Source organism: Clostridium sp. BSD9I1 (assembly GCF_900185645.1).
Taxonomy (GTDB): domain Bacteria; phylum Bacillota; class Clostridia; order Clostridiales; family Clostridiaceae; genus Clostridium_AK.
On sequence record NZ_FYAM01000006.1, the window covers coordinates 173,015 to 230,685 of the forward strand.

Annotated in this window: 42 protein-coding genes, 1 riboswitch and 1 other annotated feature (2 of these 44 running past the window's edge); of the genes, 33 read left to right on the forward strand and 9 right to left on the reverse strand. The window is 31.6% G+C overall.

Annotation, left to right across the window (positions count from 1 at the left end; translation table 11 throughout):
* The 7 genes from purF to BSD9I1_RS03770 form a co-directional block, all read left to right on the forward strand.
* Window positions 1-1,255, forward strand: the 3' portion of a protein-coding gene (gene purF, locus BSD9I1_RS03740; RefSeq protein WP_035310006.1) for an amidophosphoribosyltransferase. It extends 152 nt beyond the left edge of the window; only the last 1,255 of its 1,407 coding nucleotides appear in the window; its start codon lies beyond the left edge, outside the window; the stop codon is at window positions 1,253-1,255.
* 20 nt (window positions 1,256-1,275) lie between these two features.
* Window positions 1,276-2,274: a phosphoribosylformylglycinamidine cyclo-ligase gene (gene purM, locus BSD9I1_RS03745; RefSeq protein ID WP_186429192.1), complete on the forward strand. Its 999-nt coding sequence runs from the start codon at window positions 1,276-1,278 to the stop codon at window positions 2,272-2,274.
* Window positions 2,262-2,870, forward strand: coding sequence for a phosphoribosylglycinamide formyltransferase (gene purN, locus BSD9I1_RS03750; protein ID WP_186429193.1), 609 nt, complete (start codon window positions 2,262-2,264; stop codon window positions 2,868-2,870). The genes purM and purN overlap by 13 nt, the downstream gene beginning before the upstream one ends.
* Window positions 2,871-2,890: 20 nt before the next feature.
* Window positions 2,891-4,393 carry a bifunctional phosphoribosylaminoimidazolecarboxamide formyltransferase/IMP cyclohydrolase gene (purH, locus tag BSD9I1_RS03755; RefSeq protein ID WP_186429194.1) on the forward strand — a complete coding sequence of 501 codons (1,503 nt, stop codon included), beginning with the start codon at window positions 2,891-2,893 and terminating at the stop codon, window positions 4,391-4,393.
* A gap of 23 nt (window positions 4,394-4,416) precedes the next feature.
* Window positions 4,417-5,664: a phosphoribosylamine--glycine ligase gene (gene purD, locus BSD9I1_RS03760; RefSeq protein WP_186429195.1), complete on the forward strand. Its 1,248-nt coding sequence runs from the start codon at window positions 4,417-4,419 to the stop codon at window positions 5,662-5,664.
* A 166-nt stretch (window positions 5,665-5,830) separates the two neighbouring features.
* On the forward strand, window positions 5,831-6,352 hold the full coding sequence (locus tag BSD9I1_RS03765) for a hypothetical protein (protein ID WP_186429196.1): 522 nt from the start codon (window positions 5,831-5,833) through the stop codon (window positions 6,350-6,352).
* A gap of 521 nt (window positions 6,353-6,873) precedes the next feature.
* Window positions 6,874-9,483, forward strand: coding sequence for a cation-translocating P-type ATPase (locus BSD9I1_RS03770; protein ID WP_186429197.1), 2,610 nt, complete (start codon window positions 6,874-6,876; stop codon window positions 9,481-9,483).
* 141 nt (window positions 9,484-9,624) lie between these two features.
* On the opposite strand, the gene BSD9I1_RS03775 is transcribed toward BSD9I1_RS03770, so the two are convergent.
* Complete coding sequence (locus BSD9I1_RS03775; RefSeq protein WP_186429198.1) at window positions 9,625-10,443, reverse strand: EFR1 family ferrodoxin; 819 nt, start codon at window positions 10,441-10,443, stop codon at window positions 9,625-9,627.
* Between the two features lie 202 nt (window positions 10,444-10,645).
* Between BSD9I1_RS03775 and BSD9I1_RS03780 the strand changes: the two genes are divergently transcribed.
* From BSD9I1_RS03780 to mnmA, 10 genes are all read left to right on the forward strand, one after another.
* A complete protein-coding gene (locus tag BSD9I1_RS03780; RefSeq protein WP_186429199.1) occupies window positions 10,646-11,950 on the forward strand; it encodes a cell wall-binding repeat-containing protein in 1,305 nt (434 codons plus the stop codon).
* Window positions 11,951-12,298: 348 nt separating this feature from the next.
* The gene (locus BSD9I1_RS03785; RefSeq protein WP_186429200.1) at window positions 12,299-13,603 is read left to right on the forward strand and encodes a DUF5667 domain-containing protein; all 1,305 of its coding nucleotides are present in this window, start codon (window positions 12,299-12,301) and stop codon (window positions 13,601-13,603) included.
* Between the two features lie 138 nt (window positions 13,604-13,741).
* Window positions 13,742-14,872 carry an NAD(P)/FAD-dependent oxidoreductase gene (locus BSD9I1_RS03790; protein ID WP_186429201.1) on the forward strand — a complete coding sequence of 377 codons (1,131 nt, stop codon included), beginning with the start codon at window positions 13,742-13,744 and terminating at the stop codon, window positions 14,870-14,872.
* A 139-nt stretch (window positions 14,873-15,011) separates the two neighbouring features.
* Window positions 15,012-15,155 carry a hypothetical protein gene (locus BSD9I1_RS03795; protein ID WP_186429202.1) on the forward strand — a complete coding sequence of 48 codons (144 nt, stop codon included), beginning with the start codon at window positions 15,012-15,014 and terminating at the stop codon, window positions 15,153-15,155.
* A 213-nt stretch (window positions 15,156-15,368) separates the two neighbouring features.
* Complete coding sequence (locus BSD9I1_RS03800; protein WP_186429203.1) at window positions 15,369-16,271, forward strand: D-alanine--D-alanine ligase; 903 nt, start codon at window positions 15,369-15,371, stop codon at window positions 16,269-16,271.
* Between the two features lie 38 nt (window positions 16,272-16,309).
* Window positions 16,310-17,776 carry a PLP-dependent aminotransferase family protein gene (locus BSD9I1_RS03805; RefSeq protein ID WP_186429204.1) on the forward strand — a complete coding sequence of 489 codons (1,467 nt, stop codon included), beginning with the start codon at window positions 16,310-16,312 and terminating at the stop codon, window positions 17,774-17,776.
* Window positions 17,777-17,826: 50 nt separating this feature from the next.
* Window positions 17,827-18,264 (forward strand): Rrf2 family transcriptional regulator, encoded by a 438-nt coding sequence (locus BSD9I1_RS03810; RefSeq protein ID WP_035309795.1) that lies wholly within the window; start codon window positions 17,827-17,829, stop codon window positions 18,262-18,264.
* Window positions 18,265-18,447: 183 nt separating this feature from the next.
* On the forward strand, window positions 18,448-19,377 hold the full coding sequence (gene cysK, locus BSD9I1_RS03815; RefSeq protein WP_186429205.1) for a cysteine synthase A: 930 nt from the start codon (window positions 18,448-18,450) through the stop codon (window positions 19,375-19,377).
* A 194-nt stretch (window positions 19,378-19,571) separates the two neighbouring features.
* Entirely contained in the window at window positions 19,572-20,714 is a 1,143-nt protein-coding gene (nifS, locus tag BSD9I1_RS03820; RefSeq protein ID WP_186429206.1) for a cysteine desulfurase NifS, read from the forward strand.
* A 76-nt stretch (window positions 20,715-20,790) separates the two neighbouring features.
* Window positions 20,791-21,861, forward strand: a complete 1,071-nt coding sequence (gene mnmA, locus BSD9I1_RS03825; protein WP_186429207.1) for a tRNA 2-thiouridine(34) synthase MnmA — start codon at window positions 20,791-20,793, stop codon at window positions 21,859-21,861.
* A gap of 68 nt (window positions 21,862-21,929) precedes the next feature.
* On the opposite strand, the gene BSD9I1_RS03830 is transcribed toward mnmA, so the two are convergent.
* Window positions 21,930-22,181 (reverse strand): hypothetical protein, encoded by a 252-nt coding sequence (locus BSD9I1_RS03830; RefSeq protein WP_186429208.1) that lies wholly within the window; start codon window positions 22,179-22,181, stop codon window positions 21,930-21,932.
* A gap of 474 nt (window positions 22,182-22,655) precedes the next feature.
* Window positions 22,656-22,893, forward strand: a binding site (T-box leader).
* Window positions 22,894-23,028: 135 nt separating this feature from the next.
* Here BSD9I1_RS03830 and BSD9I1_RS03835 point away from each other — a divergent pair.
* Window positions 23,029-24,204 (forward strand): M20 family metallopeptidase, encoded by a 1,176-nt coding sequence (locus tag BSD9I1_RS03835; protein ID WP_186429209.1) that lies wholly within the window; start codon window positions 23,029-23,031, stop codon window positions 24,202-24,204.
* A gap of 122 nt (window positions 24,205-24,326) precedes the next feature.
* Here BSD9I1_RS03835 and polC read toward each other — a convergent pair whose 3' ends face one another.
* The gene (polC, locus tag BSD9I1_RS03840) at window positions 24,327-28,676 is read right to left on the reverse strand and encodes a DNA polymerase III subunit alpha (protein ID WP_186429210.1); all 4,350 of its coding nucleotides are present in this window, start codon (window positions 28,674-28,676) and stop codon (window positions 24,327-24,329) included.
* 265 nt (window positions 28,677-28,941) lie between these two features.
* Between polC and addA the strand changes: the two genes are divergently transcribed.
* Window positions 28,942-32,712, forward strand: a complete 3,771-nt coding sequence (gene addA, locus BSD9I1_RS03845; RefSeq protein WP_186429211.1) for a helicase-exonuclease AddAB subunit AddA — start codon at window positions 28,942-28,944, stop codon at window positions 32,710-32,712.
* 80 nt (window positions 32,713-32,792) lie between these two features.
* On the forward strand, window positions 32,793-33,740 hold the full coding sequence (locus BSD9I1_RS03850) for an L-lactate dehydrogenase (RefSeq protein ID WP_186429212.1): 948 nt from the start codon (window positions 32,793-32,795) through the stop codon (window positions 33,738-33,740).
* 63 nt (window positions 33,741-33,803) lie between these two features.
* On the opposite strand, the gene BSD9I1_RS03855 is transcribed toward BSD9I1_RS03850, so the two are convergent.
* Window positions 33,804-34,694: a patatin-like phospholipase family protein gene (locus tag BSD9I1_RS03855; RefSeq protein ID WP_186429213.1), complete on the reverse strand. Its 891-nt coding sequence runs from the start codon at window positions 34,692-34,694 to the stop codon at window positions 33,804-33,806.
* 177 nt (window positions 34,695-34,871) lie between these two features.
* Between BSD9I1_RS03855 and pepT the strand changes: the two genes are divergently transcribed.
* From pepT to BSD9I1_RS03875, 4 genes are all read left to right on the forward strand, one after another.
* The gene (pepT, locus tag BSD9I1_RS03860) at window positions 34,872-36,098 is read left to right on the forward strand and encodes a peptidase T (RefSeq protein ID WP_186429214.1); all 1,227 of its coding nucleotides are present in this window, start codon (window positions 34,872-34,874) and stop codon (window positions 36,096-36,098) included.
* Window positions 36,099-36,291: 193 nt separating this feature from the next.
* On the forward strand, window positions 36,292-37,290 hold the full coding sequence (locus BSD9I1_RS03865) for a sensor histidine kinase KdpD (protein WP_186429215.1): 999 nt from the start codon (window positions 36,292-36,294) through the stop codon (window positions 37,288-37,290).
* Between the two features lie 843 nt (window positions 37,291-38,133).
* Window positions 38,134-39,348 carry an exonuclease SbcCD subunit D gene (locus BSD9I1_RS03870; protein ID WP_186429216.1) on the forward strand — a complete coding sequence of 405 codons (1,215 nt, stop codon included), beginning with the start codon at window positions 38,134-38,136 and terminating at the stop codon, window positions 39,346-39,348.
* Entirely contained in the window at window positions 39,338-42,874 is a 3,537-nt protein-coding gene (locus BSD9I1_RS03875) for an AAA family ATPase (protein ID WP_186429217.1), read from the forward strand. Before BSD9I1_RS03870 ends, BSD9I1_RS03875 begins: the two co-directional genes overlap by 11 nt.
* A gap of 154 nt (window positions 42,875-43,028) precedes the next feature.
* Here BSD9I1_RS03875 and BSD9I1_RS03880 read toward each other — a convergent pair whose 3' ends face one another.
* The 3 genes from BSD9I1_RS03880 to BSD9I1_RS03890 are packed head-to-tail and all read right to left on the reverse strand — an operon-like array spanning window position 43,029 to window position 45,187.
* Entirely contained in the window at window positions 43,029-43,829 is an 801-nt protein-coding gene (locus BSD9I1_RS03880; RefSeq protein WP_186429218.1) for a putative ABC transporter permease, read from the reverse strand.
* Window positions 43,830-43,847: 18 nt separating this feature from the next.
* Window positions 43,848-44,918 (reverse strand): sensor histidine kinase KdpD, encoded by a 1,071-nt coding sequence (locus BSD9I1_RS03885; protein WP_186429219.1) that lies wholly within the window; start codon window positions 44,916-44,918, stop codon window positions 43,848-43,850.
* Window positions 44,870-45,187, reverse strand: a complete 318-nt coding sequence (locus tag BSD9I1_RS03890) for a PAS domain S-box protein (protein WP_186429220.1) — start codon at window positions 45,185-45,187, stop codon at window positions 44,870-44,872. Before BSD9I1_RS03890 ends, BSD9I1_RS03885 begins: the two co-directional genes overlap by 49 nt.
* Before the next feature lie 210 nt (window positions 45,188-45,397).
* Here BSD9I1_RS03890 and cobC point away from each other — a divergent pair, with 210 nt between their 5' ends.
* Genes cobC through cobS form a run of 3 tightly spaced genes read left to right on the forward strand, consistent with a single transcriptional unit; the run spans window position 45,398 to window position 47,401 of the window.
* Window positions 45,398-45,991: an alpha-ribazole phosphatase gene (gene cobC, locus BSD9I1_RS03895; protein WP_186429221.1), complete on the forward strand. Its 594-nt coding sequence runs from the start codon at window positions 45,398-45,400 to the stop codon at window positions 45,989-45,991.
* Window positions 45,992-46,010: 19 nt separating this feature from the next.
* A complete protein-coding gene (gene cobU / locus BSD9I1_RS03900; protein WP_186429222.1) occupies window positions 46,011-46,592 on the forward strand; it encodes a bifunctional adenosylcobinamide kinase/adenosylcobinamide-phosphate guanylyltransferase in 582 nt (193 codons plus the stop codon).
* Between the two features lie 50 nt (window positions 46,593-46,642).
* A complete protein-coding gene (gene cobS / locus BSD9I1_RS03905) occupies window positions 46,643-47,401 on the forward strand; it encodes an adenosylcobinamide-GDP ribazoletransferase (protein WP_186429223.1) in 759 nt (252 codons plus the stop codon).
* Window positions 47,402-47,451: 50 nt separating this feature from the next.
* Here cobS and BSD9I1_RS03910 read toward each other — a convergent pair whose 3' ends face one another.
* Together BSD9I1_RS03910 and BSD9I1_RS03915 are read right to left on the reverse strand one after the other, a co-directional pair.
* Entirely contained in the window at window positions 47,452-48,417 is a 966-nt protein-coding gene (locus tag BSD9I1_RS03910; RefSeq protein WP_186429224.1) for a polyprenyl synthetase family protein, read from the reverse strand.
* A 109-nt stretch (window positions 48,418-48,526) separates the two neighbouring features.
* Window positions 48,527-50,392, reverse strand: coding sequence for an FAD-dependent oxidoreductase (locus BSD9I1_RS03915; RefSeq protein ID WP_186429225.1), 1,866 nt, complete (start codon window positions 50,390-50,392; stop codon window positions 48,527-48,529).
* Between the two features lie 333 nt (window positions 50,393-50,725).
* Between BSD9I1_RS03915 and BSD9I1_RS03920 the strand changes: the two genes are divergently transcribed.
* The 6 genes from BSD9I1_RS03920 to BSD9I1_RS03945 form a co-directional block, all read left to right on the forward strand.
* On the forward strand, window positions 50,726-51,601 hold the full coding sequence (locus BSD9I1_RS03920; protein WP_186429226.1) for an FMN-binding protein: 876 nt from the start codon (window positions 50,726-50,728) through the stop codon (window positions 51,599-51,601).
* A gap of 90 nt (window positions 51,602-51,691) precedes the next feature.
* Window positions 51,692-52,735, forward strand: coding sequence for an FAD:protein FMN transferase (locus tag BSD9I1_RS03925; RefSeq protein ID WP_186429227.1), 1,044 nt, complete (start codon window positions 51,692-51,694; stop codon window positions 52,733-52,735).
* A gap of 16 nt (window positions 52,736-52,751) precedes the next feature.
* Entirely contained in the window at window positions 52,752-53,705 is a 954-nt protein-coding gene (gene menA / locus BSD9I1_RS03930) for a 1,4-dihydroxy-2-naphthoate polyprenyltransferase (RefSeq protein WP_186429228.1), read from the forward strand.
* A gap of 50 nt (window positions 53,706-53,755) precedes the next feature.
* Window positions 53,756-53,939: riboswitch (cobalamin riboswitch) on the forward strand.
* Window positions 53,940-54,195: 256 nt separating this feature from the next.
* A complete protein-coding gene (locus tag BSD9I1_RS03935) occupies window positions 54,196-55,668 on the forward strand; it encodes a cobyric acid synthase (protein WP_186429229.1) in 1,473 nt (490 codons plus the stop codon).
* Window positions 55,669-55,678: 10 nt separating this feature from the next.
* Window positions 55,679-56,629: an adenosylcobinamide-phosphate synthase CbiB gene (cbiB, locus tag BSD9I1_RS03940; protein WP_186429230.1), complete on the forward strand. Its 951-nt coding sequence runs from the start codon at window positions 55,679-55,681 to the stop codon at window positions 56,627-56,629.
* Window positions 56,629-57,671 carry the 5' portion of a histidinol-phosphate transaminase gene (locus tag BSD9I1_RS03945; protein ID WP_186429231.1) on the forward strand. The gene runs 67 nt beyond the window's last position, so the window shows 1,043 of its 1,110 coding nt (coding positions 1-1,043); it begins with the start codon at window positions 56,629-56,631; its stop codon lies off the right edge, out of view. Before cbiB ends, BSD9I1_RS03945 begins: the two co-directional genes overlap by 1 nt.

Consider the following 57,671-nt stretch of genomic DNA (forward strand, 5'->3'; position numbering starts at 1 on the left):
TGGAAATCAAATACACTGCTACAAGGACATGGGACTTGTAGCAGATGTATTTAATCAAGAGGATTTAAGAAATATGAAGGGATCTATTGCAATAGGTCATGTTAGATATTCAACTACAGGTTCAAGTAATGTAAATAATGCTCAACCTATAGTAAGTAAATACAAGCTTGGAACAATTGCTATAGCTCATAATGGAAATCTAGTTAATGCTGATGTTATAAGAGAGTTATTGGAAGATGGAGGATGTATATTCCAGACATCTATAGATTCTGAAGTTATTTTAAGTCTTATAGCAAGGGGTGCAAAAAGAGGAATAGAAAGAGCTGTAGTGGATGCAATCCAAGCAGTTAAGGGCTCTTATGCTATAGTTCTTTTAACAGAAGATAAGCTAATTGGTGTAAGAGATCCAGCTGGTATAAGACCTCTTTGTATAGGAAAGATAAATGAAAATTATATACTTTGCTCTGAAAGCTGTGCATTAGATGCAGTTGGAGCAGAATTTGTTAGAGATGTAGCCCCTGGCGAAATAGTTATCATTGATAAAGAAGGTTTAAAATCCATAAGTTTTGGAGAAAGAATAAAGCCAGAAACCTGTGCTTTTGAGTATATATATTTTGCAAGACCTGACAGTGTTATAGATGGAATAAATGTGTATACTTCGAGAATAGAAGCAGGAAAGCAGCTTTTTAAAGAGCATCCTGTGGAAGCAGATATAGTTATAGGAGTTCCTGACTCAGGATTACAAGCTGCTATAGGTTATGCTAAAGCATCAGGAATACCCTATGATACAGGATTTATAAAAAATAAGTATGTAGGAAGAACGTTTATTTCTCCTTCTCAAGAACTTAGAGAAAGAGCTGTTGCTGTAAAGTTAAATCCTTTAAAGGTTAATGTGGCAGGAAAGAGAGTAGTACTTATTGATGACTCTATAGTTAGAGGAACTACTAGCAGAAAACTTGTAGATTCCTTGAAAAAAGCAGGAGCTACAGAGGTTCACTTTATAGCTGCTTCACCTGTAGTAAAGTATCCTTGCTATTTTGGAATAGATACACCTTATAGAAATGGATTGATTGGTGCTTGTAAAGAAATTGATAGCATAAGGGAAGAAATTGGTGCAGATAGCCTAGGATATTTAAGTATAGAAGGACTGCTCAAAGCATTAGGAGGAAAAAATAAGTTCTGTTTAGGATGCTTTAATGGAGTTTATCCAGTTGCAGCTCCAATGGAATCAGCAAAAGATCGTTTGGAAAAATAAATAGTCTTGGAGGATAGTAAATGATAACTTACAAGGATTCAGGAGTAAATATTGAAGAAGGTTACAAGTCAGTAAGTCTTATAAAGGAACATGCTAAAAAAACCTTTATTCCAGGGGTTATAAACAATATAGGAAGCTTTGCAGGAATGTTTGAAATAGGAAGTGGATACAAAAATCCTGTACTTGTTTCAGGAACAGATGGAGTTGGCACAAAGCTTGAGATAGCCTTTAAGACAAAAAAATATGATACTGTAGGTATAGATTGCGTTGCCATGTCTGTTAATGATATTTTATGTCATGGAGCAAAACCACTCTTCTTTTTAGATTACTTAGCTTGTGGAAAGCTTGAAGCAGAAGTTGCTGAGCAGTTTGTTAAAGGTGTTTCAGAGGGATGTATGGAAGCAGGATGTGCATTGATTGGTGGAGAAACAGCAGAAATGCCTGGCTTTTATAGAGATGGAGAATATGACATTGCAGGCTTTGGAGTAGGAATAGTTGATAAAGATAAAATTGTTGATGGAAGCAATATTAAACCAGGAGATGCTCTTATAGGTATAGCATCTTCAGGAATACACAGTAATGGTTATTCTTTAGTTAGGAAACTAATAACAGATTTAAATGTTGACTTTAATGGAAAGAGCATGGGAGAAGTACTTTTAACTCCAACAAAAATATATGTAAAGCCAATTTTAAAACTTTTAGAAAGCTTTGAAATAAAAGGCATGGCTCATATTACTGGAGGAGGATTCTTTGAAAATATTCCTAGAATGTTTAAGGAAAAGTTAACTGCAGTGATTTATAAAGATAGCTTTGAAGTTCCAGATATATTTAAACATTTAATGTCATTAGGCGTTAAAGAAGAGCATATGTTTAACACATTTAATATGGGACTTGGTTTTATTCTTTGTGTTAAGGAAGAAGATAAGGACAATATATTAAAGGCACTAGAAGAACTAGGCGAAAGGGCATATCACATTGGTAATGTGGAGGCTGGAGGTGCAGGAGTTTGCTTAAAATAGCGGTACTAGTATCAGGAAGCGGAAGCAATCTTCAATCCATAATTGATAGCATTGAAGCTGAAGAATTAAAATGTACCATAGAAATGGTTATAAGTGATAAAGAAGGAATTTTTGGAATTGAAAGAGCAAAACAAAAGGGTATACAAACTTATGTATTGGATAAAAAGATATATGGAAAAGAAATTTCAAAGAAGATTCTTAGCTTAACTAAAAATAAAGTAGATTTAATTGTTTTAGCAGGATTTTTATCAATCTTAGATAGTGAATTAATATCTACTTTTAAAAATAAAATTATAAATATTCATCCTTCTCTAATACCATCTTTCTGCGGACCAAGGATGTATGGAATTAAGGTTCATGAGAGAGCAGTGGAATACGGGGTGAAATTTTCAGGATGTACAGTACACTTTGTAGATGAGGGCACAGATACAGGAGCTATAATATATCAAAGTGTAGTGCCTGTTTATTCAGAAGATACTGCAGATACACTTCAAAAAAGAATTTTATTAGAAGAACATAAAGCCCTTCCGGAGGTTATTAAGCTGATAAGTGAAGGAAGAGTTAAGGTGGAAGGCAGGAAGGTAACCATAATTTAAATTTTAGGGGGGCTAGATTTATGTTAAAAAGAGCATTAATAAGCGTTTACGATAAAAGTAATTTATTGCCACTAGCAGAGTTTTTAATAAAAAGAGATGTAGAGATATTATCTACTGGAGGAACCTATAAGTTTTTAAAGGAAAATAGAATAGCTGTTACAGAAGTCTCTGATGTAACAGGTTTTGAAGAAATTCTAGATGGAAGAGTTAAGACTCTTCACCCAATAATACATGGTGGAATACTTGCCATAAGAGATAACAGTGAACATATGGAAACCATAAATAGAAAGGGAATAACTCCTATTGATATGGTAGTAGTTAATCTATATCCCTTCTTTAATAAAGTAGATGAGAATATATCCTTTGATGAAAAGGTTGAATTTATAGATATTGGCGGCCCTACAATGATAAGAGCAGCAGCTAAAAACTTTAAAGATGTTATTGTGCTTACAAATACAACAGATTATCAGGTAGTTATGGATGAACTTCAAGAAAATAATGAAGTAAAATTTGAAACTAGAAAGAAATTAGCTGGAAAAGTATTTAATCTTATGTCAGCTTATGATGCAGCTATTAGTAATTTCTTATTAGAAGAAGAAAAGTATCCAGAATATTTAACTGTTTCTTATAAAAAAGAAATAGATTTAAGATATGGAGAAAACCCTCATCAAAGCGCATCCTATTATACTCAAACTACAGGCAAGGGTGCTATGAAAAATTTTGTGCAGTTAAATGGAAAGGAGCTTTCCTACAATAACCTAAAGGATATGGATGTTGCTTGGAAAGTTGCTTGTGAATTTGATGAAACTGTATGCTGTGCGCTAAAACATAATACTCCATGCGGCGTAGCACTAGGAAACACTGTTAAAGAAGCCTACTTAAAGGCCTATGAATGTGACGATGTGTCCATATTTGGGGGAATAGTTGCCTTCAATAAAAAAGTAGATAAAGAAACTGCAGAGGAGCTTGAAAAGATATTTTTAGAAATAGTTATAGCTCCAGACTTTGATGAAGAAGCTTTAGAGGTTCTTACTAAAAAGAAGAACTTAAGAGTTATAAAGGGAGAAGTTAAACCTGAAAATAAGTTTGAATTTGTATCTGTAGATGGAGGAATACTTGTACAGGAGAGAGACAATGAGCTTATAGAAGATATACAATATGTAACAGAAAGTAAACCAAGTACAGATCAAATGACAGATTTAATCTTTGGAATGAAGGTTTGTAAATATGTAAAATCCAATGCTATTGTAGTAGTTAAAGATGGAATGGCAAAGGGAATTGCTGGAGGTCAAACTAATAGAATATGGGCAGCAGCACAAGCATTAGATAGAGCTTACGATGGAGTAGTAATGGCTTCAGATGCATTCTTCCCATTTGGAGATGTAGTAGAAGAAGCGGCAAAATACAATATAAAAGCAATAATTCAGCCAGGTGGCTCAATAAGAGACAATGAATCTGTGGAAGCGTGTAATAAATATGGAATTTCAATGGTGTTTACAGGAATTAGACACTTTAAACACTAAAAAAGGGTTGGAGGTTAAGTGATATGAAGGTTTTACTAATAGGTTCTGGGGGCAGGGAGCATGCCATAGCTTGGAAGCTTGCTCAAAGCCCTTTGGTACATAAGATATACTGTGCTCCAGGCAATGGAGGAACTGCGTTAGAAAATAAATGTGAAAATATAAATATAACTAAAAATGAAGAACTTTTAAAATTTTCTAAAGAAAATAATGTTAATATTACTATTGTAGGACCAGAAGCACCGCTAGTTGATGGAATAGTAGATATGTTTAAAGAAGCATCACTTAAAATTTTTGGCCCTTCAAAACATGCTGCAGCTCTTGAGGGAAGCAAAGCCTTTGCAAAGAATTTTATGAAAAAATATGAAATCAAAACAGCAGCCTATGAAGTTTTTGAAAATGCTTCTGATTCCATTGAGTACTTAAAAAGTTGTTCCTATCCAATAGTTATAAAAGCAGATGGACTTGCAGCAGGAAAAGGAGTTGCCATTTGCCAAAGCTTTGAAGAAGCAAAGGCGTGTATTGAAAGCTTTATGATCGAAGATGTATTTGACGGAGCAGGAAGCAAAGTTGTTATAGAAGAGTTTTTAGAAGGTGTTGAAGCTTCTATACTTGCAATAACAGATGGAGAAACTATGATTCCGTTTTTATCAGCAAAGGATCATAAGACTATTTATGAAGATAACAAAGGTCCTAATACAGGTGGTATGGGGGTAATCAGTCCTAATCCTTATTGTACAAATGAAGTTTTAGAAAGCTTTATAGAGAATATAATGAATCCAACTTTAAAAGGGTTCTCAGAAGAAAATATGGATTACGTTGGAATTGTATTCTTTGGTATTATGATAACTAAAAAAGGAGTATATCTTTTAGAATACAATGTGAGAATGGGAGATCCAGAAACAGAAGCTGTACTTCCGCTAATGGAAAGTGATTTTATGGAATTGATTATGTGTGCTTTAAATAAAAGCCTTAACAATTATAAAATAACATGGAAAGATAAACATTCTTGCTGTTTAGTTGCAGCTTCAGGAGGATATCCAGCTAAATATGAAACAGGTCTTGAAATAAATGGAGTTAACGATACAGAAGGTAAGGTGTTTATAGCTGGAGCAAAATTTGAAGAAAATGCTCTTTTAACCTCTGGGGGCAGGGTATTATGTGTCACTGCTTTGGGGGATACCTTAGAAGAAGCTAGAAGTAATACCTATAATGAAATTAAAAAGGTTAATTTTGAAGGAATGTATTATAGAAAAGATATAGGAAAAGTTTAGGGTGCCACCCACATGGCAAGTGGCAAGTTTAAATAAATAATATATTTTATAAAACCCAACTAAATAATATCTAGTTGGGTTTTATTTTGCTTATTTTAAAATAAATGGAATTAATATTAAACTTTTTCCATAAATAATCGTAATAATAAACAGGAGGGAGATAGGTATGAAAAAAATAACAGCTATATGTAGTGCATTATTATTAAGCTTATCTATGATAGGATGCACAGCCAAGCAGCAAGTTGGATTGAGTTCAGGCGTATCCAAAGACACATCAGACATATCTCAAAAGACAAAAGAAACTGAAAAAGAAGAAAAAAATACTGTTGACAAGTATACAAAACTAATTGGTTTAACTAGGGATGAAATTCTTAAGAAACTGGGTGAAAATCCAAATCTTGTTGATGAAGGTGGATTAGAATTTCAAAGTGCAGGCATCAGAGTTTGGTTTGGAGAAGATGGAAAAACTGTGAATCAAGTTTTTATGAATAGCAAGGATATTGATTTTAACGGAGCAAGGGTTGGTGAAAATGTAGAGAAGTTTAAAAGTATCTTTGGAAAACCAGTATTAGAGGATAAGGAATCGGCATACATTAACTTTGACTATAAAGGATTAGTTTTACATGTGCCATATGATTCTAAAACACAAAAAGTTATTGCTGTATATTTGGTAAAAGAATGGGAATAATGGTGATACCAATGTAAAAAAGATAAGTTTAAACAGGTAAAAAAGCATATAAGTTCTTATCAAATGAGAATTTAACCATTATTTTGCAGAAGGGACTTTTTCTGAATTAATATATAGATAGTGTACTGTTGACAAGCCTTTATGTGGATGATAATATATTTCTACAAAGCTAATATAATAAAAATTATATTAATAGAGGGAGTAACTGCCTGTAAGTTACAGGTTTCAAAGTCGTCATTTCGGAGAAATCCCGGCTTTGATGGGCATTTAGTTTAGTGAGACTCTATAGCTAGAAATGCTTTAGTTAAAGAGTCTTTTATTTATTTCATCGTTTTGATTTAAAAAGACTCCATAGCTGGAAGTGTTCTGGCTATGGAGTCTTTTTATTTTACTGCGAGAGGAGAGAAAGAAGTTGTGATAATTACATCATAGGAAAATAGTTTTATAAAACTTTAATAATTTAGGAAAGATAATAGTTAATACATAATAATTTAAATTAACTTTACGAAGGAGTGCTATAGATGAGTGAGTTTTATAGAAAATCCTCTCAAGAGGCAATGAAAATACTTGAGGCTAATAATGAAGGATTAAATGATACACATATTACAAGGCAAAGGGAAAAGTATGGTTATAATGAATTGGAGGAAGCAAAAGGTATAAGTGCTATACAAGTTTTCTTCAATCAGTTTAAGGATTTTCTTGTTTTAATACTATTAGGAGCGGCAATAATATCTGCTTTTCTTGGAAAGCTGGAAAGTACCATTGTAATAATGATAGTAGTTATAATTAATGCAATACTTGGTACTGTACAGCATATTAAGGCTGAACAATCACTAAAGAGTCTTAAAGCCCTTTCGTCTCCAACAGCTAAGGTTTTAAGGAATGGACAGAAGACTGAGATTTCTTCTAGAGAACTTGTTGTGGGCGATATCTTTTACTTAGATGCAGGTGATTATGTAAGTGCAGATGGTAGAATACTTGAAACCTATAACCTTCAAGTTAATGAAAGCTCACTGACAGGTGAATCAGAAAGCGTAGTAAAGATAACAGAAGCCATAGATAAAGATAATATAGCTATTGGTGATAGAAAAAATATGGTCTTCTCAGGAGGTTTTGTTACTTATGGTAGAGCAGTTGTTTTAGTAACTAATATTGGTATGAAAACTGAGATAGGTAAGATAGCAAATTTACTTGAAGGTGCAAAAGAAAAGAAAACGCCACTGCAAGAGGGCTTAGATAGTTTTGGAAGAAAGCTTGCAATTGTTATACTTGTAATATCAGCCTTTATATTTGGGTTAGATATATATAGAGGTCGAGAAATTATTGATTCCTTTATGTTTGCGGTATCCCTTGCAGTGGCAGCTATTCCAGAAGCTTTAAGCTCCATAGTAACTATAGTACTTGCACTGGGAACTCAAAAGATAGCAAAAGCTAATGCTATAATAAGGAAACTTCATGCAGTGGAGAGCCTTGGAAGTATTTGTGTTATTTGTTCTGATAAAACAGGAACTTTAACACAAAATAAGATGACAGTACAGAAAGTTTTTGTAGACGATAAAATAGTAGAGTATGATGAGCTTGATTATGATAAGACCCTAGAAAAAAGCTTGGTATTAATGGCTTTACTATGTAATGATGCAGTTACAATTGAGAAAAAGGAAATTGGCGATCCAACAGAAGTGGCACTTGTTAATTTAGGTGACATATATGACTTGGATGAACTAGTTATAAGAAAGGAGTATCCAAGATTAGGTGAAGTGCCTTTTGACTCTGATAGAAAACTTATGAGCACAATTAACACAGTTGGAAATAAAAACCGAATGATAACAAAGGGTGCATTGGATGTACTTTTATCAAGAACTTTAAAAATTGAAACTTCAGAGGGTATAAAGGAATTTACTGAGGAACATAAAAGGCAAATCGAAGAAATAAACAGAGAGTTTTCTATGAATGGTCTTAGAGTTCTTGCGTTTGCATACAAGGATATTGACGAAGTGAAGGAACTTAGTATTGAAGATGAAAATGGATTAACCTTTGTGGGACTTATAGCTATGATGGATCCACCTAGAGTTGAATCAAAGCAAGCAGTAGAAGATTGTATAGATGCAGGAATTAAGCCAGTAATGATAACAGGAGACCATAAGGTAACTGCCTCAGCCATAGCAAAGCAAATAGGAATATTAAAGGATGAATCAGAAGCTTTGGAAGGTTTTGAATTGGAAAACATGACAGATGATGAACTTAAACAAAGGGTTGAAAATATTTCTGTTTATGCAAGAGTATCACCAGAGCATAAAATTAGAATAGTTAGAGCATGGCAGGAAAAAGGAAATGTTGTGGCAATGACTGGTGATGGAGTAAATGACGCACCTGCTTTAAAACAAGCGGATATAGGTATTGCCATGGGTATTACAGGAACAGAAGTTGCTAAAGATGCTGCAGCTATGGTGCTAACAGATGATAATTTCTCTACTATAGTTAAATCAATTTCAAATGGAAGAAGCATATATGCAAACATTAAAAATTCAATAAAGTTTCTTCTTTCAGGAAACACGGCAGGAATACTATCAGTACTTTATGCTTCCATAAGTGCACTGCCAAATCCTTTTGCACCTGTGCATTTACTATTTATCAATTTGGTAACAGACAGTCTTCCAGCAATTGCAATAGGACTTGAACCTCATAATGAAAACATGATGAGAGAAAGGCCAAGGGATATAAATATACCAATACTAAATAAATCCTTTGCTATAGAAGTTATTATTGAAGGTTTTTTAATAGCCCTAGGAACAATGATAGCATTTCACACTGGTTTATCTGCTGGTAATACAGGAACTGCAAGTACCATGGCCTTTGCTACCCTATGTCTATCTAGGCTTTTACATGGGTTTAATTCAAGGTCTAAAGAATCTATATTCAAGATAGGTGTTTTCACTAACAAATTTATATGGATTGCTATTATACTCGGTTACTTAATGTTGATGGCTGTATTAACCTTTGACCCACTCATGGGTATAATGGAGATTACACCATTAACTGGGGAACAGTATGGAATTGTATATGCTTTATCCTTCACGCCACTTGTTTTAGTGCAAATTTATAAACTTCTCTTTGTTAAAAATAATAAATAACTACAATATTGAATTTGTAACGGAATGTTAAATAATATAGTGAGCTGAGAACTTATTCCCAGCTCATTATACTGTTAATATAATGATATTTAAGCTATAGGCTTTATACTATCACTAAATACTTGTTCTAAGTATAATATTTTATAGAAATAAATCTGGCTCTTTTCTAGAAGAAAAGTCAATTTCTAATTCTTCTTTATGTCTTAGATAATCTTTATCATCATAATATTTTGCATTAGTAGGACACTTCTTAATACAAGCACCACATTTAATGCAAATTCCATTTAATTTAGATACATCGTTAGTATCAATAGAACCCATAGGGCATATGCTCGCACAAAGTTTACAATTAATACAATTGCTATTTGTTTTTGGAGTAACCTTCCTAATATCCACAGGTAGGCCTTCTTTATTTTTAGGCATATAATATTTTTTATAGGGCTTATTTCCATTTACATATATAGATTGAAATTTGTCTTCAGTTATCATTTTTGTATATATTTTATCAGCAAAGTCATTTGCTATGGACATATCTTTTTGATCCGGTCTATCCTTAGCAAGGATTTTAGAAAATGAATGCTCTCCTATGAATGCAGCGGCTCCAATAACCTTAAAATCATTCAACTCAAGGATATCTATTAACTCTATCAAAGCATCATCATAATTTCTATTTCCATAAACAACTACAGCAACTGCTAACGCACCATTACCTTTAGCAGAACTTAAATATTTTAGCAATACATTAGGAACTCTTCCAGCATATACTGGAACCCCTACAATCACAACATCATCCTTTGTAAAAGCTACTGATTCTTCTCTAGCTGCTGGTAATGTAAAGTCAACAGTATTTACAGTCAATGTCTTATTAGTATTGTCTAAAAATTTACTTGCAATTCCGCATACTATTTTCTTAGTTGTACCAGTAGCACTAAAATACATTGTATTAACTTTTTTATTCATAATGTACCCCCTTGTAATATCCTCATTAGGTTAATTATAGCATACAAGTTCTGTCTGCATGATAGGTAACATGTTTAAAGGTGGAAACATACAATCATCAAAGATATTCAAACTATTTATATTACCAATTTATTCTGATTGTTAGAGGTATATAAATAAAATACAATAAAATTGCAACAAAATATTAGCAAGGGGGAAAAAAATGAGAAAAAGAATTTTAAGTGCTGCTTTAGCCTTAGCATTATCTTTACCTATAGTGTTAATATCTAAAGTTAATGCTGCAACACTGAGTAAGAGGTTATCAGGTGAAAATAGGTATGAAACAGGATCTAAAATTACAATAGAAGGGTGGACAACATCAGAGTATGCAGTAATAGCTAGTGGGGAAGGTTTTGCGGATGCACTTTGTGCCGCACCTTTAGCTAAAAAATATAATGCACCAATTTTACTTACTGGAAAAAGTACTTTAGATTCAAATGCTAAAAATCAACTGCAAAGACTTAGTGTGAAAAATGTATTTATAATAGGAGGATCTGGTGCTGTATCAGATAATGTAGATTCTGAGATAAAAGACATGGGTATTCAAACTACTAGGATATATGGGAAAGATAGATTTGAAACATCTGTAGAAGTAGCTAAGATGTTAGGAGATATTAAGGAGATATTTATAACCAATGGACTTGGTTTTGCCGATGCTCTATCCATAGCACCAGTAGCAGCGCAGAAGGGTGTCCCAATATTACTTACTAATAAAGCGTATTTACCGCACAAAGTTAAAGAGTTTTTACTTAATGAAAATTATGAAGAAACTCATATAATTGGAGGAAGTGGAACTGTAGATAATAAGGTAGCTTCAGAATTAAAAATGGTTACAAGACTTGGAGGAAATAACAGATATGAAACTAATGCAGCAGTATTGACTCATTTTGCAAGTGATTTTACCTATGATAAGGTTTATGTTGCTTCAGGTCAAAATTATCCAGATGCCTTATCTGGAAGCGTATTAGCATCACTAAGTAAGTCTCCTTTAATTCTAACAGGAAACTCTATTGATGCTTCAGTAATGTCTGCAATAAAATCTAGACATGATAAATACAATAACGTCATAATTCTAGGCGGTACAGGGGTAGTTTCTGAAAGGATAGCAAATGGTGTTGTTAATGGATACCTTACTGTTTCTAATCCGACTGCTGTAAAAAAAGAGTTTGAGAAGATGGGATTTATATTTAGTTCTAATACCACAGCCATGTACAATAAAGATGGTATTTCTATAGGGTTAGTGGATAGAGGAGGGTTTTGGCAGCTTGCTGTAAAGAGTTGGGGAGATAAAGAAGAAAGTTTATTTTTTAGAGCAATGAGTATAGTTTTAGGACGCGATGAAGCATGGAGTAATTTAATATATATTGACTATGCACTAGAAATGCCAAACTCTGTTCATACAAGTCCATTTGTTAAAGCTTTTGTTAGCAATGGTGATACGTTGATTGTATATGTGTATAACCAATAATGATACTTAGCACATTAAAGTTTTCAAGAGAGGCTTATGTAAATTTACTTATGAACTCTAGTGAAGCATAATAAAAGGGGATGCCTCAAAATGCATATTTATGTATTTTAGGGCATCCCCTTCAAATTTAGTATTTTTTAAAAGTCTTAATTTTATTACCTTTTTCCATAGGTTAATTTGCTATATATTTGGTAAAGAAAAAAATATTTTCATCGATTATATAAAATAAGGCAAATTTAATTATAGATATAATAACATTAAAAAAATGCCAATATTTTTAAAGTACCCTCTTAAATAAAAAGGAAAATACGTATAAATGAGTATAATATGGATACGGAGGTATAATTTATGAAAAAACAAATTATTGCAATGACATTGGCGGCGTATTTAACAGGGATATCTGGTACTGTATATGCAAGCGGAGATGGGGTTATGGGTATAAACCAGGTAACAACTGAAACGGCAAGTGAAACTATGAATGAAGGAATAGTTAAAACAACAACAGAAGTAACATCTGAAACGCCTACAACAGCAGAGGGAAATGAAGAGAAAACCCAAGAGGAAGTAAAAGTAGATAAAGAGGAAGTTAAGGAGTCAGCAGGTGTTTTGCCGAATTCACTTTTTTATAGCATTGAACGAGGAATAGAACAACTTCAAATTGCAATTACACAAAGCGAAGAGAAGTTAGCTGAACTTAAGGCGAAATTTGCTGAGGAAAGAGTTGCAGAAGCAGCTATTATGACAAGCGAAGGAGAAGAAGAGCTTGCTAGTAAGGTAACAGATGAATATATTAATATGCTAGCTTCAGCTACAGAACATATAAATAAGGCAATTAAAGCCAAGGATGAAGCGGTGGAAAACCTTGCAGTTCTTAATGAATATTATCAAAAGAGTCAAGAAATATTAAAGACTATGCTTGAAAAGCTTCCTGAGGATACTAGATTAGCTATTGAAAATGAGTTAAATGAACAGGATAAGACACTAACTGCTGTTAATAGTTTCTATGCAGCAAAAAAAGCATTTTTTGCTGCTAAGGAAGAGTTTAAGAAGGCAAAGGCAGAACTTGAAGTTGCAAAGCAGAGCGGTGATGCAGAAGCAATCAAAATGGCTGAAGAAAAGGTAAAGGCAGCAGAAAATTTAAAAGATGAACTTGAAGGATTAAAAGATGCTGCTGAGGCATCGAAGGAAGAAGTAAAAGAGATTGTTAAACAAACTGAAAAGGCAATTAGCTCAGGAATTAAACAAACAGAAAAAGCAAATGAAAAGATTACAAAGGTAGAAGAAAAAGCCCTAGATTCTGAGAAAAGAGTACAGGAGAAAGCAGACAAAGCAGAACAGAAAGCTATAGAAAAAGCTAAAAAGCAAGAAACAAAGGTACAGGTACCAGAGAATAAGACTGAAGAGGAAACTGAAGAAAAAGCTAAGAAGGCAGAAGAAAAACTAAATGAATCACAAAAGAAAGCGGCTGAAAAAGCTAAAGAAGAAGCTAAAAAGGCAGAAGAAAAGCTAAAAGAAGCAGAAGAGAGAGCTAAGGAAGTTGCTAAAAAAGCAGAACAGAAATTAAAAGAATCACAAGAGAAAGAAACTAAAAAAGCAGTAGAAAAAGTAAATGAAACAAAGAATGCTGAAAAAATAAATAATAAGAATAAATAATAAAAATAGGATGCGATTAGGCATCCTATTTTTATTAGAATATATAATATAAGTTTAATAATAAATTGCTATTTTAATTCTAAGCAATGCATAAAAAAATTGTTAAGATATACATTATATCATATAGGAGGTGATTGAATGAAAGTAGCTATTATGGGAGCTGGAATGGCGGGACTTTCCTGTGCTATAACATTAGAGAAGCACGGAATTATGCCAACTATTTTTGAAAAAAGAAGTAAAGTAGGAGACAGATTTGTTAATGCAGAATCAATGTTTAGTATTTTAAATAGACCCATTAAAGATAGTTTATCTTACATATCAGAGAACTATAAGATAAATTTAAAACCTATAGATGAAATTAATAAGATGTCAATACACTCTAAAAATGAGATTGGAAATATTAAAGATAAAATTGGATATACAAATATAAGAGGCAGACATGAAAATTCTTATGAAAATCAATTGGCAAAGCAGGTAAAATGCAATATTAATTTTAACTCAAGCTACGAATATGAAGAACTATGTAAAAATTTCGATTATGTAGTATTAGCTACCGGAGATGGAGAATATGCATCTCACTTAGGCAATTACAGATGTGACCTTACTTGTACTATAAGAGGAGCAACTATTGAAGGAGAATTTATAACAAGTAATCCTCATGTATGGATTAACTACGATATAATACCTAAGGGATATGGATGGATAATACCATACTCTAAAAATGAAGCAAACTTATCTATTGCTTATCCTGATTATCCTGAGAATATAAAATTAAATATAAATGATATGTGGGATAAATTCTACAATTTAGTGAGCAAAAGTTTTGGCCAAAATTTTAAAGTAACTGATAAGTTTGAAATTACAAGATATATGATGGGTATATGCAATAAGCCTAAAATTGATAATACATATTTCGTTGGGAACTGTTTTGGTACCATTTCTCCAGGGCTCGGATTTGGACAATTCCCATCAATTTTAACAGGAGTATATTCAGCATATGATATTTGCAAAATAGGATCTTATCAAGAACTTACTAAACCTTTATTTGAAAACTATAACAACTCCCTTGTATTAAGAAAATTTTTAGAAAACTTAACAAATGATCAAATAGATTTTCATATTAAAAATTTAGATAGAAAAGTTATAAGTAAATTAGTTGATAAATTATGTGAAACTAATAATAGCAGTATTGATTTACTCAAGTTATCGACTCCTGTTATGAAGCTTTGGAATGAATACAAAGAATTTAAAGAACAAAAAATACAATAAGACATTTTCTTAATAACATGTTTTCGCAATATGATATAAAAATAGAAGTTTATTAGTATTTTAGAAATTAAGTAATTTTTATTATAGAATAAATTACTCTTACCCTGGGGAAAATTTTAGTGAAGGGAGAGTGATTTAAATGGGAAAAAGCAAAAATATTAAAGCACAAAATCAGAGTATGATAGATAATAGTAATGACAGCAGAAATGCAAATAATGGATATATGCAAAATGGGAATGCTAGCAAGTATGCTGCACAGCAGGGAACAAGAAACAAGAACTAGATAAAAAAGAGGATGGAACTAAATTGAACCTATTTCAAGGACATTTTAAGTTTCATCCTCTTTCTTATTATCGTAGTACCACTAATAATAAAAAATACCTATTAAGTGGAGCTTTCTATAAAAATTAAATTATATATAATATAAGTAAGGATGTTTAAATATATAGATAATAATTACCAAATGGTGTTATTAATTCTTCGGAGGAGAAAAATTATGCATGTAGGCGTTATAATGGGTGGAGTTTCTGATGAAAGAGAAATATCAATACTCACAGGAAATGAAATAATAGAAAATCTTGATAAAGAAAAGTATGAGGTGCTTCCTGTACCTATAAATACAGAATACGAACTTATAGACAGAGCAAAATCTTTAGAGTTTGCATTTATTGCTCTCCATGGGAAGTTTGGAGAGGATGGTAAAATTCAAGCAATTCTTGAAAGTCTTAAAGTACCATATTCAGGATGTGGAGTTCTAGGAAGTGCATTGTGCATGGATAAAAATATATGTAAAAAAATATTTTTAGGAGAAAATATACCTACACCTAAGTGGATTATGGTAAAACATGAAGATGATATAAATTATGAGAAAGTAGATGAAATGAAATATCCCATAGTGGTTAAACCAAACAGTGGTGGATCAAGTATAGGAATATTTATAGTTAAAAATAAAGAAAACTTAAAGGAAGCTGTAAAAGAAGCTCTAAAGCATGATAGAGAAGTAATGATTGAAGAATATATAAAGGGCGAAGAGATAACTTGTTGTATGCTTGATGGAGAAATCTTACCTATATTATCTATAAAGCCTAAGAGAGATGAGTTTTTCGATTACAAATCGAAATATGAGGACGAGGGTGCAGAAGAAATTGTAGTAAATTTACCTGAGCATATTGATAAGAAAGTTAAAGAAATTTGTAAAAAATGCTGGAAAGGTTTAAACTTAAGAGTATATGCACGTATCGATATAATGATAAAAGGCGAAGAAATATATGTACTTGAGGTAAACACTCTATCCGGTATGACTAAAAATAGCTTATTTCCTAAAAGTGCTAAGGCAGCAGGTATAAGTTTTAAAAGCCTTTTGGATAAAATAATAGAGTTATCAGGAAAACAATTTTAGCAGATTCATATAATTAAGTTGGTATATAAGGAGCTAATATGTTTAGAAATATAAATTTTAATAAAAAAGAGCCTATATATGAACAGCTTTATAATTATATAAAAAATATGTTAGAGGATGGAATGCTTTCATCCTCTAGTAAACTTCCTTCTACAAGAGAAATAAGCGAAAACCTAAATATAAGTAGAAATACAGTGGTAAGAGCATATGAAATTTTAGAGGCTGAAGGATACATATATACTATAAAAGGTAAGGGAAGTTTTGTAAGTGAAATAAAAAACATAAAGACTAAAGATTGGAATGTAAACTGGGAAGAAGCTGTAAATTCTTTTGCTAAAAAGGCAGAGAAGTTAGATATTATGAAAAATGAGGCTATTTTTAAAAAAGGTATGATATCTTTTAAAAGTATTGCTCCAGATGAAAGTTTGTTTGACATAGAAGAATTTAAAAAGGCCTTTTTAGATAGAATGTCCTTAGAGGGAGAAAAACTTTTAAATTACGGATATGCTCAGGGATACAAGCCTTTAATAAACTATCTTATGGATTATATGAATAAAAAGGGAGTTAGTACAAGAGATAGGGATATACTTATAACTAATGGCTTTACTGAGGGATTTGATATAGTCTTAAGTACCCTAACTAATAAGGGAGACCGTATACTTTGTGAAGATCCTACCCATAATACAGCTATAAAAATAATGAAACTTCAAGGAATCGATATTCATGGAATAGCTATAAACAAAGAAGGAATTGACGAAAATAAGCTTAAAGAAGAACTTAATACACATAAGTTTAAGTTTGCTTTTTTCATCCCATCATATCATAATCCTACAGGTATGGTCATGTCTTATAAAAAAAGAGAAAATGTATATAATATACTTAGGGAATATAATGTTCCTATAATTGAGGATGGATTTAATGAAGAATTACAGCATTCAGGATCTCACATTGCACCTATAGCTAGTATAGGTGGCGAGGGAAACGGAGTAATTTATATAGGAAGTCTATCAAAAATACTTTTTCCAGGTCTCAGAATTGGATGGATATTTGGAGATAAAAGACTTATAGATATCCTTCAAAGTGTTAAAAGAAGCAGAAATATACACACTTCGTTTCTAGATCAAGCACTTTTGTATCAATATATGAAGAATGGAAGCTTTGAAAAGTATTTAAAAAAGGCTAGAAGTATATATAAATCAAAATATAATTTTACAAAAGAACTTATTGAGAAATACATCCCTCATGAATATATATTAGGGGATGGAGGCTTATATGTATATATAAAGCTCAAAGGTATAAGTTCAAGAGAACTTTTGAAAAACTGCTTTAATAGAGGCGTAATATTTACTCCAGCAGATATGTTTTATGTAAACAAAGGAGGATATAATGAATTACGACTCAGCTTCTCCAGGGTTTCATTTGACGAGATAGAAAAAGGCATAAAAATAATTGGAGAAGAGGTAAAAAAACTTAAAAATAATGTTGACAAATTAAGTGGAAATTAATATAATTAATATAACATATAAAACTTATTTGTTTAGTAGGAGTTGTTGAAGTGAAGATATCTACAAAAGGAATATATGGGTTAAAAGCAATACTAGATTTAGCTACAAATTCATTTAATGATGTGGTTACGCTAAAAAGTATATCGGAAAGACAGCACATATCTGAAGGGTATTTAGAACAAATTTTTTCTCTCTTAAGAAAAAGAGAATTGGTAAAGGGAAGAAAAGGCTCTCAAGGAGGATATACTTTAGTAAAGGAACCTAAAGAGATTACGGTAGGAGAAATATTAAGGGCGTTAGAAGGGGAACTTTTTCAAGTAGATGTTCCTGAAGAAGAAAAAAACTCTAAGATAGAAAGATGTATAGAAGATAGAGTTTGGGGTAATTTAAGAGAAAATATAAATAAAGTTGTAGATTCTATAACTTTAGAACAACTTGTAGAAGATTATAAGAAATATAATAATGAAGTAACCATGTATTATATATAGAAATTAAAGATTATTTATAAAGTTTAATTTCTATTTTGGTTATAGATAATTTATAAAATAAATATTATTCAGTTGGGATGCGCGGTTTATAGGAAAATTAAGATTTCTGCAAAAATATATCCCAACTAAAATTTTAAATAAAAGCATAGTAAACAAATATGTATAATAGAGGAGAGATGTTATATGAAAAAGGTATATAATAATTTAACAGAATTAATAGGAAATACACCACTTGTAAGAGTTGATAAATTTAAGGAAAAATACAATTTAAAGGGGAATATAATTGCAAAGGTGGAATATTTTAACCCGGCAGGAAGTGTAAAGGATAGAATTGCATTTGCAATGCTTGAAGAAGCTGAAAAACAAGGACTTTTAAATAAGGACTCTATAATTATAGAACCAACTAGCGGAAATACTGGTGTAGGGCTTGCTTTTGCAGCTACAGTAAAAGGATATAAATTAATACTAACTATGCCTGATACAATGAGTGTTGAAAGAAGAAATTTACTAAAGGCTTATGGAGCAGAGCTTGTATTAACACCTGGAGCAGAAGGTATGAAGGGTGCAATTAAAAAAGCAGAAGAAATAGCAGCTGAAAATAATAATTCTTTTATACCTCAGCAGTTTGAGAATAAAGCAAATCCTAAAATTCATAAACTAACTACAGCAAAAGAAATATGGGAAGATACTGAAGGCCAGGTAGATATATTTATAGCAGGGGTAGGAACTGGCGGAACTATAACTGGAGTTTCCGAATACCTAAAAGAAAAAAATCCAAATGTTAAAATAGTAGCAGTGGAACCAGAAGCTTCAGCAGTACTTTCAGGAGAAAAACCAGGCCCTCATAAAATTCAGGGGATAGGTGCAGGATTTATTCCAAGTATATTAAACGCAGAAGTAATTGATGAAATAGTAAGAGTTACAAATGAAGATGCACTTAAAACTACAAAAGAAGCATCTTATTTAGAAGGAATGCTTGTTGGAATATCTTCTGGAGCGGCACTATATGCAGCAAAGATAATAGCGGAAAGAGAAGAAAACAAAGATAAAAATATAGTTGTACTTCTTCCTGATACAGGAGCAAGATATTTATCCATGGGAATATTTGATTAGTAACCAGTAGTTAGTAACCAGTAGCCAGTAAAATGTGGTTTTGCTTTGCAAAACATCCATAGCTGGGTATTGGTTACTTTTTTACTGGTTATTAATTTTGGATAGTTCACAAAAAAGGTGTAAAATTTAATAATTCCTTATACTAGAACTTAGTGCTTTGTGTTATACTATATTGTTGTACGGAGGTGAATAATTTGGATAAAATATATATGGATTATAGCGCTACAACTTATATAAAGCCAGAAGTAGTAGAAGCAATGGAACCTTACATAAAAGAATACTTTGCAAATCCTTCTTCTGCATATTCTCTTTCCAATAGGGCAAAAATGATTATAGATGAAAGCAGAGAAGCGTTAGCAAATTTAATAAATGCTAAGAGTAGTGAAATATATTTTACTTCAGGAGGAACTGAAAGTGACAACTGGGCAATAAAAGGAGTGGCCTTTGCCAATATGAATAAGGGACGCCATATAATCACTTCTTCTATTGAACATCATGCAGTCTTAAATGCCTGTGAGTATTTAAAAAAGTTTGGTTTTGAAATAACTTATCTTACTGTAGATGAATATGGAATGGTAAATCTACAAGAATTAAAAAGTAGCATAAGAAAAGATACTATTTTAGTTTCAATAATGATTGCAAATAATGAAATAGGAACTATAGAGCCTATAAGTGAAATAGGAAAGGTTTGTAAGGAAAGAAATGTAGTTTTCCACACAGATGCAGTGCAGGCAGTGGGAAATATACATTTAGATGTAGAGAATATGAATATAGATTTATTAAGCTTTGCTTCTCATAAAATATATGGTCCAAAGGGAATTGGTGCATTATATATAAGAAAAGGTACTAAAATAGATAATTTAATTCATGGAGGAGAGCAGGAAAAAGGAAAACGAGGAGGCACAGAAAATTTAGCTTCTATTGTTGGATTTGGAAAGGCTTCGGAAATTGCTTTAAATAATCTAAATGAGCATAGAGAAAGATTAACTTATTTAAGAGATATACTTATAAATGAACTTTTACAAATACCTGGGACTAAGCTAAATGGTGCTAAAGGTGAGAAAAGACTTCCTGGAAGTGTAAATATAACATTTAATGATGCTCAAGCAGAATTAATGCTTATGATGATGGATAGGGAAGGGATTTTTGTATCCTCAGGTAGTGCATGCCAAGCTGGGGCTGTAGAGCCTTCGCATGTACTTAAAGCTATAGGGCTTTCAAATAAAGAAGCCAAGGAAACTATAAGGTTTAGTTTGGGATATAAAACTACGAAGGAACATGTAGACAAGGTTATTAATGTGGTTAGGGATTGTGTACAAAAGTTAAGAGGTTGTTAGTTAGTAATATCGAACTCATAAAATGCAGGGAACTATTAGGTGTTAGGATTAAATTTAATAGGAGGTATTAATTAAGTTGAAGAAGAAAGTTTTACTCGGTATGAGCGGAGGAGTGGATAGCTCTGTTGCAGCTTATCTTTTAAAAGAGCAGGGGTATGATGTAATTGGGGTCACAATGCAAATATGGCAGGATGATGAGGAATTCGAGGAAAGAGAGGGAGGATGCTGCTCACTAAGTGCTGTAGCAGATGCTAGAAGAGTTGCACAAGCACTAGATATTCCTTTTCATGTAATGAATTTTAAAGAGGATTTTAAAGAAAAGGTAATAGATTATTTTGTGGATGAATATCTTGTAGGTCGAACTCCAAACCCATGTATAGCATGTAATAAACACATAAAATTTGACTTGTTTCTAAAAAAAGCAATGGCAATGGGAATAGATTATGTAGCTACAGGTCATTATGCAATAATAGGTCAAAATGGCTATAGATATACCCTTAGAAAGTCTGATGACTCAAGAAAGGATCAAACTTATGCACTTTATAATCTTACCCAATTTCAATTAAGCAGAACCCTTATGCCTTGTGGAGAATATACAAAGGATCAAATAAGGGAAATAGCTAAAAAGATAGGTCTTAGAGTACATAATAAAAAGGATAGTGAAGAGATATGCTTTGTATATGATAATGATCATGGCGGATACATAAATAGAAACTATCCTGGAAAAGTTAAAGAAGGAAATTTTGTCGATAAGAGTGGTAAAATACTTGGAAAGCATAAGGGAATAGTGTATTATACAATAGGTCAAAGGAAGGGACTTGGAATAGCTCTAGGTAAACCTATGTATGTTACAGATATAAAGCCTCAAACTAATGAAGTAGTTTTAGGAGACGAAGAAGATATATTTACAAGAGTACTTGTAGCAAAGGATATAAATTTAATTTCCATGGATATTTTAGAAGCTCCAATGGAAGTTGAAGCTAAAATTAGATACTCTGCACAACCTCAAAAGGCATTAATAGAGCCAATTGATGGTGGACATAAAATAAAGGTTACTTTTAAGGAAAATCAAAGAGCTATAACTAAAGGTCAATCTGTAGTGTTTTATGATGGAGACATGGTTCTTGGTGGAGGAGTTATTGAATAACTAATGTTTGATTTAAATGATTAATAATTAATTTAAAATAAAAAAGCTTGCAATGATGCAAGCTTTTTTTAAATATCCATTTTGTTTACATGAACTCCTTCAACGGAGGTTAACTCATTTTCTAGCGCTTCTACATCAGATTTTTCAGCAAATATTTGAAGAAGTATAAGTCCCTTTGGAGAACAAGAATCCTCTTCAGTTTCATGCAATCCTATTCGTGTTTTAATTATACAGCCATGCTCAGTTAAAATTTGTTGTACCCTTGGGGCATGTTCATCTCTTCCGTCGACGGTAACAGCCATTATGATAGTTTTTTTCATAAGTGGAAAACTCCTTCCTTGTAAATTTAGATTTAGTTTATGATTTTTCATTATACATACAATAGCATACAAATATTATCTTATCCAAATTTAGGAAAAATATATACTAAACTATAATATTTTTCTAAATAAATCAAAAATAATATAAAATAAGGCATTATAGTAGAATAAAATATAAGAATTTTATGTTGCATGTTATTAAAATTATGAAGCAATAATGTAAATGTTGATAAAATAAGTGATAGAAAATCATACCATAAGTTCTTATAATTTTATAGTGTTGAGTATAAGTGAATTAATATATTTCAGTAGTCGTTTTCAAAGAAGGTGCTTGTTTTGCAAGTAATTATTCATAGAAAAGTAATTGTAAAACATTGGAACTTTTTACCCAAATACCGTTGACACCTCTTTTTATAGATGATAAGATAAATAACAATAACTCCAAACAACATGTGGGTTAAAAGTAAATAATTTCAAATAGTTATGATGGGAAAAAGCTATATAAATTTAGTTACAGAGATCCAATGGTTGCTGAGAATTGGTGCTAATGATATAGGTAATACTCAACCCTGAACATAAAAACTGAAACCTAAGTAAGTTTTTACGGTAACATCCGTTATAATGTAAGAGTTTTATACAAACTTTCAAAGGCCATAAATAGATTTAGTTTGTGGTGAAGTAGAGTGGTACAGCGTTAATATACGCCTCTATATATCTAAAGGATATATAGGGGCTTTTTATATACTAATATAAGTATTACCAAATAATTATCAAAATCAATAATCACAAGCTGGTTACTAGTTACTGATTACTAGCAGCTGGTACTAAATATACGGGGGGGTTAGATATGAAAACTTTAGATTTTGCAAAAGGAAATTATGAATGGATGGTAGATTTAAGAAGGGATTTTCACAGGCATCCAGAGGCATCCTTTGAGGAATTTAGAACTACAGATAAAATTGAAGAAGAATTAAAGAAAATGGAAATAGAAACTTTAAGGGTAACAAAAACAGGCGTTATAGGGCTATTAAAAGGAGGAAAAGAAGGAAAGGTTGTAGCTTTACGTGCTGACATAGATGCATTATCTGTAAATGAGCAAACTGGGCTTTCATTTAGCTCAGAAACACCTGGATTAATGCATGCTTGTGGACATGACTGCCATGCTGCAACATTACTTGGAGCAGCAAAAATTTTATCAGGAATGAAAGAAGAACTACAAGGAACAGTAAAATTTATATTTCAGCCTGCAGAAGAAGTAGCGGGTGGGGCAAAGGCTATGATAGAAGGTGGAGTACTAGAAAATCCTAAAGTAGATATGATATTTGGAATGCATATTTGGTCAGATGTACCTACAGGACAAGTAGCACTTCAGCCAGGACCTGTAATGGCATCAGCAGATTGTTTTGATTTAACTATAACAGGAAAGTCAGCACATGGTTCTTCACCATGGCAAGGGGTTGACGCTTTAACTTGTGCAACAGCAGTAGTTCAAGGACTACATACTATTGCAACAAAAGTAAATGATGCAAGACAACCTATAGTTATAAATGTAGGAACCTTTCATGCTGGAGAAAGATTTAACGTAGTACCTGGAAAAGCAACAATACAAGGAATGAATAGAGCATTTACTGAACACTCTAGAAAAATGCTTCCTGAATGGATTGAAAAAATGGTTAAAAATACTTGTGAAGCTCATGGTTGTGAGTATGAGTATAAGTATGAATTTATGTGCAGTCCCACTATAAATGAAGAAAAGTCTACAAAGCTTGCTCGAGAATCTGTAGCAAAAGTAGTAGGTCAGGAAAACATAATTGCAATAGATAAGGCAATGGGATCAGAAGACTTCTCAGAATACGCACAAAGAGTACCAGGAGCATTTATGTTCTTAGGGGGAAGAAATGAAGAAAAAGGATGTAAGTATTCCCATCATTCAAACTTCTTCAATGTAGATGAAGACGCACTTCCACTTGGAGCTGCAAGTTATGCACAAGTGGCAATAGATTTCTTGAATAAAAATGAGTAATAACAAAACACCTAAAGAATAAAAAATATTCTTTAGGTGTTTTTCTATAAATAAAGATTGTAAAAGTGTCTATAGATAAATCTTTATAACTTTTAGTTCGTATTGGTAGTAATTTTTACTGGCTAAATTACATCAAAAAAGCTCAGTTGATCACTTTCTGGAAGACCTATTAAACAGCCAAATTTTCTAAGTGAATCTATAGCAGAATTTCCAATCTTAGCACGTTTCTTTAGATCTTCTACAGAGCTAATAGGTTGTTCTTCTTGGAGCGCATTATATATTCCTTCTGCAGCTACCGTTCCCATACCCGATATACTGTTTATAGGAGGTCTTAAGCCATCCTCTTCAACTAGAAATCTAGAGGCATGGGATTTATATAAATCAATAGGAAGGAATTTAATATTTCTTTCGTACATTTCTAAAACTATTTCTAAGTCATCATACATATCCTTATCCTTAGGAGCTGCTTGATTACCCATCATATCAATTTCCTTCATCTTTTCTTTAACTTTCTCTTTTCCAAATATCATAAATTCTGCATCGAAGGCCTTTGCTCTAATGCTAAAGTATGCTGCATAATAGGCCTTAGGTATATGCACTTTAAACCAAGCTATTCTGAAGGCCATCATAACATAAGCTGCAGCATGGGCCTTAGGGAACATATATTTTATTTTCCTGCAGGAATCTATATACCATTCCGGCACATCATGTTCTCTCATCATTGCTTCATACTCAGCCCATTTTTCAGGGTCTTTTAATGCCTTTCCTTTACGAACTAGCTCCATTATTTTAAAGGCAGTATTAGGTGGCAAACCTTTTTTGATTAGATAAACCATTATATCATCTCTAGTACATACAGCCTCACTTATGCTGGTAACTATTTTTGAATCAATTAAATCCTTAGCATTTCCCAGCCACACATCGGTACCATGGGAAAGTCCTGATATACATATTAAGTCCATAAAGGTTTTTGGCATTGTATCTAGAAGCATTCCCCTTACGAATTTGGTGCCAAACTCAGGAACTCCAAAGGTTCCTACCTTAGAATTTATTTGCTGGGGAGTTACTCCCAGAGCTTGTGTAGATGAAAATATAGACATGGTCTCCTTATCATCCATAGGTATCGTCTTAGGATCTACTCCTGTAATATCCTGAAGCATTCTTATAACTGTTGGATCATCATGCCCTAGTATATCAAGCTTCAATAAATTCTGGTCAATGGAGTGATAATCAAAATGTGTTGTAATAATATCTGAGCTGGAATCATCTGCAGGATGCTGTACTGGGCAAAACTCAAATATTTCTCTTCCCTTGGGAACAACTATTATACCCCCAGGATGCTGTCCAGAGGTTCTCTTTATACCTGTACAGCCTCTTGAGATTCTGAGAATTTCTGCCTTATTTACTGTGATACCTTTTTCATCGAAGTACTTTTTTACATATCCAAAAGCTGTTTTTTCTGCTATGGTACCTATAGTTCCTGCTTTAAAGGTTGTGCCTTTCCCAAAGATAACCTCTGTATATCTGTGCGCCTTTCCCTGGTACTCTCCTGAAAAGTTTAAGTCTATATCCGGTTCCTTATCTCCATTGAAACCTAAGAATGTTTCAAAAGGGATATCTATGCCATCCTTAACCAAAGCTTCTCCGCAAACAGGGCAAACTTTATCTGGTAAGTCAAAACCGATTTTATAGCCATAGTCAGCAAAATCTGAATGCTTACAGCTAGGGCATCTGTAATGAGGCGGCAGGGCATTTACCTCAGTTATACCAGTCATATATGCCACAACAGAGGAACCAACGGAGCCTCTAGAGCCTACCAAATACCCATCTTCATTAGACTTCCATACAAGCTTTTGAGCAATTATATACATTACGGAGAATCCATTTTTTATAATGGAATCCAGCTCTCTATCAAGCCTTTGTTGAATAATTTCAGGAAGAGGGTCTCCATAAAGTTCATGAGCCTTACCATAGGTAATATCTTTAATGGTCTGCTCACATCCATCTATGTGTGGTGTAGCCTTTTGTGACGAAATAGGACTAATCTGTTCACACATATCAGATATCATATTGGTGTTTGTAACTACCACCTCATAGGCTTTTTTACTTCCTAAATAGGAAAACTCTTCAAGCATTTCCTCAGTGGTTTTTAAATATAAAGGAGCCTGATTGTCTGCATCCTTAAATCCCTGTCCTGCTTCTAATATACGCCTGTATATCTCATCCTCAGGGTCTATAAAGTGAACATCTCCTGTTGCCACTACAGGTTTATTTAATTTTTCACCAAGAGCAACAATTTTTCTATTGACTTCCTTTAGATATTCTCTATTAGGTACCTGCTCTGTCCTTACTAAATAATCATTATTTTTTAGGGGTTGAATTTCTAAATAATCATATTCCTCTGCAATAGTTTTAATTTCCTCATCTGATTTTCCAAGTAAAATTGCCTGGTAAAGCTCTCCTTCACTGCAGGCACTACCAAGTATTAAACCTTCAGAGTATTTTTTATAAAGACTTCTTAATATACGAGGTTTCTTATAAAAATAATCTAAATGGGAATAGGATACCAGCTTATATAAATTCTTTAATCCTACATAATCCTTTGCCAGTATTATTGCATGATAGGTCTTAAGTTTTTTATATTCTTCCCTTTTAGATTCTTCATCGGAGCCATATATATCTATATCCTGAAGAGTTTCTGCGCCTCTCTTCTTTAGCTTTTCAAGCATTATATTAAAGACCTTAACTGTGGTAGCCACGTCATCTAAGGCTCTATGAGCAACCTCAACCTTTATGCCAAGATTCTTAGCAATTCTCCCTAATTTATAGGTTTTAAAATCAGGAAAGAGCTCTTTTGCTAATGATAAGGTATCTAAGTATGTAAAATCGAAGTCATACCCTAAGACCTTAGCGTTATGCTTTAAGAAGCCTACATCGAATTCAGCATTATGGGCAACCAAAACGCTTCCCTGTATAAACTGTAACATTTTAGGAAATACATTTTCTATGGTATCTGCATCTTTTACCATATCATTGGTTATATTAGTAACCTCAATAACTCTTGCAGGAATAGGTTTTTCGGGATTCACAAAGCAGCTAAATTCCTCTATTACCTTTCCATCTTTAAGTTTCATAATTCCTATCTCAGTAATTTTTTCTGTTACTGGTGAAAAGCCCGTGGTTTCCAAATCCAGCACACAATAGGTGGTATCAATACTCTGTCCCTTAAGGTTTGTTACAGAAGGTTTTTTATCCGGTGCTAAATAGGCCTCTACTCCATATATGACCTTCATATCAGGATTATCTCTACCTAAAAGCTTATGGGCCTCGGGAAAGGATTGAACCACTCCATGATCCGTTATAGCAATAGATTTCATGCCCCAGCTCATTGCTCTTTTAATCAAATCAGTGGCACTGGTCATGGCATCCATCTGACTCATTTGTGTATGCATATGCAGCTCTACTCTCTTTACCTGAGATCTGTCCTGTCTCTTAACTTTTCTCATGCCTTCTATTTCTATTATAGTATTGGCAATAAGCTCAACTTCTCCAGAAAACTTACTATAGCCTGCATTTCCACAAAGCCTAACTCTCTTAGCCTTTTTAAGTTTAGATAATACCTCACCGTCTTCACCAGGCTTAATAAAGGATTTACAAGTCATAGAACTTGAGCCATCATACAAGTCAAAAGAAATTAATGTTTTTCCGCTTTTTAATTCCTTTGCCTCTATATTGGATATTTCCCCTTGTATAGCTATCTTTCCCTCATCTGGTGTAATATCAGTAATTTTTATTATAGTATCCTTAATTTTAGAGCTTCTGCCTAATATCAAGAAAGGATCACCTTTTTTTACATCAGTTTCGGCTTTTATTTCCTGTCTTTTTTCTGAAACTTCATTAGGTGAGTTAGGGACAACATTACTTAAAGTTGCCTCAACTTGCTTTTGAATAAACAGCATTTCCTTTTCACGTATATCCTCTTGCATCCTTATTAAATCTTCGCTGCTTACTTTATCAATAAAATTTATTTTATATGCTGTACCATATAGGTTTTTAATGGCATTATGGAGTCTTTTATCATAATCCATGGATTTTAAAAAGTCTGATACTGCAAGTTTAAAATTAAAATTTATTGTATCATTATCCACTTCATATTCACTATTATTTATCACTGCCTTTAATGCAGGGTATTTATCTGCGAGTGAAAGTACGATGCTTTCTAATTCATCTTTTATGGGTTTTTTTTCTGTTCCATCAACATATGTTACAGTGATTTTAGAATCTTTTAATTCAAATCTTTCTCTTATAAACTTATTTAGGAATTCAAATTCTCTTATCTCAATATATTTATCTGAGCTGATTTTGATCTCTAGGGTTTTGGTATTTTTCTTTAAGACTACTGCTTCTACAAGTGCAGTATTTATGTTACCCCCTGATTCATAATCACTAAAAATTTCATTTATTCTTCTCATGTTAATTCCTAACCTTCTCCCACAAATTTTTAGTATGTTACTATTATATAGGATAGACTTATGATTTGTCATGTAGTGAAAAAAAGTATAGCGATATTCATATATATGATAGCAATTTTAACATTGGTTTTCTACTAGTTTTAAATGTAAATAATGTACAAAGTTATATATATCTTATTTTGTGTTAAAATATAAACATAGTAAAATCTAATAAAGTGCTAAATATTAAGTATTAAGCATTAGCTACAAAAGAGGAGGGTATAAGGTGGGGGAAACTAAGTGGACCAAGGAACAAGAAAGTGCTATATACACCAAGGGTTGTAATCTTTTAGTTGCAGCAGCAGCGGGTTCTGGTAAAACTGCGGTACTGGTGGAAAGAATAATAAAGAAAATAACGGATGAAGAAAATCCTATGGATATAGATAAATTATTAGTTGTTACATTCACAAATGCAGCAGCGGCTGAAATGAAGGAAAGAATAGGGGAGGCCATTACAAGGGAACTGGATAAGAATCCAGATTCCAAGGTGCTTCAAAGACAGTTAACGCTTTTAAGTAAGGCTAATATAACTACAATACATTCCTTTTGTTTAAATGTAATAAGAAATAACTTTCATATTTTAGATGTAGACCCGTCCTTTAGAGTTGCAGATGAAACGGAAACAATTTTATTAAAACAGGAAGCCTTAGATGAAATATTTGATGAAAGTTATGAAGAAGATAAGGTAAGTTCTGAATTTTTAAGTCTTGTGGAATCTTATGGGGGAAGAGACGATAAAAAGGTTATGGAAATGGTAGAAAACATTTATCATTTTTCTCAAAGTATGCCTTGGCCTGAAAGCTGGCTTGAAGAGGCAATTGAAGTTTTTAATGTAAAAGAAGATTTCAATTTTGAAAACACTACTTGGGCAGAGATCTTAGTAGAAAATATAAAAATAGAGCTTGAGGGATTTAAAAACAGACTAAAAAAGGCAGTAAATATGCTAGAAGAAGATGAACTCTTAAATCCTTATAAAGAAATTATTAACGAAGATTTAAATTTTGTAGAAGATCTTATAATGGAAGAAAGTTTTGGAAGTATGGCCGAAAAGATATTTTTATATTCACATTCAGTGCTGCCTCGTAAAAAGCTAGATGAATATTTAAAAGAAATAAAAGAAAAGGCTGTTAAAGTAAGAAATGATGTAAAAGACAAGCTAAAAGGCATAAGGGAGAGTTATTTCCAGGGACATGAGGATATAAAAAGTCAACTTCAAGGTTTATACCCAAGAATGAAGGTTTTGAAGGATTTAGTAATAAACTTTAGTATGAGGTATGCTGAAAAAAAGAGAGAAAAAAATATAATAGATTTCAATGATATAGAACATTTTTGTCTTTATATACTTACACAATTTACAGAAAAAGATGAGATTATTCCTTCATCTATAGCTGTTGAGTATAGAAGGAAATTTGAAGAAGTACTAGTTGATGAATATCAAGATAGTAACTTGGTTCAAGAGGTTATATTAAATTCAGTATCACGCCAGCCTAATATAGAGCTACAAGATTCTAAATTGACTGTGCCAAATTTATTTATGGTAGGCGATGTAAAACAAAGTATCTACCGTTTTAGGCAAGCAAAACCAGAGCTTTTTTTAGAAAAGTATAATACCTATGAAGAAGGCCAAGGAGAAAATAGAAAGATAAAGTTATTTAAAAATTTTAGAAGTAGAGAAAATGTTATACACGGGGTAAATTTTATATTTAAGCAAATAATGTCTAAAAATCTAGGAGAACTTGACTATACTGATGAGGAAGCTTTAAATCCAGGAGCATATTATCCAGAGCCTGAGGAAGGCATAAATTACGCAGGAGCTGTAGAACTTCACCTTATGGAAAAAAACTCTCTTAAAAATCAAAGTACACTAGAAGGAGAAGATGTAGAAGAAGAAACAGAAGAGGATGCTCCAGATAATATTAAGCTTGAAGCAAATATGGTATGCAAAATAATAAAAAATCTTATGAGCTCAAGTGAAAATCCGTATATGGTATGGGATAAAAATATAAATATTTATAGAAGACTTCAATATAGAGATATAGTAATACTTATGAGAGCTACTAAAAGCTATGCTCCGACATTTACAGAAGAAATGAATAATACAGGTATACCAGTGTTTGCGGATTCCACCTCAGGATATTTTGAAACAGCAGAGGTAAAAACAATACTTGCTCTTCTTCAAGTTATAGATAATCCAAGGCAAGATATTCCTTTATTAGCGGTTTTGAGAAGTCCTATATTTTCTTTTTCAGCAGAGGAGATAATAGACGTAAGGCTTATAAATAAGGAATTAAGTTTTTATGAAATAATAAACAACATAGTTAGCATGGATGATATAGAAGCAATAGAGGAAAAAGATAACATTAGGGCTTTAAACAAAGACTTTATTAAAAAAATAGAATATTTCCATAAAAAACTTGAAAAATGGAGAGATAGAGTTGTAAATTATCCTCTAGATCAATTTATATGGTCCTTATACACAGAAACTGGTTACTATGGTTATGTAGGAGCAATGCCTGGAGGAATTCAAAGACAAGCAAATTTAAGAGTATTATTTGAAAGAGCAAAGCAATATGAAAGCACAAGTTACAGAGGATTATTTAATTTTATAAATTTCATGAATAAACTTCGCTACAGCAGTGGAGATATGGGAAGTGCAAAGATAATTGGAGAAAATGAAGATGTAGTAAGAATTATGAGTATTCATAAGAGTAAGGGATTGGAATTTCCTGTGGTAATACTTGCGGGCTCTGGTAAGCAATTTAATCTTCAAGATACTAAAAAAAGTGTACTTTTTCATCATAAGCTTGGATTTGGACCAGAATATGTGGATTTAGAAAAAAGAGTATCCTATGATACTATAATGAAAGAAGTTATAAAAAAGAAAATTAATTTAGAAACACTTTCTGAAGAACTAAGGATTTTATATGTTGCATTTACAAGGGCTAAGGAGAAATTAATCATCACTGGAATGGTTAAGGATTTAGATAAAACTCTTGAAAAATGGTGCGATAAAGCTCAAGAAGAGGGAGAAAAGATACCTACTTATGCAGTAATGGAGGGTAAAAGTTATTTGGATTGGATAGTGCCACCATTAACTCGTCATAGTGATTGCAGGTGTTTATTAGAAAGAATAGGACTTGATATTTCTTCAAGTCATTGGTCTATGGATAATTCTCATTGGAAAATAAATTTATGGAGTAAGGAAGATTTTAAAGAGGAAATAATAGAAAGGGAAGAAAGAGACATATTAAAAGAACTTGAAGTTTTTTCAGGAACTGAAGAAATAAGCAAGTTCAAAGCTGAAATAGAACGAAGACTTCAGTTTTTGTATCCTTATAAAGAGGCTTCTATTATACCTGCAAAATTTTCAGTATCAGAAATTAAAAGAAGATTTTCACCTTTAGATGAGGAAAATTCTCAGGATATGTTTAAATCAGTTATACTTAAAAAGCCACTGTTCCTAGAAAAGATAAAAAAATTTACAGCAGCGGAAAAAGGAACTTTTATGCACCTTGTAATGCAACATTTAGATATAGCTAATACTGAAGGTATAGAAGATATAAAAAGGCAAATAAATTTAATGGTAATAGATGAGTTTTTAACCGAGGATCAGGCAGAGTCTATAAATATTTATAAAATACTTAAATTTTTAAAAAGCGATTTAGGACAGAGAATGAAGAAGTCTGCTAAAGTAAAAAGAGAACTTCCTTTTTATATAGAAATACCAAGTGGTGAGCTTTATAAAGAACTTCCTTCTAATATATATAAGGATGAAAAGATACTTATACAAGGAGTGATAGATGCATTCTTTGAGGAAGAAGAAGAATTAGTACTTTTGGATTATAAGACAGATTATGTAGAAGAAGTAGAAGAATTTAAGAAAAAATATTCCCTCCAGTTAAAATATTATAAAAGAGCTTTGGAAAAAATAACAGAAAAGAAAGTTAAAGAAGTTTATATTTATTCATTTCATAAGGAAGAAAATTATAAATTGTAACAAATGTTACTGGATAATAATTATTAGCGTGTTATAATATACCTAAGTTAGAAACAAAATACAAACTAGAGGTGAATATTATGAAGAAAAATACTATAAAAGTTTCTATAATAGGTGCAGGTTTTGTGGGTTCTACCACTGCATATGCATTGATGATGGAAGGATTAGCTTCAGAAATAGTAATTGTTGATATAAATAAAGAAAAAGCCGTAGGGGAAGTTATGGACTTAGCTCACGGAATTCCCTTTGTAAAACCTGTGGATATACTTGCAGGAGATTATAAGGATACAAAGGACTCAGATATTGTAATTATAACTGCAGGAGCAGGACCAAAGCCAGGAGAAACAAGACTTGATTTGATAGATAAGAATTATAAAATATTTAAATCAATGGTACCTGAAATAGTAAAATATAGTCCTAACTCAATATTACTTGTGGTTTCAAATCCTGTGGATATATTAACATATGTAACTTATAAGCTTTCAGGATTTCCACCTGAAAGAGTAATTGGTTCAGGCACTGTACTTGACAGTTCAAGATTTAGATATCTCTTAAGTAAGCATTTCAATGTAGATGTAAGAAATGTCCATTCTTATATATTAGGAGAACATGGTGATTCTGAAATAGCTGCTTGGAGTTTGACTAACATAGCAGGGATAGATGTAGATAACTATTGCAAGTGCATATGCAAAAATTGTGATGGAAACTTTAAAATGGGTATTCTTGATCAAGTAAGAAATGCAGCATATGAAATACTAGATAGAAAAGGATATACTTCTTATGCAGTAGCATTAGCCGTTGTAAGAATAGTGGAAGCAATACTTAGAGATGAAAACTCAATACTTACAGTATCTACCTTATTAAAGGGGGAATATGGTATTGAAGATGTGTATATGGGAGTACCTACAGTAGTAGGGGATACTGGTGCGAAAAGAATACTTGAAGTAAACTTAAATGAAGAAGAAAAAAGAAACTTAAAAGAATCTTCAGGAGTATTAAAGGAAAGTCTTAGTGAAATAAAATTTTAGTATAGCAAAGGTGATAGGTGCTAGGGCTGAGTTACCAGTAAGCTAGTAACCAGTCCCTAGTCCCTAAAAATTTCTCGTTTCGAGAAATTCTTGAGCACTTCTATAGCCTGACCGATAAAGGTTTAGGCTTTTTTCTTTGGTAATATCAAATTCTTTAGAGTCTACATCCTCTATAGGAATTAAAATGGAACGTTTAATATTTTCCTCCTTTACCCAGTCATCTTCTATGTTTTGACTTCTGATGGTGTCAGCCATATCAAATAAAAGAGAAAGAGGATCGGTTTTACCTAGAGCGGTATAACTTACCTTAGATATTTTGAATTTAAATCCTAATGTGGAAATGGAAGTATTCATATTATCGAATATAGTTATTGGGTAATTACAACAAAGTGAGCCATCTACTATGAAACTTACTCCATCTTTATGGTTCAGTTCAACAGGTTTAAAATAAAAAGGTATGCTACAGCTCATTCTAACAGCTTTAGCAATAGGAAAGCTGTCTGGATCTATGCCGTATTCAGGCAAATCATCAGGTAAAATCATCATCTTTTTTTTAGTTATATCGGAAGCTATTATTTTTAAAATGCATCCATTTTTACTTTTTAAATCCCCAAATGTAGTTATTCCTTTTTCTTTAAGTAATTTATCAATCCATTCTTCTAAATAATCTCCTGAATATATACCCTTGTCTTTAAAAAAACTTATAGCTTTAGTCACCATAGTTTTTTTTATAAGCGTGTCACTATCTATAAATTTAAGAAAGTTTACATTTATAAGTAAATCTTTTAATTCTTTAGAAGTATAACCTGAGCAAACTAAAGAGGCTATTAAAGAACCTGCAGAGGTACCTGCAGCATTTTCCCATATATGTCCATGTTTTTCTAAACATGACAGTGCACCCACAAAGGCAATAGCTCGAAGCCCTCCTCCTTCAAAAACACCGTTAAACTTCATTTCATCACTTCCTCTTAAAAATGCTATCAATATATTTATATGCTTATTAAATTATTAAGTTTCAATTATAAATTATTAATCTACAAATTTATTTTAGGATTCTTTGATTTTATTTGGGCAAATTGGTAAAATAGGTTTATGATAACTAGAAATTATAAATTAGGAGCGTGAATATAAATGCAAGAAGTAGTAGAAAGATTTTTAAAATATGTAAAGTTTGATACAAAATCAGATGAAGAATCAGGAGTTACTCCAAGTTCAGAAGGCCAAAAGGTTTTTGCAAAGGAACTTGGCAAAGAGCTTGAAAATTTAGGATTTACAAATGTAACAGTGGATGAAAAATTTTATGTAATGGCTGAAATTCCTTCAAATATAGATAAAGAGGTTCCAGTAGTAGGATTTATAGCTCACATGGATACAAGTCCAGATATGAGTGGAAAAAATGTAAACCCTAAGTTTGTAGAAAACTATGATGGGGGAGATATAGTTTTAAACAAGGAAAACAATATAGTACTAATGCCAAGTGAATTTCCAGATCTTAAAAACTATATAGGCAAAACATTAATTACAACTGATGGAACAACGCTTTTAGGAGCAGATGATAAGGCGGGAATTGCGGAAATAGTTACTGCTATGAGATATTTAATAGATAATCCTCAAATTCCACATGGTACTATAAAAGTGGCTTTTACTCCAGATGAGGAAATTGGAGAGGGTGCAAATCATTTTGATGTGGAAAAATTCAATGCACATTTTGCGTACACTGTGGATGGAGGAGCTATAGGGGAGTTAGAATATGAAAACTTTAACGCTGCTTCAGCAAAGGTAACTATACAAGGAAGAAATGTTCATCCAGGCACTGCTAAAAATGCCATGATAAATTCTGCCCTTATAGCTTCAGAATTTATGAGAGGTCTTCCTGAAAATGAAGTTCCAGAAAACACAGAAGGATATGAAGGATTTTATCACTTAACTTCTATAAAAGGAGAGGTAGAGTGTACTGAACTTAGCTATATAATAAGGGATTTTGATAAGGAAAGTTTTGAAAATAGAAAAAATGTAATACAACAAATAGCAAATAAAATAAATGAAAAGTATGGAAAAGAATTAGTATCTTTAAAAGTAAGGGATCAGTATTATAATATGAAGGAAAAAGTTGAGCCTTATAAATATATAGTGGACATTGCTTATGAAGCTATGATAGAGGCAGGAGTAATTCCAAAGGTAACTCCTATAAGAGGAGGAACTGATGGGGCTAGATTATCCTTTATGGGATTACCTACGCCAAACTTTTTTACAGGCGGACATAACTTTCATGGAAAATATGAATTTATACCTGTAGAATCTATGGAAAAGGCAGTAGAAGTAATACTTAAAGTAGTAGAAAAAACAACTAAACTCTAAAATATAATATTTTAATAAAATTATATTTTTAGAAAAACATTAATCATAGAAGGGTTAATGTTTTTCTTTTTTTATATTATTTGTATTAAGTGTAAAAAATAACAATTATTTTGAAAAAATATGTTGTAATTTGTTGAAAAAGTAAAAAAACAATGTTAATATTAAACTATGAAAGCAAAAGGGAGTTGAAATCATGGAAACTTTAGAAGGTTGGCTTGCCAAGCAGGATATTTATACGGTTTTAATGTTTATAATTTTTATTTTTGCAATAATTATGCTTATAATTAACATATATAAAAGAAAAAAAGCTGAAGAAATGCTTATAAAAACTCAACAGCTTTTAGATGAAGTTAGAGTACAGGATGAGATTACAACGGAGTTTTTTACAAATGTATCACATGAACTTAGAACTCCTTTAAATGTAATGCTTAGTAGTGTACAACTCATAGAACTTTACATACAAAAGGGAATGATAAAAGAAGAAGGCGTAAGTTTACATAAAAAGATAGATGTAATTAAGCAAAATTCATTAAGACTCTTAAAACTTATAAATAACTTAATAGATATGACGAAGATGAATTCGGGTTTTTATGAATTACAGCTTAAAAATTGTAATATAGTATCTGTAGTGGAAGAAAGTGTATTGTCCATGATAGAATATGTCGAAAGTAGAAATATAGAGTGCATTTTCGATACTGAAGTAGAGGAAATGTATATGAATTGTGACCCTGAAAAGATAGAGAGGGTAATGCTTAATTTATTGTCTAATGCAGCTAAGTTTACTCCTAAGGATGGAAAAATATATGTAAATATTTATCAAAGAAAAGATAAAGTTGAAATTAGTGTTAAAGATACGGGGATAGGTATCGCAAAGGATAAACAAAAAATAATATTTGATAGATTTAAGCAAATAGAAGGAGCGGCAAGAGATAGTAAAGATAAAGGCAGCGGTTTAGGGCTTTACTTAGTGAAATCAATGGTAGAACTTCATAATGGAAATATTAAATTAAAAAGTGAACTAGGAAAAGGATGCGAATTTTTAATAACCTTTCCTATAGAAAATGTTAATGAAACTCATAATGAAATTAATAGAGAAACTGATAAAGAAGTGGAGCCACAGTGGGCAAATTATGAAAAAAATGAATTATCAGGGCTCGAACTTTCAGATTTACTGAGTGGAAATGTCAAATAAGAAAGAACAGGTAACCCCTGTTCTTTCTTATTTGACAATATTTTTGGATGTTTTTAATATTTACAAAATGTTTTGTAATGAACTGTAATACGAAATATCTTGCAAAATAATACAAACGTGATATACTAATATATGTACTAAAACAGGTTAACATAATATTAGAGGGAGGTGACATTGAATGAAAGACGAAAAGATATTTAACTTGACACAAGACGTTATAGACGAATGTTTAGAAGAAAGCATGGAAAAGCCAGAAGAAGAAAACTCTGCTTACAAAAAAAGCGCCTAATAAAATTTTTAGGAAGGGGTAAAAGCCATAGGAGGTTAGGCTCCCATGGTTAAATATATGATAAAATATAGTTTATCAAAAAATAAATAAAAAACTTCCAAGCTTAATTACAGCATGGAAGTTTTTTATTTATTTTTTGAAGTTAAAAAAGGGATGCCGTGAAGGGCACCCCTGAAAAATCTATGCAAGTATTTACTATCATATTAAATATATTATTAAGTTAACACCATGAAAAACAACTAAATAGGCATCTTAATATTGCACAAATTATAGCAATAACTATAATCCACCATATAAAGCACCATATCCACCAGCAGCACCACATAAATTTCACCTCCTCTTTAAAAGACCGAGGCTATTATCCAAGGTTATTATATTATATGAAGATACATGCAGCTTTGATACTACAATAGTTGGCTAGAAAAAGAAATATAAGTTTAGTATAATTAGGATAAATAATATTTTGAGAATTAAATGTGAATATAGATATGGATTAGAATCATAAAAGTAGAAATAAAGAGAAATTTAAATAATTAAGATTGGAAGGGATAAGATTGCGAATACTTCATACATCAGATTGGCATCTGGGAAAAAGCCTAGAAGGATATAGCCGGTTGGAAGAGCAGGAATTGTTTTTAGAGGACTTTATAGAAGTTGTAGAAAAAAATGATATAGATTTAGTTATAATTGCAGGAGATATATATGATAATTCAAATCCTCCTGCTAGGGCAGAAAATTTATTTTATAAAGCACTTAATAGAATTTCTCAAGGGGGGAAAAGAGGAATTCTTATAATTTCAGGCAATCATGATAATCCGGAAAGGCTTGTTGCTGCAAATCCTTTAGCTAAGGAACAGGGAATTATAATGGTTGGACTTCCTAAAAGTGTAGTACCTGTAGGGAATTATGGTGAAATGGAAGTGATAGACTCCTGTGAGGGATGTATAGAAATTAAGATAAAGGATGAAAAAGCAGTTATTATAACCCTTCCTTATCCTAGTGAAAAGAGATTAAATGAGATCATCTCTGATAATCAAGAAGATGAACTTAGAAGAAGGGATTACTCAGACAAGGTAGGAGAAATCTTAGAAAACTTATCCTGTAAGTTCAGAGATGATACTATAAATATAATAGTTTCTCATCTGTTTATAAGAGGAGGAGAAGGAAGTGATTCTGAAAGACCTATTGAGCTTGGTGGAACTTTAGCAGTAGATATAAATAAGTTTCCTAAAAATGCTCAATATGCAGCATTAGGACATCTTCATAAGCCTCAAAGGGTTAAAGGAAGAGATTATCCTGTATATTACTCAGGTTCTCCTCTTCAATATAGCAAAAGTGAGATAAACTATGCTAAATGTCTTTATATAGTGGATGTAAAGCCTAAGAAAGAAGCAAATATAGAAACTATTATGATAAATACATACAAGCCAATTGAAATATGGAAGTGCAGCGGAATAGAAGAAGCTATAAAGAAATGTGAGGAAAATTCCTCGAGAGAAGTCTGGGTATACTTAGAAATAACTATGGATACTTTTTTATCTCAAGAAGATATAAAAACCCTTAGAGAGTTAAAGAAGGATATTGTAGAAATAAAACCTAAAATAAAAAGTGAAGTTGAAGAGGAAATTGCATTTGAAAGCTTAAAGGAAAAATCAATGGATGAAATATTTAAGGAGTTTTATATAAACCAAAGAGGGGTAGAGCCTGAGAGTGAAGTTATGGATTTGTTTTTAAGTATAATACAGGGAGATGAAGAGGATGAAGCCTAAAAGACTTAAGATAAGGGGATTAAATAGCTTTATAGAAGAGCAGGATATTTATTTTGATCAGCTTGTGGAAAGAGGGCTTTTTGGAATATTTGGACCCACAGGAAGTGGTAAATCCACAATATTAGATGCTATAACCTTATCTTTGTATGGTTCAATTGCTAGAGGAAGTAATGAGTACATAAACAGCTTTTCAGAAGATATGTATGTATACTATGAGTTTCAGGTGATGAATGAAGGCCAAAGAAAAACTTACAGCGTGGAGAGAATTATAAAAAGAGAGAAAAAGGATAGAAGTAAATATAAAACTTCATCCTCAAGATTGGTATATATTAAAGATGATGAAAGGGAAATAGTAGCCGAAGGGGTTAGGAGTGTAGAGGAAAGTATAAAATCCATAATAGGCCTTACATTAGATGATTTTACTCGTTCTGTGGTTCTTCCCCAGGGTAAGTTTAGTGAATTTCTAAAGCTTACTGGAAGAGAAAGACGTGATATGCTTGAGAGAATATTCCTTCTTGAAAGTTACGGGAAAAATCTTTCGGAGAAGATAAAAAAGGTTAGGGTTAAGACATATACAAAGCTTCAGCAGCTTGAGGGTCAACTTAAAAGTTTTGAAGGAATATCAAAGGAAAAATATGATTATTTAAAAGAAAAAATGGATTTGCTTCATGTGGAAGAAAAAAAGTTAAGTATGGATAAATCCTCTGCTGAAAATCAGTATGAAAAATATAAGAGAATTTGGGAGCTTCAAAAAGAGCTTAATGGGTATTTAGGAAAGCTTCAAATTATTAAAGAAAAAGAGGAAGAAATAAACTTAAAAAAACATAAATGGGATAGGGGCATAAGATCTTCTAAAGTAAAACCATTCCTTGAAAGTGTAATAGATACAGAAGAAAAGCTGGAAAAGAATAAAGTTAACATAGAAAGCTTAGGTACACAACTTAATTTAAAGGAAGTAATCCTAAAGGAATTAGAAGATAAATATAATTATGCACTGGAAGAAAAAAACTGCAAACTGCCGATTTTAATTAAAAAGGAATCAGATCTTTTAATAGCTAAAGATAGGCGGGAAAAGTTAAATATTATAATAAAAGATAGAGATGCGCTGCAAATAGAATGGAAAAAACGAGCAGCTGAAAAAAGTTTAAATGAAGATGAACTAAAAAAGACAAATAAAGATACAGAGCTTATAAAATTAAACATTGAAAGTTTGGAAGAGGGTATAAGCAGCTTAAAAGTTCAAGGTGAGTTTAAAGAAAAGGTACAAGAAGGAGCTTTAAAGGAGAGGGAACTAAAGGAGTTATCTAAAAGACTCCAAGATGTAAAGGATAAGTTGAATTTGAAAATAGATGAGTTTAAAAAGTTTACTGATGATTATGATGTTTCAAAGAAGAAGGAAGAAGAATTACTTCAAGCATTAAGCTTATTCGAAAAGGAAATGCAGGAACTTGAAAATTTAAATCCTGGAGATGAAAGTGCTTTATTATCTTTAAAGGAAAAAAGATATTTAAAAAATCAAAAACTTGAAGAAGTGCTAAAACAACAAGGAAAGAAATTTGAGCTAGAAGGTAAATTGAAGCCTTTTATAGAACAGAGAGCTTTACTAGAAAATATATTGGAAAAGCTTATGGCAAATCTTAATATAAAGGAAAATGAACTTAAAAACATTAAAAATGATATAGAAAAATATAAAAAGAAAAATATGGCATCTATTTTAGCTAGGGAAATTGAAGAGGGAGAGGCTTGCCCGGTGTGCGGTTCCATTCACCATCCATCTTTAGCAGGAAGCACTTCTTTGGATAAATTAGACTATTTATCTAATACAGAGGAGGAGCTTAAGGAAATAGTTAATCTTTTACAAAATGATAAAATGAAAGTTGAAGGACAATTGTTTCAAGTTAAGCTTAAGGAAGATAATATAAATGAGCAGTTAAGAGAATATATAAGTAATTTAAAGGATGTAAAAATCGAAGAAATTCAGCATGAATTAAATAAGCTTAATGATAAGGTTCAAGATTTGGATAAATCTATTAAGGAATATAAATCTAAAAAAGAAATAATAGAAAATAAAATAAATGGACTAAAAGAAGAAAAGTTAACTGTTGAAAAATCAATAATCACATTGGAGGGAAAGATTAACTCTTCTAAAGTTTCCATAGATGAAATTAACTCTGAAATTAATGGCTTGAAGGAAATGCATATAAAGCTAAAAGAGCAGTGGAGTAATAGTATAAATGAATTAAATGTAGAAAGCTTAATAAAGGAATTAGAAAACATAAATAAAAAAGATAAGGAAAGAGAAAGTAAGGAAGTTTTACTTAAAGAAGAAAGAAATAAATTAGAAAATTTTCAAGCTAAAAAGAGTGAGTTAGAAGTTAAATTAAACCAAATTAAAAATGCAATGAGCGTTATAACTCAAAGTGGATTGGAAAAAACATACTTTATAAAGGGTGAAGAGGCAGAAATAAATAGGTTTTCTGAGGGAAGAAATATTGAGGAATATATAAAAGAGGTAAAAAGCAAAATAGAGCTTATAAATAAAGTTGAAAAGGAGCTTAGAGAGTCTCTTGAAAAGGAAAAAACTGAAAAACAGCTTATTCAAGAAAGAAAATGGGGAGAAGAGCAGTTAAGAGAAAGCCTTAATGAATCTTTAAAAAGCTATCAGTTAAAATTAAATGAATCCCTTATAGAAAATGAATTTGTAACCCTAGGAGATGTTAGAGATTCTTTAGTGGAAGTTAAGGAAATGGAAAGGCTAAAAAATGCCATTGAATCATTTGAGGAAGAGTTTAAAAATACCATAAATAACATAGAGAGAGTTAATGAAAGGCTAAATGGAGAAAGCATTGAAGAAGAAAAGTGGCTTGAGATTATACAGAATAAAGAGGAAAAATCGAAACTTTTAACCTTAAAGATAAAGGAAATAGCTGCTTTGGAGAAAGAACTTCAAGACATGGAAAAAGCACTAAAAAGTGTTGAGGATTTATTAGAAATTCAAAAGAAAATAAAGCATAAATTAAGTCTTATTCAAGACATAGAAAAGCTAGTGGAAGGGAATAAATTTGTGGAGTTTGTAGCAACACATCATCTAAAGTATATAGCCTTGGAATCATCCAAGAGACTTAAGGAAATAACAGGAGATAGATATGCACTTCAGCTTGACCCAAATAGCAATTTTGTCATAAGAGATGATAATAATGGTGGAAGCATAAGAAGCACAGCTACACTTTCAGGGGGGGAGACCTTCGTTACATCACTTGCCCTTGCGCTTGCATTATCTTCTCAGATTCAGTTAAAGGGAAGTACACCGCTTGAGTTTTTCTTCTTAGACGAGGGATTTGGAACTTTGGATAATACTCTTTTAGAAGTTGTTATGACATCTCTTGAAAGATTAAGAAGCAATAAATTAAGTGTAGGAATAATAAGCCATGTGGAAGAGCTTAAAAATAGAGTACCTGTAAAACTTATAGTAGAGCCTCCAGTATCGGGAATCGGTGGAAGTAAGGTAAGAATTGAGTACAGCTAGATTTTTAATGTTGAATTTGGAGTATGGGATTTACATGCAGGAAGTCAGTTCACTGCTTTTTAAAATGTAAATCCTATACTATATCCACCATTAAAAACGTGCAATTTTTATAGAGATTAGTGATTGCAACGTAGGACCTAGGATTTAAAAGGAATTATTTTTTTTCATGAATTTTCTCCATTATATCCTTCAACACTCCATTAAATTTTTTAGATTTAAATTCAGGGAAGGCATTGCGGATTCTTGAAGATCTCTTGATAGCTTTAGATATTATATACTCATATCTAGTTTTTAATTCAGCTATTAAATCCTCTGAGTTAGCATCAATTTGTTTGTTCCTTCTTAGTGATTTTATATGAAAGTTTAAATTTTCAAGCCTCTCTTTTAGTTCTAAGTTTATATTGTGAAGTTCTTTAAATAATGAATGCATATGAATTACCTCTATTAAAGTAGCTGTAAAATCTGCTATAAAATATGCAAGTAATGCAGAAAAAAACCAAGTCCCAATTGGGAAAGGAATCCACCTTATAATAAAGTCTACAGTTGGATGAATTATTTTTAATATAAAAATTGAAAGTAATCCCCAATATATTGAGAATTCCAAACAAATTCTACCCTTTATATTATATTTTCTATTGTTATAATCCCACCAACTACTATGAAATAAGGTTTCTAAAATATATCCGGTAAAGTATTCTAAAAGTGAAGTGAGTATAATAGAAAATATAAATAGCGTAAATACATTATTCATAAAGGGCCTTAGAAATATTATCAAAAATACAGTTCCGAAGCCATAAATAGGACAAAAGGGCCCGTTTAAGAACCCCCTATTTATAAAACAGCCATTTTTAATGGTAGCATATATAGTTTCTAAAACCCAACCTAAAAAAGCATATACAGTAAAGCATAAAAATAGATAATAAATATTATGGTTTATTAAATTTAGCTCATTCATAAATAGCTCCTTGTAGGATTATTTATATATATCCGAGAATTCTATGTTTATTCTTTCAACTAAGTTATCGCCTAAATTATTTTCATACGTGTTAATTTTTTCACTTGTGAGTATTGCAGGAAGTGTGATTATAAATTCACAGCCCTGGCCAAATGTGCTTTTAACATCTATCTTTCCACCGTGAAGCTCGACTAAAGATTTTACTAAGGAAAGGCCTATGCCACTGCCGTCTTTATTTCTTTCTAAAGTTCTATCCACTTGAGAAAATCTTTCAAATATAAGCTCTAACTTATCCTCGGGAATGCCAACTCCAGTATCTTTCACATATAACTTAACTTTATCGCCTAAATCCTTTAAGGTAACCATAATGCAGCCGCCGGGATTAGTGAATTTTAATGCATTGGATATTAAGTTTAATACTATTCTCTCGATTTTTTCAGGATCACAGGATATTATCTTTTCTTCTACATCTGTATCGAATATAAGGTCAATGGATTTATCTTCTACATAACTAGCTATGGATAGTGTTATGTTTTCAACTACACTGACGATATTATAATTGGAGCAAGATAGCTTATAATAACCAGCTTCTAATTTAGTTATATCTATTAAATTATTTATTATTTTAATAAGCCTAAATGAATTTTGCTTTATGCTATTATAATAAATTTCTTTTTTATCATGATGCATTGAAAGTTGTCCGTGCAAATCCATAGTTAAAAGTTGTGTAGCACTCAATATTACATTAATAGGAGTTCTAAGTTCGTGAGATATGTTTGCAAAAAATTCTGTTTTCATTTTATCTATTTCTTGAAGCTTTTTAAGAAGTTTATCTTCTTCCTCTATTTTTTCAGATAATTCCTTTAAAAGTTCCTTGTCTGTTACATCTTTCACCAGTATCAAAGTCCAATTTTCATTTTTTTTCTGAGATGGACAAAATTCTATTTCAACCTTTCTAAGAATACCTTGGCTGTTTGTAAATTTATGACAAAAAGAGTATAGAGGAGTGGAATCATAAGATTCAGAAGGTAAATACTTATTCATAGTTTTATTTTCAACAAACCATTCAATATCTGGAATCTTCTCCAAAAAGGAAAAGCCTTGAAAAGGCATGAGTCTACTACATCTCTTTTATGCATCCCTGTAATTTTACTCATGGTCTTGTTCCAAATAATTATATTAAAGTTTTCATCTATGACAGTAATGCCCACATTTGTATGTATTAGAAGTGATTCTAAAAGAGAAGCATTAAATTTATCCATTAAAAAGTTGGATGATACTACTTCTATAACATCATCATTGGAAGGCATGCTTGAATTTAAATATGTCTTATTTTTAGAATTTTGTACCTTCAACATGAATAATTAACTCCCTTCATAAATCTAAATCCGCTAAATATACTTAAGTATTCTATAAAAGTGCAAAAAATCCTTCATTTAAACTTATATAATATCAAAAAACTATGTATTTTTATAAGACATTATTTGCAATGGACTACAATAAGTGCTATATTTTTATTAGTTTGATAATATTAAATGTATTTATAAGTAATATTAGAGGTGAAAGTGTTGAATATATATCTTTTAAGGCATGGAGAAACAGAGCAAAATTCAAAAGGATTTTACTATGGTAACTTAGATGTAGATATTACAAATAAGGGAATAAATCAAATAGAGTATATAAGTAATGAAATTAAAAATATACACTTTGATAAAATATATGTAAGCAATATGAAAAGAGCAATATCTACTGCAAGTATTGTATCAAAAGATAAGGATATACTGTGTATAAAAGATAAAAGATTAAATGAAATGAATCTAGGAGTATTTGAAGGAAAAAGCTATGAGCATATACAAAGGGAATATCCTATAGAATTTCAAAAGTGGTCAGATGATTGGAAGCATTATGCGCCTCCAGATGGCGAAAGCTATGTAGAATTTTATGAAAGAGTAAAAGAATTCTTTCAAGAAATACTGAAACTTGAAGATAAAAATGTACTTTTAGTAACTCATAGCGGGGTGATAAGATCTATACTTACTTATGTTATGGGAGAAAATTTAGATGTATTCTGGAAATTTGGTTCAAAAAATGGTGATTTAACATTAGTGAAATATGAGTATGAAAACTTATACATAGATTTTATTATTCATGCAGATATATAAAGTTTAGGAGGAAGCTAGTATGGAACAGGGAAAAATAATATTAGTTACAGGTGGAGCAAGAAGTGGGAAAAGCACCTTTGCAGAAAACTTATTAAACGATAAGGATGATGTGCTATACATTGCAACATCAGTTATAACAGATGAAGAAATGCAGGATAGAGTTATAAAGCATAAGGAAAGAAGAAATCCTAAGTGGGACACTTTAGAGGGATACAAAAATCTTGCAGAGAAAATTGAAAACTTTGATAACAAATACATGCTTTTAGATTGTGTGACAGTAATGACTACAAATACATTATTTGATCAGGAACAGGGATTACTTTCTATAGGGCTTGATAATGACTTTGATTTTATATCTATGGAGGATGTGGATAAAATAACTGCACTTTTAAAGGAAGAATTTAAAAAACTAATAGAAAAGTCACGAGAGCTCAATAGAACTTTAGTATTAGTTACAAATGAAGTTGGATGGAGCTTAGTTCCAGAGTATAAGCTTGGGAGAATATTTAGAGATACTGCAGGTTTTATAAACCAATACATAGGAAGCTTAAGTGATGAGGTTTATCTTGTATGCTGTGGACAGCCGTTGAAAATTAAATAATAGATAATAGTGAATAAATATTAATTTAATTTATATTGTAGGTGAATAGGATGAAAGAATATATATATGATTTTTTATTGATGGTTCAGTTTTTAACAAGGCTTCCTGTAAAAAGAAGTCTTCCTTGTGAGGCTAAAAACTTTAGAGATGGGGCAGCTATGCTTCCTTTAGTAGGATTATTAGTTGGAGGAATACAGTGGATAGTATACTATGGCTGTATGAGGTTATTTCCTGTAGAGGTAACTACTGTTTTAACTTTAGCAGTAGGGGTACTTATAATGGGATGCCTTCACCAAGACGGATTTGGAGACATATTTGACGGTTTCTTTTCATTTAAAGGTGATAAAGATAAAATAATAGAAATAATGAAGGACAGCCGTATAGGAACCTTTGCTTCCGTAGCACTTATGTTTGATATTTTGGCAAGGTATGCAGCACTAAATTTTATAATACTTAAGGGATGGCATTTTGTAATAATAATTGCGCCAGTTATCAGTAGATGTACATTAGTATTTTTATTTTTAATAGGTAAAAATGCTAAGAAAAATGGGACAGGTAACTTGTTCATAGGCAATGTAAGTATTTGGCATTTTATAATAAGCTTCGTTGTTACTATAGCACTTTCAATAGTGTTTATAGGAGTTAAAAGTACTATTATAGTAATTCCTGTAGCATTTATAGTTACACTACTATTTTTAAAACTTTGTAATAGCAAAATAGGGGGAATTACTGGGGATTGCTTAGGCGCTAATAATGAATTTGTGGAACTTGCAATTTTAATAGCCTTTACGGCTATTTTAAGAGTATAAAAAAGGGACAATATCCAATAAGGATATTGTCTCTTTCAGTTAAGTGCTTATTAATATTTTCTTGTAAGAAGTTTTTCTGCAAGTTCTTTTAAAACTATCTTATAAGGATTTTCTGGAAGGCTATTTATTAATTTAAAGGCCCTTTTTGTGTATTTATCAGCAAGTTCTATTGATTTATTTACACCGTTATATTTATTTACTAACATAAATATATCTCTTATATCTTGATCTGAAAAGAAGTCTTTTTTAAAATAGGGATTAAAGTCCTTTTTATTATTTAATGCAGCATAAATAAATGGTAATGTAAATATTCCTTGTTTTATATCATTTGCTGCAGATTTTTTTATTGATTCATCTGTTCCGATATAGTCTAAAGTGTCATCTATAATTTGGAAGGCCATTCCAATATTATGTCCTATCTTCCAGAACTTCCTAGAAAGGGCGTCGCTGCAACCACTTTCAGCAGCTCCAATATATAATGATAGTGAAAATAGTTCAGCAGTTTTACCAGAAACTCTGCTTAAGTAGCTTTTTACGGAAAGCTCAGTGTCAAATCTTGAACTCAATTGATCTATTTCGCCTAAGCAAATTCTTGACATAGAATTGCTATCTATTTTTATATTTTTAAGAGATGACATTGAGGCTAAAATCTTAAAGCAAATACAAAATAAAAAGTCACCGATATAAACTGCATAATCTGTACCATACTTTGATTGAATTGTTGGTTGACCTCGTCTAATTTTAGAATCATCTACAATATCATCATGAACCAAAGTAGCCATGTGCATCATTTCCATTACAGCAGCTAAGGATGTAGCTTTGTTAGAATCATAGTTACCAAAATGCGAAGAGATAATCACAAATGCTGGACGCAGCATTTTTCCACCAGAGTGAATTAAATCTCTTATGGAAGTTTCTATCTTTTTATTTTTGCATTTAGTGTTTTTCTCCATAATTGAAATTACAGAAGCCAATTCAGTTTTTATATCTTCATATTGATTCCAGATTTTATCCATATAATCAGTCCTCTACATTAAATATCAACTTATAAATAGTTAGAAGGTAGAGTGAAACTCACTCTACCTATTGTTAGCTTTAGTTATTTATTTTATATATTATTTTATATTATTTTTGTTTGTAAACAGGTACTCTTTTTCCAAGCCACCAGTTACTGACTACTTTGTTTATCCATGGAATTACCCAGTAATCTAAGCCGAAGGTTCTACCAGCTCCACCCATTAGTGCAATAGCACCAAAGAAGTACCAAAGTATATCCCAGCCAGCCATTGCTGAGAGAATAAAATTAACAACCATGAATGCTGACGCGGCACTCGCTAAGAATGTAAATAATCCAGCAAGTAAGGCAAGTCCAACACCTACTTCAATAAGAACAACCATTCTTTGAAACCAAACAGCCATTTCAGGATTTGGTATCATAACCTTCATAACTGCAGCATAAAAACTTGGCATACTGCTTAATATTGGCGTTGGCATAGCCGCCGCACCACCTTCGGCAGTTGCTGAAGCTCCAGAATTAGCTGCTGTGTATAACCATTCAAAAGGCATTTTTATATTTCCCGGCATAATCCAGCTGTCCGTATTTGGGCCATACATTAATGATTTAAATCCTTCTTTTGCCCAAGTATCTTCACCAATGAATTTCTTTAAGCCCTCAAGTAACCAAATGCAACCCATGAACAATCTTAGTGGAACAAGCCATAATCTATTTGCCTTTGAGGAAAGATGTCCTCTCATTATACTTCGCTTATCTTCCATGGAGAAGAATTCATGAACTAAATAATGATAGCAAGCATTAATATTATTTACTCCCCATAGATAATGAAGGTTAACTAAATGTTTCATTACCATTGCAAAAAATCCAGCTAATTTCATACCTGAAAGGTTAGCAACGCAGTATCTTCCACCAATTGAAACCATAAAACCATGATATTTTCCATCGTATTTAGTCATTTCTTTCTTTTCTATTGATGCTACTATATTATTAACTACTGTACCACCAGTTTGAAGTGCTGCTTCAACTATTTGAGGATTTACACCGCAGGAACCCCCTTCGTTATAAGCAATATCTCCAACTACAAATACATTTTCTTTGTTGGCTGCTTGCAAATATTCATTGGAAACCAGTCTGCCAGCACGGCCGCTTTCTAAGCCATATTCTTTTGATTCTTGATTTGCTTGTATACCACAAGTCCAAATAAGAGTTTGAGTTGGAATTTCTCTTCCGTCTTTTAGCTTTATACTATTTGAACCTACTTCAACTATTGGAGAGTTCTTTAAGAGCTCAATTCCATGTTTAGCCATATATTTTTCAGCTTTATCTGCTTGCTGTCTATCAAGCATGTTTAAGATAGTAGACATCGCTTCTACAACTAATAGCTTGACTTCTTTTTCATCAACATTATGCTCTTTAGCTAGTTTAGTCTTCCATTCAAGAAGTTCTCCAGCCATTTCAATTCCAGTAAATCCAGAACCAGCTACTACAAAAGTAAGCATTTCATGTCTTTTCTTTTCATTTCTTTCCTTTGAAGCTTTTTCAAACATTGATTGAATATGGCTTCTTATTTTTATTGCATCTTCAAATGACCAAAGTGTAAATCCGTTTTCCTTTACTCCTGGTACTCCAAAAAATGCAGGTTCTGAACCAGTACCTATTACAAGATAATCATATTCATATTTGCTATAAGTAGTAGTTACAACCTTTTGATCAGTATTTACATTTTCTATATAATCTGTAACTACATTAACCTTTGTCCTACTAAAAATCTTGCTAAGTTCAATTTGAACTGATTCAGGATGAACTCTTCCTCCTGCAACTTCATGAAGTTCTGTCATTAAAGTATGAAAAGGATTTTTATCAATTAATGTTATTTCCACAGAATTATCTTTCTTATACTTTTTTGCCAGTTTTTTTGCTACATGTACACCACTATACCCAGCACCTAAAATTAGTATTTTTGTATTGGTCGACATTTAATCACCTCTTTAATATATTTATAATTAATTATCCTTATAAATAAATTTTATATCTAAATTAAGAATATGTCTACATTCTTAACTACATATATATGATACAATAATATGTTATGTAATATCAAGAGTAAATATATGTTCATATGTGAATTTGTGGATGCGTAAATTTGTTTTAATAGTAAATATAAATAGAAATAGTTATAATATTGAAAAATATACTAGCAAAAACTTATATATTTGTGTATAATTTCATTGTAAAGGTTTTAATGGTAGGTTTGTTATTTAACAAACTTCATGAAGTTATTAGCTTAATTATTAAGGGGGAAGAATTGAATGAAGAGAAGATGGTTATCAGGAGTGCTTGCTTTAAGTATCGTATGTACAAGTTTATTTGTGGGATGTCAGAAGAGGGAGGAAACAAAACCTGCTTCATCAAATGAAACAACTCAAGCGGCTTTAAAGGATGGAAAATATAAGGCAGAAGCTTCAGATTTTGATGAAAGAGGATGGAAGCCATTTGTTGAAGTGGAAGTAAAGGGTGGAAAAATTGCTGTAGCTAAATTTGACTATGCTAATAAAGATGGAAAATTAAAGAGTGAAGATGCAGAATATAATAAGAACATGGAAGCTAAGGTTAAGACAGGTCCAGCTAAATACACTAAAGAATTAGCTGCTGCATTAATTGAAAAGCAAGATCCTTCTAAAGTTGATACTATAGCTGGTGCAACTCATTCCGTAGAAAACTTTAAGAAACTTTCCACAGGATTACTTGAAAACGCTAAAAAGGGTGATACTTCAGTATTAAAGGTTACTTTTGAAACTGAAGAAAAAGCAGTAGCTTTAAAGGATGGAAAATATAAGGCAGAAGCTTCAGATTTTGATGATAAGGGATGGAAACCATTCGTTGAAATAGAAGTAAAAGACGGAAAGATTTCTGTAGCAAAATTTGACTATACTAATAAAGAAGGAAAGTTAAAGAGCGAAGATGCAGAATATAACAAGAATATGGAAGCAAAAGTTAAAATAGGTCCAGCTAAATATACTAAAGATTTAGCTGCTGCATTAGTTGAAAAACAAGATCCTGCTAAAGTTGATACTGTAGCTGGTGCAACTCATTCCGTAGAAAACTTCAAGAAGCTTTCTACAGAATTACTTGAAAATGCAAAAAAAGGTGATACAGCAGTATTAAAAGTTAATTTTGCTAAATAATAAGATGTATGAAATAATTATATATAAAGACCTTAGGTTAATAAACCTAGGGTCTTTTATTTAGAGAATATATAAGGAGGATATTATAATATGTTTAATATAAAAAAGTTATATTTGACATTAATATCAATTATAGTTACTATAACTACCGTGGCATGCAGTAGCGGAAACCTCACTAAATACAGTTCACCTATAAGTAGAACTGATTTTTTTATGGGGACAGTAGTAAAAATTTCATTATACGATAAAAAAGATGAAAATATAATTAAGAAGGCCTTTGATAGAATAAAGGAAATTGAAAATGAAGTAAGTATAAATAAAGAGAGTACAGAGCTCACTAAGCTAAATAGTTTAGCAGGCAAGGAACCTTTACAAGTTAAAGAGGACACTTATAATATAATAAGAAATGGTCTAGGGTATTCTAAATTATCACAAGGAAGTTTTGACATAACCATAGGGCCGATTGTGAAGCTTTGGAGTATTGGCTTGCCAGAAGCTAAAGTTCCGACTGAATACGAAATAAATGAGAAACTTAAACTTGTAGGATATAAAAATCTTGAAGTAAACAAGGATAGATTTGTTTTTTTGAAAAAAGCAGGAATGATTATTGATTTAGGGGGTATAGCAAAGGGATATACTGCAGATAAAGTTGTAGAGGTGCTTAAGCAAAATGGTGTAAAAAGTGCAGTTATAGATTTAGGTGGGAATGTATTTGCAATGGGGAGCAAGACGGATGGGCAGCCATGGAAAATAGGTATTCAAAACCCGTTTGAAGTAAGAGGGAAAATTATTGGAACTATTGGAGTGAAAAATAAGTCTATTGTAACGTCAGGTATATATGAAAGATTCATTGAAAAGGATGGAAAGAGATATCATCATATTTTAAGTCCATTTAATGGATATCCATATAATAATGAAATTGCTGGAGTAACTATAGTAAGCGATAAATCAATAGATGGAGATGCACTTTCTACCACAGTATTTTCAAAGGGACTAAATGGTGGAATGAAGTTTGTTAATGAGACTAAAGGAATAGAAGCTATTTTTGTAACTAAAAACAAAGAAGTATATATAACTAATGGATTAAAGAATAATTTTAAACTTATAAATGAGGAGTTTAAAATGATGAACTAGCTAGGAGGAATGAACAGTGACATTAAAGAGTTTCTTAGGATTTGTAGAGATTCAAACAAAGGCTGCAAGTGTAATACCATTTACATTAGGTACAATTTATTCTATATATAAATATGATAGTTTTAATTTAAAAAATTCTATAATTATGTTTATATCATTAATAACCTTTGATATGGCTACCACTGCCATTAATAATTACTGTGACTATAAAAAAGCACATACAAATGATGAATATGATTATAAAGTAAAAAATGCAATTGAAAAATACAATATAAAACAATCTACAGCAGTATCTATAATATTTACTTTATTAATAATTGCAACTGCAGCTGGAATAACATTAACCCTTAACACAAATGTTATCGTTTTGCTTATAGGTATTGTTTCCTTTATAGCGGGCATTTTATATACATTTGGGCCTATTCCAATTTCCAGAATGCCTTTAGGAGAAGTTTTTTCAGGAATATTTATGGGATTTATAATTACATTTTTATCCATATATATTCATATATATAATGAAAATATTATAACGATAATGTATCAAAATAGTATATTAAAAATTAACATAAATATATTTGAAGTGCTTTACATATTTCTAGTTTGCATACCATCTATAAATGGAATTGCAAACATAATGCTTGCTAATAATATTTGCGACGTTGAAGAAGATATTATAAATAAAAGATTTACACTTCCATATTATATAGGAAAAAAATCTGCATTGAAATTATTCAAGATTTTATATTATATCAGTTATTTAGATATAATAATATTAGTAATATTAAGTATTTTGCCAGTAACCTCTTTATTGACACTCTTTACTTTAATTCCAATAAATAAAAATATAAAATTATTTTATAACCAGCCAGTGAAAAGCAAGACATTTGTTTTAGCGGTTAAAAATTTTGTATTAATAAACTTAACTTATATTGCTTCAATATTAATAATGACTGCAGTTAATTATTTATAGCTTTATTATCTTGACATATAGTATATATAGTAGTAAGATTATATCGTCAATTGAATATTATGTATTCAGGTGCCTATTTAAAATTAGGTGAAAAGGGAATGCGGTTAAATTCCGCGGCAGCCCCCGCTACTGTAAGTGATGACGAGCCTTTCATATCCACTCTTTAATAAAGGGGAAGGGAAGGGTAAGAGTGATTCATAAGCCAGGAAACCTGCCTGTGTACTTTTAAGAGCTTTCGGCGGGAAAGATCACAAATATGTTTGATAAAATCCGGCTTTGCCCGGTTTTTTTATTTGTTGATAACAGCAGGCGAAAGTCTGCTGTTTTTCTTATTTATAAAACTCCTAGAAATTTAAAATAAATCTCCTATCAAACTATCAATGGTTAGCTTTGTCCATAAAACTAACCATTGATAATTAAAAATTAATGAAAATTAAATTAATAAATAAATTTTAAAATAGATAATAGATAACTGAAGGGAAGTGTCTTTATGCCAAAGATAATGTTACAGGGGACAGGCTCCACTGTTGGAAAAAGTATACTAGTAACAGCATTATGCAGAATATTTAAACAGGATGGATATAGTGTATGTCCATACAAATCACAAAATATGGCGTTAAATTCATATATAACTCATGATGGTAAGGAAATGGGAAGAGCTCAGGTACTTCAGGCGTATGCAGCAGGATTGGAACCAGAAGTGTACATGAATCCTATACTTTTAAAACCATCTAGTGATAAAAAGTGTCAAATCGTATTCAATGGTAAGGTATATGGAAACAGCACTGCTATGGAATACCATAATATGAAACTTCAATTTGCAGAAAAGTTAAAGGAACAATTTGAAGAAATAGAAAAGAAATTTGAGATAATAGTAATTGAAGGCGCAGGAAGCCCAGCTGAAATAAATTTAAGAGAAAGAGACATAGTAAACATGGGTCTTGCAGAAATGGTAGATGCACCAGTGCTTCTGGTAGGAGATATAGACAAGGGTGGTGTATTTGCATCACTGGCAGGAACACTTCTTTTATTAAGTGATGATGAGAAGAATAGAGTTAAGGGAACAATAATAAATAAGTTCCGCGGAGATATAGATATATTAAAACCAGGAATTACAATGCTTGAAGATATAATACATAGACCTTGCATCGGAACTGTGCCATACTTTACATTAGATTTAGAGGATGAAGATGGCGCAACAACATTTAATAAGGAAAAAACTAATGACATAGATATAGCAATTATAAAACTTCCTCATATTTCAAACTTTACAGATTTTGATGCGTTAAAGCTTGAGGAAGATGTTTCAGTAAGATATATAACTTCAAAAGAAGAGTTTGGAAATCCAGACTTCTTAATAATTCCAGGAACAAAAAACACCATAGAAGATTTACTTAAATTAAGAGAAACTGGTCTTGAAGAAATTATAAAAAACTATTCTAAACAAGGAATGCTTATGGGTATTTGTGGAGGATATCAAATGCTTGGGAATATATTGAAAGATCCTTATGGAGTAGAATCTAATTGTGAAGAAACAAAGGGTATGGGACTTTTAGATGTAGACACAGTGTTTGAAAAGGAAAAGGTTACTACAAGAGTTAAGGCTAAAGGACATGAATGTGACATATATGGTTATGAAATTCACATGGGTATTTGTACTTATGGGGAAAATGCAAAACCAATGTTTAGTATATATGATTGCAATGGAGAAGCTCAAGAAAGATTAGATGGAGCAGTAAATAAAGAAAAAAATATATTTGGGACTTATATACATGGTGTATTCGATGGAGTTGAGTTTAGAGAAAAGCTTATGAATAAATTAAGAGCTAAAAAAGGAATAGAACTTAAAAAATCTAAGGACTATGAGAATATAAGAGAAAAGAACTTAGATATGCTGGCAGACATAGTAAGAAGAAGTCTTGATATGGATAAGATATATGAAATAATGGGACTTAAAAAATAGGAGTTTTTAAATGATACATTTAATAGATTTAACTTTGGCAGTAATAATTGATTGGATAATAGGAGACCCATATTGGTTTCCTCATCCGGTTATATACATAGGAAAACTTATAAGGGCTTTAGAGAGCAAAGGAAGAAAAATATGCAAGACCAATAAAGCATTGAAGACATTTGGAGGAATTATCGTTTTAATTGTAGCTTGTATCAGTTTTATAATTCCATTTTTGATACTTTACATAGTTAGAGATAATTTTTGGGTTTATCACATTTTAAATATATTTATATTATGGACTACGATTGCTTGTAAATCTTTAGGTAATGAGGCGAAAAAGGTATATGATTCATTGAAGATGGGCGATATAAATGATGCTAGACTAAAACTTTCCTACATAGTTGGTAGAGATACAAATGAGCTAAGTGAAGAAGAAATAATCAGAGCAGATGTGGAGACCGTAGCTGAAAATGCCTCTGATGGAATAATTGCTCCTCTTTTTTATGCAATGATTGGGGGAGCACCATTAGCCATGATGTATAAGGGAATAAACACTATGGATTCAATGCTTGGATATATGAATGAAAGGTTTTTGCATATAGGATTTTTTCCAGCTAAGGTGGATGATTTATTTAATTTAATACCTGCAAGGATCTCAGGAATTTTAATGTGTCTTGCAGCTCCAATTGTTAATGGAAATATAATAAATAGCTTTAAAATAATGATTCGAGATAGAAAAAATCATAAAAGCCCTAATTGTGCCTATCCTGAAGCAGCTACAGCAGGAGCTTTGAAAATACAAATTGGGGGAATTAATAGGTATTTTGGAGAGATAGTATATAAGCCTACTATTGGAGATAAGATAGATGAGTTAAGTTATACTCATATATTTGGAAGCATAAAGCTTATGTATGCATCAGAAATTTTAATGATTATATTATATGCATTTATAATGCTTAATTTGAGGTGATGGAATTGCAACATGGTGGAGATATATATACAGAGGGACTTCTTAAAGGAAGAGAGCTTATAGATTTTAGCTCTAATATAAATCCTTTAGGAATACCAGAAAGTTTTATAACCCGTATTGATGAAGCGGTAAAAAATTTAAATAGATATCCAGATGCTAAATATAGAGAGCTTAGATATAACTTAAAGGAATATATAAATAAAAGTCCTATTCTCTTTAATGATAAAAAAGAGCAGGATTTTGTAAAAGAAGAGTACATAGTAGTTGGAAATGGAGCAGCGGAAGTAATTGACTTAGTAATAAGCCAATTTAAGAGCATTTTAATTATGGCTCCATCCTTTGGGGAATACGAAGAAGATGCCCTAAAATGGGAACTTAATATAAGATATTCTAAGCTTACAGAAGATATGGAATACAATTATGAAGATATAATGATAAAACTTTCTAGTGTAGATGCTTTAATAATAGGTAATCCGAATAATCCTAACGGTTCCATAATAAATAGAGAAAAGTTTAAAGCTATACTTGAGTTTTGCGAGGAAAATAATAAAAAGGTAGTAATAGATGAAGCTTTTATAGAATTTGTAGGAGATATAAATCAAAGCTTTGTAGATGAAATTAAAAATTATAAATGTCTATTTATAGTAAGAGCTTTAACTAAGTTTTATGCAATGCCGGGAATAAGATTGGGTTTTGGATTATGCAGTGATATAGAATTTATAGAAAAAATAAAAGGAAGACAAAACCCATGGAATATAAATTCCTTTGCAGAAGTAGCTGCAAAGTATGTACTTAAGGATAAAGAGTATATACAAATGTCCCTAAATTGGATAAGAGAAGAAAGAGATTACTTGACTAACGAACTAAATGCTATTACTTTTATACAAAAGGTTTATAAAACTCATGGTAATTTTATATTATGTAAGCTAAAAGGTTTAAGTTGCCATAGGTTCTATGACGTGTGCCTACAAAAGGATATAGTTATAAGAAAATGTGATAATTATAAGGGACTTGGGAAGGAATATGTAAGATTTGCAATAAA

Coding starts and splice junctions, on each gene's coding strand:
- polC (WP_186429210.1), bottom strand. CDS start 28,676: ATGAGAAGAATAAATGAAATTTTTAGTGATTATGAATCAGGGGGTAAC.
- BSD9I1_RS03865 (WP_186429215.1), top strand. CDS start 36,292: ATGGAAACTTTAGAAGGTTGGCTTGCCAAGCAGGATATTTATACGGTT.
- BSD9I1_RS03875 (WP_186429217.1), top strand. CDS start 39,338: ATGAAGCCTAAAAGACTTAAGATAAGGGGATTAAATAGCTTTATAGAA.
- purH (WP_186429194.1), top strand. CDS start 2,891: ATGTTAAAAAGAGCATTAATAAGCGTTTACGATAAAAGTAATTTATTG.
- BSD9I1_RS03785 (WP_186429200.1), top strand. CDS start 12,299: ATGAAAAAACAAATTATTGCAATGACATTGGCGGCGTATTTAACAGGG.
- BSD9I1_RS03920 (WP_186429226.1), top strand. CDS start 50,726: ATGAAGAGAAGATGGTTATCAGGAGTGCTTGCTTTAAGTATCGTATGT.
- cbiB (WP_186429230.1), top strand. CDS start 55,679: ATGATACATTTAATAGATTTAACTTTGGCAGTAATAATTGATTGGATA.
- BSD9I1_RS03915 (WP_186429225.1), bottom strand. CDS start 50,392: ATGTCGACCAATACAAAAATACTAATTTTAGGTGCTGGGTATAGTGGT.
- BSD9I1_RS03765 (WP_186429196.1), top strand. CDS start 5,831: ATGAAAAAAATAACAGCTATATGTAGTGCATTATTATTAAGCTTATCT.
- BSD9I1_RS03850 (WP_186429212.1), top strand. CDS start 32,793: ATGAAGAAAAATACTATAAAAGTTTCTATAATAGGTGCAGGTTTTGTG.
- pepT (WP_186429214.1), top strand. CDS start 34,872: ATGCAAGAAGTAGTAGAAAGATTTTTAAAATATGTAAAGTTTGATACA.
- cobS (WP_186429223.1), top strand. CDS start 46,643: ATGAAAGAATATATATATGATTTTTTATTGATGGTTCAGTTTTTAACA.
- BSD9I1_RS03800 (WP_186429203.1), top strand. CDS start 15,369: ATGCATGTAGGCGTTATAATGGGTGGAGTTTCTGATGAAAGAGAAATA.
- BSD9I1_RS03770 (WP_186429197.1), top strand. CDS start 6,874: ATGAGTGAGTTTTATAGAAAATCCTCTCAAGAGGCAATGAAAATACTT.
- BSD9I1_RS03890 (WP_186429220.1), bottom strand. CDS start 45,187: ATGTTGAAGGTACAAAATTCTAAAAATAAGACATATTTAAATTCAAGC.
- BSD9I1_RS03830 (WP_186429208.1), bottom strand. CDS start 22,181: ATGAAAAAAACTATCATAATGGCTGTTACCGTCGACGGAAGAGATGAA.
- BSD9I1_RS03855 (WP_186429213.1), bottom strand. CDS start 34,694: ATGAAGTTTAACGGTGTTTTTGAAGGAGGAGGGCTTCGAGCTATTGCC.
- purD (WP_186429195.1), top strand. CDS start 4,417: ATGAAGGTTTTACTAATAGGTTCTGGGGGCAGGGAGCATGCCATAGCT.
- BSD9I1_RS03790 (WP_186429201.1), top strand. CDS start 13,742: ATGAAAGTAGCTATTATGGGAGCTGGAATGGCGGGACTTTCCTGTGCT.
- BSD9I1_RS03775 (WP_186429198.1), bottom strand. CDS start 10,443: ATGAATAAAAAAGTTAATACAATGTATTTTAGTGCTACTGGTACAACT.
- BSD9I1_RS03805 (WP_186429204.1), top strand. CDS start 16,310: ATGTTTAGAAATATAAATTTTAATAAAAAAGAGCCTATATATGAACAG.
- cysK (WP_186429205.1), top strand. CDS start 18,448: ATGAAAAAGGTATATAATAATTTAACAGAATTAATAGGAAATACACCA.
- BSD9I1_RS03795 (WP_186429202.1), top strand. CDS start 15,012: ATGGGAAAAAGCAAAAATATTAAAGCACAAAATCAGAGTATGATAGAT.
- BSD9I1_RS03880 (WP_186429218.1), bottom strand. CDS start 43,829: ATGAATGAGCTAAATTTAATAAACCATAATATTTATTATCTATTTTTA.
- BSD9I1_RS03780 (WP_186429199.1), top strand. CDS start 10,646: ATGAGAAAAAGAATTTTAAGTGCTGCTTTAGCCTTAGCATTATCTTTA.
- BSD9I1_RS03910 (WP_186429224.1), bottom strand. CDS start 48,417: ATGGATAAAATCTGGAATCAATATGAAGATATAAAAACTGAATTGGCT.
- cobU (WP_186429222.1), top strand. CDS start 46,011: ATGGAACAGGGAAAAATAATATTAGTTACAGGTGGAGCAAGAAGTGGG.
- BSD9I1_RS03925 (WP_186429227.1), top strand. CDS start 51,692: ATGTTTAATATAAAAAAGTTATATTTGACATTAATATCAATTATAGTT.
- BSD9I1_RS03835 (WP_186429209.1), top strand. CDS start 23,029: ATGAAAACTTTAGATTTTGCAAAAGGAAATTATGAATGGATGGTAGAT.
- purM (WP_186429192.1), top strand. CDS start 1,276: ATGATAACTTACAAGGATTCAGGAGTAAATATTGAAGAAGGTTACAAG.
- BSD9I1_RS03935 (WP_186429229.1), top strand. CDS start 54,196: ATGCCAAAGATAATGTTACAGGGGACAGGCTCCACTGTTGGAAAAAGT.